Consider the following 57,671-nt stretch of genomic DNA (forward strand, 5'->3'; position numbering starts at 1 on the left):
CACGCGAGCCGGGCCGCAAACGGAACAGGCTCGGTCTCGCTGCGCTCGAAAGACGTTGTTGGGGTGCGCTGAGCGCGTTGGTACGTGAGTCGCGGACCCGGGGTGCGAAGGGGGCGACCGGGGCGACTCTTGTCAGGTTCATCGGCAGGAATGGGGCGCTTCTCTGAATCGGCTTCAGAAGTAGGCTCGCCGCATCGAGACCTGGGCCGCTGTCTTGGACAATCAATGCCTTCATGTGGCCGCTGGGCGGTATGCGCCGGTGCGGAACTATTGCGTTTGGTGTGCGCCCGATGCGTTGGTTACGCCGACGTCATCCCAGCTGGAGTACGTCAGGGGTTCGGGTTGCCGCCGGTTTCGCCGTGAGCGGACACGCCGCCGGGCCGGAATCGACTTGAACTCAACCATTGTTGAGGTCTTAATGTCGGTGGCCAGGTCTTGGATGGGATGGGCAGCGAGAGGGAGAACAACGTGAGCATCGAATCCGTGGCGTGGAGCCAGATGTACCGGCGGGCGAACGCGCCGCAGGAACAGCGGCCGTTCCGCCTCGCCACCGCCGGGCGCATCATCCGGTTCGCCGCGCCGCACCGGCGGCGCATCGGCGCCTTCCTGCTGTTCAGCGTGGTGTCCGCGGTCCTCGCCGTGGCGACTCCGGTGCTGGCGGGCCGGGTGGTCGACCACATCGTCGGCGGTGCGGCGCCACGGGTGGTGGTCGGCCTCGCGGTGGTGATCGGCGTGCTCGCGGTGTTCGACGCCGGACTCGGGGTGGCGATCCGGTGGATGTCGGCGCGGATCGGTGAAGGACTCATCCTCGATCTGCGCACCGCCGTGTTCGACCACGTGCAGAAGATGCCCGTCGCCTTCTTCACCCGGACCAGGACCGGCGCGCTGGTCAGCCGCTTGAACAACGACGTCATCGGCGCCCAGCGCGCGTTCAGCGACACCTTGTCCGGCGTGGTGGCCAATCTGGTGACCCTCGCGCTGACCCTCGGGGTGATGATCAGCATCTCCTGGCAGATCACAGTGCTCGCGCTGGTGTTGCTTCCGGTGTTCGTGATCCCGGCGCGCCGGATGGGCAACCGCTTGGCGGACTTGCAGCGGGAGGCGGCCCAACTGAACGCGGCGATGAGCACCCAGATGACCGAGCGCTTCTCCGCGCCGGGCGCGACGCTGGTGAAGCTCTTCGGCCGTCCGGAACAGGAGTCCGGCGAGTTCGCGCTGCGGGCCCGCCGGGTGCGGAATATCGGCGTGCGCACCGCGATGCTGCAAACTGTCTTCGTCACCTCGCTCACGCTGGTGTCCGCGCTGGCGATCGCCCTGGTGTACGGGCTCGGCGGCTGGTACGCCCTGCGCGGGCAATTGGAGGCGGGCGCGGTCGTGTCGCTGTCGTTGCTGCTGACCAGGCTCTACGCGCCGCTCACCGCGCTGGCCAGCGCCCGGATGGAGATCATGGCCGCGCTGGTGAGCTTCGAGCGGGTCTTCGAAGTGCTCGATCTGAAACCGCTGATCGAGGACGCGCCGGATGCGAAACCGGTACCCGCGGGTCCGGTCGCGGTGGAGTTGGACGCGGTGCGCTTCGGCTACCCGTCGGCCGACAAGGTGTCGCTGGCCTCGCTGGAGGATGTGGCGAATCTGGACACCCGCGGCGGGGTGGAGGTGCTGCACGACGTGTCGTTGCGTGCCGAGCCCGGTCAGCTGATCGCGCTGGTCGGCTCCTCGGGTGCGGGCAAGTCGACCATCGCGCAACTGGTCTCGCGTCTCTACGATGTCGACGCGGGCGCGGTGCGGTTGAACGGCGTGGACGTGCGCGAGCTGACCACCGGATCGCTGCGCGACACGGTTGGGCTGGTCACCCAGGACGGGCACCTGTTCCACGACACCATCCGGGCCAATCTGCTGCTCGCGCGGCCGGAGGCCACCGAGGACGAACTCTGGGACGCGCTGCGACGCGCCCGGCTGCGCGACTTGGTCGCAGCGCTGCCGGACGGGCTGGAGACCGTGGTCGGCGAACGCGGCTACCGGCTCTCCGGCGGTGAGCGCCAGCGCCTGACCATCGCGCGCCTGCTACTCAAGCAACCGCGCGTGGTGATCCTGGACGAGGCGACCGCGTCGCTGGACTCCACCTCGGAAGCCGCCGTGCAAGAGGCGCTGTCCGAAGCACTGGAAGGCAGGACCGCGCTGGTGATCGCACACCGACTCTCCACCATCCGCGCCGCCGACCAGATCCTCGTGCTGGAGGAGGGCCGGATCGTGGAACGCGGCACGCACCCCGAGCTACTGACCGCCGATGGCCGCTACGCGGAGCTGTACCGCACCCAGTTCGCCGAGGAACCCATCACGACCGCCGCTTGATCCGTCCTCCGGGAAAGTGCTCGAATCCGCCTCGCCGAAGCGGGTGCTCGGTGTAACCTTGCCGGTCGCGGCCCGCGAATCCTCCCCCTGATTCGCGGGCCGTCAACGCTTCCAGGAACGGGCCGAGGTCTTCACCAGTGCAGGCCGCCATCTGGGCGAAGGAGAACGAGTGCTTTCCGACCTGCCCGTCCGCGTAGACCGGGGTCCATACGATGAGCGCCATCGTGATCTGCTTCGCTCGCTCCAGCGCCGACAGCGTGCGAATCGGAACCGCGAGGGTGGCTATTGGATTGCGGAGGCAGACCCGAACGCGGCTGCCCAGGCCATCGCGCTACGTATTCCGGTCGATGGCATCGACTTTGTTGTTCTCGTCACTGATGGCGCCACCGAACCTCTTGCGACGCTGGGCATCTCATGGGACGACGTGGCTCGACTGGACAACCTCGAACTCGAAGTACTGCTGGCGCGATGTCACCAGTGGGAGGCGTTTGTCGATCCTGACGGGCGGCATCACCCAAGGTCGAAACGACACGACGACAAGACAATCGCGGTAATTCGACCCTGCGCGAAAGCCCGAATAAGCAGATGAGCCCCCGCTGTGTGTAGGGCGGCACGGCGGACGTAGTAGGCGCGAACTGACGGTGCGTGGGCTCTCCGACTAGCTCGCCCTCGCGTCGGCAGCGCAGGTGGTATCGGCGTCCGGCATGGTTCCCGCGCCGAAGTAGGTGTTGATCGCGTTGTTCACGCAACTGCTCAGCTCGGGCCGGAATGTCATGTGGATACGGACGTCTTGCAAGGTGACCATCCGCGACTGCGACAGGTACTGGTGCAGCCGGACGCCGTGCGCGTAGGGAGTGCGCGGATCGCCCGTCGCCTGCACGATGAGCACGGGCACCGCGTTGCGCACCACGGTCGGCGGTTCGACCGGACGAGGCCAGAAGGCGCACGGCTGGATATTGCCCGCCAGCGCGCCGAACACCGGTTGCGTCGCGCGGTTCTCCTCGATATTGCGCCAGTACCAGAGCGGATCGATGGGCGCGCTGACATCGCCACAGGCGATCTCCGCCAGGACGGAATTCTCGTTGTCCCGCAGCGCCGCGACGATGGCGCGCAGCCGCGGCGTGCGCGAGGTGGTGGGCGGACCGCCCGCGGCGTCGGCGAGCTCGCGCACTGTCGCGGCCAACGGTTCGTTCAGCCGGAAATTCCACAACAAGCTGTGCAGGATGAACGGCAACCAGTGGTCGTCGATCGCGAAGCCATCGATGACGATCGGCTGCCGGTGGGCGATGCGGACCAGTTCCTCGATTTCCGCGCGCACCTGTCGCGGCGTCGCGCCGAGCCGGAACTCGTCGTCCCGCGCGGCAGCCCAGACCGCCCAGTCGTCCAGCGCGATCTCGTCCGCGGGACCCCAATCCTGGACCAATCCCGTCCAGTACCGGTCCGGGTCGATCGCGCTGTCGAGCACGACCCGATCACTGCGCTCGGGGAACATCTGAGTGAACACCGCACCGAGGTACGTGCCGTAGGACAAGCCGTAGAAATTGATCTTCTCCTCGCCCAAGGCCGCCCGGACGACGTCCATGTCCCGCGCCGTGTTGCGAGTGGTGAACTGCCGCACCAACTCCGGATCGCGAACGACGCAGCTCGCGGCCATGCCCGCGGACTGAACGGTGTCGTGCGCGAAACCCAGCGGATCCAGGCCCGCCGAGCGGACCATCTCGCCGACCGGCCACCCGCACCGCGGGCTCGAGGTGGACTCGCCCACTCCGCGCGGGTCCATTCCGATCAGGTCGTAACTCGCCAGCACGTCCGGCGACAACACGTCACCGAGCAGATCCACACTGTCCAGACCGGTCCCGCCGGGACCACCCGGATTCGACAACAGGATGCCGCGCCTGCGTGCCGGATCGCTCGCCTTCACCCGCGATATCGCCAGAGTGATGGTGCGACCGTCGGGCCGCCCGTAGTCGAGCGGCACGAGGACGTTCGCGCACTCGCCACCGGCCTTGTCGAGATTCTCCACGCCGCACGGTTTCCACTCGAGCGTCTGGTGATAGAAGCGATCCGGGCCGCTCGGCTGTGAGTCGGCGGCCGGCGCGGCTCGGCCGTACGCGGGCGAAGCCAGCAGCGCGGACACCGCCACTATCGACATCGAACGCCACAACGTATTCGTGGACAGGGGAATTCGCCTCTCGACCGGAGCAAGCACGTAGGTGGATGCGGAAGAACCGTATCGGATCGATGCGTGCAACGGTGGCAACGACTTCCCCCGCGCGGCGCGGTCGGATCGAGGCCATCCGCGGACGCCGGAGATCAACGCGCATCCCGCATCGCGGTGCACCCGGGCTCATCCGCGGGGGACCTGTATCGCCGGACCTCGGGCAACCGCCACGGTAACGCGACGGCACGCCCGCGTGTGAACGAGCCGATGGTCGGGAACCGACGAAGCCCGGCTCGAACGAATCGAACCGGGCTTCGCTGATCGGTCTTATGGCTGCGGTCTCGGTACGTCCGCAGCACATCCGGCGTGGATATCGTCCGAGCGCTACCGAGGATCGACCGTCAGAATTCGCCCATGACGCCGAGAACGGTCCGCCCCCGGTGGCTGCCGTCGCGGATGGAGTGCAGCACCCGCTCCACGTCGGTGATCGGAGCGAAATTCTCCAGTGCCGAAAGATGCTGCGGGCGAAGCTCTTTGCCGAGCTGGGCCCACAACTCGCGGCGGCGCTCGATCGGAAGGTTGACCGAATCGATGCCCTCCAGGGTGACGCCGCGCAGAATGAACGGCAGTACCGTGGTGGGCAGTTCCGGTCCGCCGGTGAGCCCGCTGGCCGCGACCACCCCGCCGTAACCGATGGCGCTGAGCACGTAGGCCAGCGACGCGCCGCCGACGCTGTCCACGGCCGCCGCCCACCGCGCCTTGGTCAACGGCCGCGGCTCGGCATTCGGGTCCTCCGGCAACCTGCCGATCACCTCGTTCGCGCCGATCTCGCTGAGCAGATCGTTCGCGTCGGTCTTGCCGGTGGACGCGATGACTTCGAAACCGAGGCCGGAGAGGATGTCGATACTCACGCTGCCGACTCCGCCGGTCGCGCCGGTGACCAGCACCGGGCCCGCGTCCGGCAGGACGCCGCGATCGAGCAGGGCCTGCACGCTGAGGGCCGCGGTGAACCCGGCGGTGCCCAGCGCGGCCGCGTCGCGCATGCTCAGGCCCGCCAGCTTGACCACCCATTCAGCGGGCACCCTGGCGTACTCGGCGAAGCCGCCGTTGTGCGCGACGCCGATGTCGTATCCGTGCGCGATCACCTGGTCACCCGGGGCGAAATCGTCGTCGGCGGACTCGACCACCTCGCCGACGACATCGATCCCGGGAACGATCGGGTAGTTGCGCACCACACCGCCGCCCTTGGTGATCGCCAGACCGTCCTTGTAGTTCGCGCTCGAGTAGTGCACTTTGATCGTCACGTCACCCGGCCCGAGGAAATCCTCGCCGGCCTGCTGCCTGGTCAGGACGATCCCGCTATCCGATTCGTGTGCCACCATCGCCCAGAACTCCATGCGGACGAGCATACGAGCGTCCGGTCGGGTCGGGGAGCTACCGCGGCAGGAGTTCCAACCGCACGCCGAGCAGACGAACCGGACGGTCGAGGTCGAATCGTTCGACGATGCGCAGCGCGGTCTCGGCGATGCGCGCGACGTCGATGGTCGGTTCGGGCAGTTTCTCCTGTTTACTGCGGGTGTAGAACGTGTTCGTGCGGACCGTCACCGAAACGCGGGTGCCGATCCGGCCCGCCGCGGCCATCTCCTCGGCGACCTCGGTGGCCAGCCGCGCGACGTGGGCGCGGATCTCGCCGGGATCGGTCAGGTCCTGCGGGAAGGTCTCGGATTTGCTGCGGCCGACCGGTATTCGCGGTTCGGTGGTGACGTCGGTATCGCCTTTGCCGTGGCCGAGCACCCAGAGATACGGACCGGTGTTCGGCCCGAATTCGGCGGCCAGACGCTGCCGGTCCGCCGCCATCAACTCGCCGACGGTTCGAATGCCGAGTTCCGCGAGCCGGGCGGCGATCCGGTTACCGATGCCCCACAGCGCGTCGGTGGGCCGATGCGCCATCACCTCGGTCCAGTTGGCGGCGGTGAGCCGGAAGACGCCGGCGGCGGCGCCCGCATCGGCGGCGGGCGCGGCCGACGACTTGCCCGCCGACTTGGCGAAGCCGGTCGCGAGCTTGGCGGTGAGCTTGTTGTCCCCGATGCCGATCGAGCAGGTCAGCTCGAGTTCGGCGATCGCGTCGCGCACCCGCCGAGCGAGAGCTTCCGGGTCGTCGGTGTCGGTGGCGAGGAACGCCTCGTCCCAGCCCCACACCTCGACCCGTCCCGGAAACGTGCGCAGCAGGGCCATGACCTCGTCGGAGGCGTCCTCGTAGGCGGCCATGTCCAAGGGAAGGAACACGCCGTCGGGGCACTTGCGCTGGGCGCTGCGCAGCGGCATCCCGGCCCGCACGCCGAACGCGCGCGCCGGATACGACGCGCAGGTCACCACTTTGCGGGGTTCGGTGGGATCGCCGTGACCGCCGACGATGACCGGCAGCCCGCGCAGCTCCGGATGACGGCGGAATTCCACCGCCGCCTGGAACTGATCGAGATCGACGTGCAACAGCCATCTGGCCACATGCCGTTCTTACCGCAGGGGTGCGACACCCGGCCGGAATTCCGGCGGATCGCCCGCCGCCCGCCGCCGGGCTCGCGGCACGTGAACCGATCGCATTGCGCACCGACAGCGAAGGGCCGGGCCCGGATATGCTCCGTGCCCGACCCGTTCCGCCCAGATCAGGCGGTCGCCGCGAAGGCGGGCCCCAAGGCCGGTTCGGCGACCGGCTCGATCGCGTAGGCCAGGATGTCGGCCACGTCGGCGACCGGCCGGACGTCCAGCGCGGCCAGCACTTCCGCCGGGACGTCGTCCAGATCCGGCTCGTTGCGCGCCGGGATGAACACCGTCCGCAACCCGGCCCGCTGCGCGGCGAGCAGCTTCTGCTTCACGCCGCCGATCGGCAGCACCCGGCCGTTCAGCGTGACCTCACCGGTCATGCCGACGTCCGATCGCACCTGACGACCCAGCGCCAGCGACACCAGGGCGGTGACCATCGTGACGCCCGCGGACGGCCCGTCCTTCGGTACCGCACCGGCCGGGAAGTGGATGTGGATATTGCGATCCAGCACCGAGGGCTCGATGCCGATCTCCTCCAGGTGCGAGCGCACGTAGGTCAGCGCGATCTGGGCCGACTCCTTCATGACGTCACCGAGCTGGCCGGTGAGGGTCAGCGAGCGCTCGCCCTCGGCGGCGTTCGCCTCGATGTAGAGGACGTCGCCGCCGGCGCCGGTCACGGCGAGGCCGGTGGCCACACCCGGGACGGCCGTGCGTTCCACCGAGTCGGGGGTGAAGCGCGGACGACCCAGGTAGTCGGTCAAGTCGTCCAGATCGATCGTCAGCGCCCCGGTGTCACGTTCGACCGTCGCCTCGTAACCCAGCTCGGGGTCGTAGCCCGATCCGGCTTCGCGCTCCGACAGCCGGGTGGCCGCCTTGCGCAGCGCTTTGGCGATCAGCCGCTCCATCTGCCTGACCCCGGCCTCCCTGGTGTAGTTGGCGGCGATCTCGCGCAGCGCTTCCTCGCTCACCGACACCTCCTCGGCGGTCAGCGCGTTGCGCTCCAGCTGCCGCGGCACCAGGAAGTCGCGCGCGATCGCCACCTTGTCGTCCTCGGTGTAGCCGTCGACGGTGATCAGTTCCATCCGGTCCAGCAGCGGGCCGGGGATGGTCTCCATGACGTTCGCCGTCGCGATGAACAGCACGTCGGACAGGTCCAGGTCCAGATCCAGATAGTGGTCGCGGAACGTGTGGTTCTGCGCCGGGTCCAGCACCTCGAGCAGGGCGGCCGCCGGGTCGCCGCGGAAGTCGGAGCCGACCTTGTCGATCTCGTCCAGCAGGACGACCGGGTTCATCGAACCGGCTTCCTTCATGGCCCGCACGATCCGGCCGGGCAGCGCTCCGACGTAGGTGCGACGGTGCCCGCGGATCTCGGCCTCGTCGCGGACGCCGCCCAGCGCCACCCGGACGAACTTGCGGCCGAGGGCTCGCGCCACGGATTCACCCAGCGAGGTCTTGCCGACGCCGGGCGGGCCGACCAGTACCAGCACCGCGCCGGACCCGCGGCCGCCGACGATCTCCAAGCCGCGGGCGGCCCGGCGAGCGCGGACGGCCAGGTACTCGACCATGCGGTCCTTGACCTCTTCCAAGCCGTGGTGGTCGGCGTCGAGCACCGCGCGGGCGGCCGAGACGTCGGCGCTGTCGGTGGTCTTCACCGTCCACGGCAGCTCGAGCACGGTGTCCAGCCAAGTCCGGATCCAGCCGGATTCCGGGCTCTGATCGCTGGCTCGTTCCAGCCTGCCGACCTCTCGCAGCGCCGCCTCACGCACGGTGTCGGGCAGGTCGGCCCGCTCGACGCGGGTGCGGTAGTCGTCCGCGCCGTCCGGCTCGTCCTCGCCGAGTTCCTTACGGATCGCGTTGAGCTGCTGGCGCAACAGGAATTCCCGCTGGCTCTTCTCCATGCCCGCACGCACGTCTTCGCTGATCTTCTCGCTGATCTCGGCCTCGGCGATGTGCGCTTTGGTCCACTCGATCAGGGTGGTCAGCCGCTCGACCACGTCGGGGGTCTCGAGCAGTTCCCGCTTCTGATCGGAAGTCAGGTACGGGGCGTAGCCCGCGGTGTCGGCGATGGCCGACGGGTCGGTCAGCTGATTGACCGCGTCGATGATCTGCCAGGCCTCGCGGCGTTGCAGTACCGAGACGATCAGTTTCTTGTACTCGCCTGCCAGTTCCTTGGTACGGCCGTCCGCGGCGGGCGTCTCGACCGGCTCGGCCTCGACCCACAGCGCGGCCCCGGGACCGGTGACACCGTGCCCGATCTTGGCGCGCCGTTCGGCCTTGAGGACCGCCGCCGGGGTCCCGCCGCGCATCCGGCCGACCTGTTCGATGGTGGCGACCACACCGTAGGTGGCGTAGCCCTCGTTCAGCCGCGGCGCGAGCAGCACGGCGTCGGTCTTGGCGGCGCGCGCGGCATCGATCGCGGCCTGCGCCGATTCGTCCAGTTCGATGGGCACGACCATGCCCGGCAGCACGATCGGATCGGTCAGGAACAGCACCGGCAGGTTCTGGGGTGTAGTCACGTCTTCGACCCTCCAAAAGTTGAGCGATGCCTACTCAACCCCTGGGGGTATGGGTTTGTTCCGCGTCGACCGGTCCGTTCGCTGACGGCGAATCCCCGCTCCGGTGCGTCCGCGTTTCGCGTCGACATTCCGTCGAGGCAATGAGAACGTCCAAGGCAATCAGAACGTCCGAGGCGATGAGAACGTCCAAGGCAATGAGAACGTCGGTAGCAGGCACGCCGCCGCCGAGACGCAACAGCGTGATTGCCGATTCTCTACCCCGCTGCGATGCTGGACGGCGGTGGCACACGAAGCGGTGGGCCCGGGACCGGCAGGGGAAACAGATGGTTGACCTAGAGGTGCTGCTCGGCGATTTCGCCGACGAATGCGCGGATCTGGAACGACTCGTCGCCCCCCTGGCGCCCGAGGAGTGGTCGCGCGCCACACCCGCGCCCGGCTGGACCATCGCGCATCAGATCGGGCATCTGGCCTGGACCGACGAGATCGCGACGATCGCCACCACGGATACCGAGCGCTTCCAGCGGTTGCTGGCCGCGGCCGGCCCTCGCGTCCCCGCCTTCGTCGACGAGGCCGCCGAGGAGGCCGCCACCGAACCGCCCGCCGAGTTGCTCGATCGCTGGCGGCGTGGGCGCGCGTCGCTCGTGGCCGCGCTGCGCGCCGTGCCCGCGGGCGGCAAACTGCCGTGGTTCGGTCCGCCGATGAGCGCCGCGTCGATGATCACCGCTCGCCTCATGGAAACGTGGGCGCACGGGCAGGACGTGGCCGATGCTCTCGGCGTGCACCGCTCGCCTACCGCGCGGCTGCGCACCGTGGCCCATATCGGCGTGCGCACCAGGAACTTCGCCTACACCGTGCACGGAAAGACCCCGCCCGCAGCGGAATTCCGGGTCGAACTCACCGCACCGGATCGCACCGTCTGGTCGTGGGGCCCCGCGGACGCCGAGCAGCGGGTGACCGGACCGGCACTCGACTTCTGCCTTCTGGTGACCCAGCGCCGCCATCCGGACGATCTGGCGGTCGTGGCACACGGCGAGGACGCCGCGGAATGGCTCACTCTCGCACAGGCTTTCGCGGGTCCGACGGGCGAAGGACGGACTGCGGGCCAGTTCGCCTGACCCGGAGCGGGCGAGCGCCACACTTGGGTGCGCCGTGGTCATGTCGACGGCCGGACGCCGTTGGCCGGTGTCTCGAGCTGGCAGTCGAGAATGGCGCTCGCCCGCTCCTCGATGTTTACCCGCCCGTGTGTGCACGGAAACATCGACGTCATGAACGCGGGGATCCGACTCGCCCTGCGGTGCGCCCACGTCCCACGGAACGCGATTCCGCCCTGGTGTGACCGACCGCTTACCCTGCTCGGCATGAGCGCCTACGATTTCTGCGTCATCGGCGGCGGCATCGTCGGCGTGGCGACCGCGCACCGGATCCTGGCGCGCCATCCCGGTGCGAGCCTGGTGCTGCTGGAGAAGGCCGAGCGTCTGGCCGTCCATCAAACCGGGCACAACAGTGGTGTCATCCACTCCGGCATCTACTATCCGCCGGACAGTCTGAAGGCCACGCTGTGTCGCCAGGGTGCGCGCTGGACCAAGGATTTCGCGGCGGCACACGACATTCCGTACCGGGTTTGCGGCAAACTGTTGGTCGCCACCGACGACGCCGAGCACGGACGCATGCTCGAACTGCACGAACGTTCCGTCGCCAACGGCGTGGCCGTCGAACTGATCGACACCGTGGAACTCACGCGGCGGGAACCGCGCGTCACCGGTGTCGGCGCCCTGTTCGTGCCCGACACCGGCATCATCGACTTCACCCGGGTAACCGAAGCACTGGCCGAGGAAGTCCGCTGCGCCGGTGGTGAATTCGTGCTGGGCGCCGAGATCGCGGCACTCACCGAAACCTCGGACGCGGTGACCGCCGCCGGACCGGCCGGTTCCTGGACCGCTCGCCGCCTGGTGGTCTGCGCGGGGCTGCAAGCCGACCGGATGGCACGAGCCGCCGGACTGCGCACCGACTTTCGCATCGTTCCCTTCCGCGGCGAGTACTACCAACTGCCGCGGGAGCGCAACGGGCTGGTCAGCACGTTGATCTATCCGATCCCCGATCCCGAATTGCCTTTCCTCGGCGTGCATCTGAGCCCGACGATCGACGGAGCGCTCACCGTGGGCCCGAACGCGGTACTCGGTCTCGCCAGGGAGGGCTACCGCAAAGGCAGCGTCGACCTGCGCGACGCGCGAGAAGTGCTGGGTTTTCCCGGTTTCCACCGCGTCGCCAGGGCGAACGTGCGAACCGGACTGCGGGAACTACGCGATTCGCTGTTCAAGCGGGGATACCTGGCACAGTGCCGCCGCTATTGTCCGGAACTGACGCTCGCCGATCTGCTTCCCCGGGAGGCGGGAATTCGCGCGCAGGCGGTGCTGCGCGACGGAACCTTGGTGCACGACTTCATGCTGGAGCGCACCGAGCGCTCGATTCATCTGCTCAACGCCCCCTCACCTGCGGCGACATCGGCCATGCCGATCGCGGAGCACATTGTCGACCAGCTGTGAGCATGCGGCGGAGCGGTCTTTTCCCAAGCAACTACTCGGTCTCGATCGCGCGATTCGGCGCACCGATTCGCGCGGAGTCCTCGAATAAAGAGGAGAGCTGTAGTACTTTTAACGCCAGTCGTGGGACAGGGAGTGCCTATGGGCCACATCAAGTACGCGAGTGACGTCGCAGCACCCGTCGCGGTCGCTTTCGACTACACGGACAATCCGCTATTCGTACCGAATTGGATGTTCGGGATCGCGGACTTCGTACCGACCGGCGACCAGGACCGCGGACTCGGCGCGGTCTTCGCCACCACCACCCGCCTCGCACTCTGGCAGCCGACCGCCACCTGTGCGATCACCGAATACCGCCACAACGCGGTGATCGGGTACACGCTGCGCGGACGCTTCTCCGGCACCCTGCGGCTACGCTTCGACCCGCTCGGTTACGGACGCTCCGTGCTGACCTCCGAGGCGGAGTACAGTCCACCTCGCGGGGTGATCGGGCGCCTGGTGGACGCCGCGGTCAAATCGGCGCTGCGGCGTACCGAGGCCCGGTTACGGAGGGAGATAGAGCAATTCCACGGTACCGATCTTGTCGGTCGGATTGCGTAGGGTGCCGGCCATGATCATCGTGAGCACCGACGGGTCCTGCCTCCGCAATCCCGGTGGCGCCATCGGCTGGGCTTGGGTTAATCATCAGGGCTCCTCGGCGAGCGGGGGAGCCGCGTCCGGGACCAACCAGGTCGCGGAGTTGCGCGCGGTGCTGGAGGCGATCGTCGCCCACCCCGGGTCCGAACCCCTTCTCATCGAGAGCGATTCGCTCTACGCCATCAAATGCGCCTCGGAGTGGGTGTCGGGATGGCGGCTCAACGGCTGGCGCACGTCGACCGGTGGCGCGGTGAAGAACGTCGAACTCGTCCAGCAGATCGATCGGGCGATCGCGACCAGGCCGGGACCGGTCCGGTTCCGCTGGGTCCGTGGGCATGTCGGCAACTACTTCAACGAACAGGCCGACGCACTGGCCGGAGCCGCTGCCCGGCAGGCCGCCGTCACCGCGGCCGTCGCCGAGGCGAACACCGTGGAAATGCTCGCGGTGACTGTGGAGGAAACGCCGACGGCGCCGGAAGCGCCGAAGGACAAGGCCGCGGGGAAGGCGGCCGCGCCGTCGGCGCCACAGACTCTGACGCTGTTCTGATGCGCCCGCCGAAACGGTGCATACGCCGCCCACTACGGGCCACCCGTCTGCGCCGAATCTTCAGCCGAGGTATGGCGCGGACCGCCCTTCCAGGTAGTGAGTCAGCCTGAGTCGCTGTGTGTGGTGCATGTCGAGGCTGTCCAGGTCGGCCGGGGCAACGAACCGTAGTTCGGTGGACTCATCGGATATGGCGAGGTCGCCACCGATGACATGGGCCAGGAAGCACACATTGAACTGGCGTCGGACCTCGCCGTCGCTGTAGGCGATGACGTGGCGCGGATCGGTGTAGATGCCGACGAGTCCGGTGATTTCGACGTCGAGCCCGGTTTCCTCCTTGACCTCTCGCACAGCGCAGCCGGGAAGGCTGTCGGTCATCTCCATGCCCCCACCGGGCAACGCCCATAGGCCGCTGTCGGCGCGCCGCTGTAGCAGGATGCGGCCCTGGTCGTCGCACACCACAGCCGAGGCCGCGACAACTAGACTGTTCGGCTCGGGGGCGGCGGGGTCGTCGTAGAACTCGGTACGCGCCATCGGCTTACCCTTTCACCGGTCGGCCGGTTTGCCAGACCGCCTCGAAACTCTCGGTGTACGTGTCGAACAGGCCACCGTCGAGGGTACGGCGCAAATGCCAGACGGGTGCGGCGTAGGCATTCACTCCCCACAAATGGGCATTGACCATCACTTCGTTGTCAGCGCGGTAGATGCTGTTGTAGAGAGTCGTTTCGTGCGTGCGCAGCTCGATACCGGGCGTTGCTCGCAGTGCGCGGTAGTGCATCAATGCGAGACGGCAGCGGGATTCGATGCCGTGCCCGAATTTCTCTTCCGTGCCTCGTTGTCGGACGTTGGCGCTGTCGGCGTCACCCACGGCAATCCGTATCGAACAGCCCGCCTCGGCCCGTTCGATCAATAGCTCGTTGAGCCGGGGGTACGCCTCGTGGAGGAAGACAGCCGCGTAGACCAGGACGTCGATGTGGTGACGCGCAGCCGCGAACAGGTTGACGAACATCGATGCCGGGACATCGGCCCGCTGGTCGTGGAGCGCGACGAGTTCAGGGCTGACGGCGCGGGCTGTTCGCGCCTGCTGTAGGGCGGGCCACAGGGCATTGACGTCCTCCCCCAAACACTCGGCGGCATGGATTGCGGTGCGCCGCCGGGGGACTCGACCGAGGTTCACCCAGCGTTCAACCGATTTCGGGTCCACGCCTGTTGCCTCAGCCAAGCTCGCGTGAGTCCATCCTCGCGCCGCTATCGCGGCGCGCAACCGCTCATTCGACATAGGGACGTTGTACACCCGTCAGGACGTCCCGAAGTGGGAAACGTAGGGGGTTCCGTCGTCCCAACGATCAACGAGACGCTGACTCCGTGCCCCGGCGTCGGGTCGAGTCTCGAACTCCTCGGCGTCGGGTGCCTACCAACCACAGCGAAACGTGACAGGGGTGCACGATGGGGTTCGATTGGTGGCGGAACGCCGAACCGGATGAGACATCGCCGCAGGCGATCATCGACCGCGTGCAAGCGGAATGGGCGGCCGGTCGTCCGGCCGGGCCGCACGATGCGCCCGCCGGGCCGATGAGCGTGACCGACGCACACCGCGACATGCAACAGCACCGCGGTTGCCGCGCCGACAGCTGTCCGCGGAAAGCGGCAGCGCGGCACACACTCATCGCCGCCGGACGCATGGTGCCCGACACCTCGCGGGAGTATCAGCGGTGACCGAACCCGACTGGATCGACGACTACTGCGACGACGGGAACACGCCCGTCGACGAGCAGCACGCGCGCGGCCTGGTGAAGCTGCACGCCGCCTGCACGCCACCGTGCCCGCGCAAGGTGTCCGCCCAGCGGTACCTCCGCGAGCAGGACGCAGGCAACGGCAGCTCAAGTCCAGCGACCGGGTGGTTCGCCGGCGCGGTGCGCCGCTCGGGGTGCAGAAGGTCACACCTCACGATCTGCGGCACACCTGCGCCGGCTTGGCCGTGTCCTCCGGCGGTGGTGGCTCAGCCCACCGCCGGAGGCGCTCGGCTAGTTACCCTGCTGCGGTGCGGGCTGACCAGGCGGTGCGGGCTGACCAGGCGCGGGAGCGGAGCCCGGTGCGGGAGCGCCCGGCAGGCCGGTGCCCGCGCCCTTCAGCATCGGCGAATCGAGCTTGTCGACCAGCCACTCGTCGCCGGACTTCCGCAACTGGGCGATCACCACGACGAACTGCCGCTCGGGGTTGGCCTGGGTGAAGTTTGTCCGATACTGCGTGAGGGTCACCAGCACCTTCGCCGAGGTCTTGTCACCGGACTGGTAGCCGCACTGCACGTCATCGACCCACGACTTGACCTGCGCCCGCACCATCGCGTCCTTCAGCGCTTTGGTCGCGTCGTCGAACTCCTGGAGGAACTCGCCCGACGAGCCCGCCTTCACCGTGGCGAAGTAGACGTCGAGGTCTCTCGAGTAGTCGTAGACCGAGACGTCCTTGCCGAACTTGCATGCGGCGTTGGTCGAATCGCGGATCGCGTCGAGCTTGTCGCCGCGGTCGTTGCCCTGCAAGAAGAACACGACCACCGCGGTGATCGCCGCCACCGCGAGCACCCCGGCCAGGAACGCCGCCACCAGCGGAAGCGAGGTGGATTTCCCGGACTCCGCGGGTACGTCCGCTTTGCTGGGCTCGGTCTTCGCAGTCTGCTTCTCGCCGGCCTCGGCGTTCTTCTCGCCGGCCTCGGCCTTGTCCGCCTCCTCCGCCTTGGACAGGTCGGTCTTCGCCGCGCCAGCGGCTTCCCGCGACTTCTCGGTCACCGCGGCGGTGTCCTGGTCGGCGGCGGCGGCCGTGGTCTCGGCGTCCTTGCCGGTCTCGGCGTCGTCGGTAGACATCGATAAAACCTGCACTTTCCCGGCGCGCGTCAGTACGCTCCGATTGGCTTCAGGGACCCACGGCAGCGAACCTTACGGGTTCACCGGCGAGTGTGCCCGCCCGACGCCATAAACCGCCGGGCCGGGTGGGACTCACCGCACCGGAGGCAGCGTCCGCTCGTTCGGATCCACACCCGGCGGCATGTGCGCGCCGTTGTTCGGCACATCGGGCCGGGGTGCGTTGGCGGCGCCGCGGATCTGCTGACCCGGCGGCGGGTTCTCACAGTAGTTCCACTTCGGGATCGTGCCGTCCTGCACGACCTCGTTGCGGATCTTCGGAGTGTTGTAGGCGCAGAACGGTCGCGGCCAGATGTCGATCATCGCGTGGAACTCGCCGTCGTGCGCCGGGATGCCGAGCGCTTCGCCACCGAGCGCGAGCGAAGGGAACAGCGCGCGCAGCGCGGGCAGCCGCAGCTGCGCCGCCTTCGTGATCGCCTGGAAGTTGGTCGCCAGACTGGTGATCGGATCGGCCGTCTTGTCCAGCACCGCGCCCAGGCTGGTGAGCTGGCCCGGTGCCTGCTCCAGCACCCGCCGCAGTTCCGCGTTGGCGTTGTCGAACTGCTCGAACAGGACTCCGGAATTGTGCGTCAGCGTGGCCAGATCGGGCTGCGCCATGGACGTGGTGTTGGCGATGGTTCGCAGATTGGTGATCAGATTCGTGGTCTGCGGCAGCAGCGAATCCAGCCCGGCCATCGCCAAACTGATGCCGTTGACCAGGCCGCGCAGCTGATCCGGGCCCGCGCTGAGCGCGATGTCGAGCTCGCTGAGGATGACCTGGAAGTGATCCGGATTGATCTGCGCGATCAGGGCACTGGCGTTGTCCAGCACCGACCACACCGGCGTCGGCGTGTGGACCTTGTCCGGATCGAACTTGATCACCGCGCCGTCGGCCAGGTAAGGCCCCTGCTCGGTGTTCGGCCGGAAGTCGATGTACTGCTCACCGGCGCCGGACAGTGCCTGCACCGCGATCTGGGCGTCCACCGGGATCTTGTACTTCGACTCGATCCGCGCGGTGGCGGCGATGGCCTGGCCGCGATCGATCAGCTCGATCGAGGTCACCTTGCCGATCCGCCAGCCGCGCAACGTCACGTCGTTGCCGGGCTGAAGACCGCCGGAACGGTCCAGATTCACCGTGACCGTGTAGTCGGACCGCAGCGGGTTCACCCGCATGACGTTCACCATCAGGTAGGTGGCGCCGACCAGCAGCACAAGCACCAGACCCAGGTTCGACAGAAAGATCTTGCTCCCGAACACTTTGCGCGCGGAGGTCACCGATGTCCTCCCGCCACTCGGCCTTGGACGAGTTGCAGCACCTGGATCAGGCTGCCCGCGAAGTCCTGCACGTCGTTGAGATCTTGGATCTTGCCGTGCTGCGGATCGGTGAGCGCGCTGATGTCGAGGTTGGTCGCGGTCGCGTACACCGCGAAGCTGCTGCCGCGAAAGGTGGCGTCCACCTTCGGTCGCAGTACACGCAGCCGATCCAGCAGGACGCCGAAGCCGTCACCGGTCTTGGCGATGGCGTCCATCAGCCGGCGAGTGTTCTCCAGCAGCCCGTTCAGGTTCCCGGTCGAGGTGTTCGCGTAGTCGCCCAGCGCGGCGCTGGCGCTGGACAACTTGGTGAGCAGATCGCCCAGTGCCCGGTTGTTCTCGGCGATGGCGCCGATCATCTGCGGCAGCGTGTCGGCCACCTCGCCGAGTTCCGACCGCCTGCCCTCGATGGTGTCGGCGAGGGTGCGGAACTCGCCGAGCACGCTGTCCACCCGCGCGGAGTTGGCGTTCAAACTTCCTACTACGCCGGTCATCTCGGTGATCAGATGGGCGAGCTGCTCGCCACGCCCGCCGACGATGGAGTCCAGCTCGGAGCCGAGCTTGGAGAGGCTGGCTATGCCGCCACCGTTGAACAGCAGGGACACCGAGATGAGCAATTGCTCGACGGTCGCGCCCGCGGAGGTGCTGTCGATGGTGAGCGTGTCGCCGTCGTGCAGCATTGCCGCGCCGGGCTCGGTCCTGGGCTTGGACACCGCGACGAACACGTCACCCAGCGGGGTGGCCTGACGCAGTTCCGCCGTGCTGCCCTTGGGCAACTCGATGTCCTTGCGGATGGTCAGATCCACGATGGCCTGGAAGTTCTTGGTCTTGATGGCGGTGACCACGCCGACGTCCGAACCACCGATCTTCACCTTCGCCTGGTCGGGCAGATTCAGCGCGTTCTCGAAGACCGCGTGGATCGTGTAGGTCTCCCCGCCCTGACCCGGTTTCGGCAGCGGCAGCTTCTCCACGGTGAGCCCGCAGCCTGCGGTGACCGCCATCCCGGCCACCGCGGCGAGGGCGACCAGCGCCCGGCGTGCCTCGATCGTCATTCGGAACGTCATTTCGTCAGTCCGAGCAGTGCGGCGGTGAGCCCGTAGTCGGGCCCGAAATCCTGCATGTTTCCGGTGCGGCAGCCGTCGGCCCTCATCTGGACGCGCTCACAGAACAGGCTGACGACCTCACCCGACAGCGCGGTGCCGATCACCGCGTGCAACCGTACGTACTGGTGTTCGCGGTTGACGATGTTGTCGACGTTCTGCATCACCATCGGCGCCAGGTCGACCACCTCGGTGAGGCCGTAGGCGTTGGCACGCAGCTGCTGGGTCACGTTGGTCAGGCCGGTCATCGTGCCCTGCAACTGGTCCTGGTACTGCGTCAGCGTGGTGCTCGTGTTCCGCAGGAAGGCGAGCAGCTGGTCGAGCGTGGCCTGCAAGCCGGGCGCCTGCTCGGCGAGCAGGCCGGTCATCTGGGTCACCCGGTTGCTGAAATCGCGCACCGACTGGTCGTTCTCGGCCAGCATGGTGGTGAGGTCGTTCAGCTTGATGATGATGCTGGAGATCGCGTCCTTGTTGTCCACGCCGACCTTCAGCGCGCTGGACAGCGCGTTGAGGGTGTCGCGGATCTTCTCGCCGTTACCGTTGAGCATCGGGTAGAGCACCCGGCCCGACAGCGGGCCGATGCCCTCCTGGCCCGGCTCCGGCTTCAGCGCGGCGGCGAACTGGTCGATGGTCTTGATCATCGTGTCCAGCTCGACCGGCGTCTTGGTGCGAGCCTTGGGCAGGTGATCGCCGTCCGACAAGGTCGCGCCGCCGGTGTAGACGGGAGTGAGTTCGATGTGCCGGTCGGTCACGATGGACGGTGAGATGATCGCGGCCATCGCGTCTTTCGGGACCTTCACGCCCTTGTCGACGGACATGTGCACCTCGACCAGCGTGCCCTTGGGCACGATCTTGTCGACCTTGCCCACCTCGAGCCCGAGCACCGTGATCGGATTGCCCTCGTAGATGCCCGCGATGTTGTCGAAGTCGGCGGTGATCCGCAGGGTGTTGCCCAACGCCTCGTTCACCGAACTCGGCAGCAACGAGCAACTGCCGACCGTCAGTGCGGCGGCGCTGATCAGGAACGTCTTCGCGACGGTTCGCAGCGGAAAGACCGATTTCATCCCTGGCACCCCTCGATAGCTTGGGCGAAGCACAACCAGTTGTCCGGGAACAGCCACGGCAGGCCGACATCGCCGTACGGACCGCTGCCACCCCAGGAGTTCGCCAGGTAGCGCACGGTCGGCGGCATGATCGACAGCATCCGATCCAGGTTGTCCTTGTTCTTCTGCAGGCCCTCGGCCATGGTGTTCAGCTGCTGGATGGTCGGGCCGAGCTGATCGTTGTTCTGCGCGCCGATCGTCTCCAGCTGCTTGGTCAGCGTCGCGATGTTGTCCAGCAGCTGGCGCAACAGTGCCTGGCGTTCCATCACCCGATTGGCGATGGCCTCGCCCTGAGTGATCACCAGCAGGATGCTGTTGCGGTTGTCGCCCAAGATCCGGGTGACCCGGTCCAAGTCCTTCAGCAGGGCGTCCACCTCGGTCTTGCGGCTGTCGATCACCTTGGCCAGCGCGCCGACGCTGTCCAGCGCCTGGGCGGTGAGCTGGGGCGAGCCGTTCATCTGCTCGTTGATCAGGTTCAGCGAATCGGCCAGCTTCTTGGCGTCGAGCGCTTCGAACTTCGGCGTGCCAACCTGCACCACGTCGGCCAGGTTGTACGGAACCGAAGTGTTGGACATCGGGATCCGCTTGCTCTTCAACCCGGACCCGTCGCCCGGCTCGAGGTCGACGTACCGCGCGCCGAGCAGCGTGGCCATCTTGATCGATGCGCGCGCGTCCGGGCCCAGTTTCACGTCGTCGCTGACGCTGAGTGTGAGCAGCACGTGACTGCCCTCGAGTTCAGCGCTCGTCACTCGGCCCGAGGACACCCCGGCGATGTTCACCTTGTCGCCGACCCGGATGCCCGCGGCCTGCACGAACTCGGCCTTGATCGACTGCTCGCCGACGCCGATGAGCTTGTAGACGCTGGACACGAACAGCAACACCACGATGAGGGCGCCGCCGGTGATGCCCAACCAGAAGTACCGGTTGCGCTCGAACCTGGACCTGAGCTTCGTCATCATGGGCGGCACACCGCCGAGTGCGAGGTGCCACCGATCTGGGAGAACAGACCCCGGGGGAAGAGGACGCCGTAGAGCGACACGTCCAGGCCGCACAGGTAGGCGTTGGCGTAGCCGCCCTCCGAGGTGTGCCTGCCCGCCGCCGAGAGGACGTTCGGCAGGTCGATCGCGGCTTGATCCAGCTTGGCGCCGTTGTCCAGCAACAGCGTCAGCGCCGCGCTGGTGGAGTTCTGCGCGTTACGCAGGCCCGGCTGGATTCGGTCGAGCATGCCGACCACCGACGTGGTGGCGCTCGCGATCTGCTCGGTCGAGGCGAGCAACGACTGTCCTTGCTCGTACAGCCCGCCGATCAAGGCCCGGGTCTGGGTCACCAGGGTCTCCAATTCATCACCTCGTTTCGCCAACCCCGACATCACGCCCGACAGGTTGGTGATCACATCGGACAGGATGGCGTCCCGGCGCTGGAAGTCGGTGGCCAGCTGGGCGGCCTGGACGATGAACGCGCTCAGCGAGACGCCGTCGCCCTGCAATGCCTGGATGAGGGTCTCCGAGAGCCGGTTGACCTGCTCGGGCTGCAACACCTGGAACAGCGGCTGGAACCCGTTCAGCAGACTCGAGATGTCGAACGACGGCTCGGTGCGATCGATCGGGATGGAACCGTTGTTCTTCAGCGGCGCCGGATTCGACCCCTTGCCGGGGGCCAGCGCCACATACCGCTGACCGATCAGATTCTGGTAGCGGACCAGCGCTTTGGTGTCGGTGTAGATCGTCTGGTCGCGCTGCACCGCGAAGGTGACCTTGGCGACCGACTTCTTCAGATTCGCGTCGCGGCCCAGCTCGATCTTCTCGACCTTGCCCACCCGCACACCCGCCATGCGGACGTCGTCGCCCTCGTGCAGACCGAGCACGTCGGAGAACGTGGCGGAGTAGGTGTAGGTGTCGCCGCTGACGATGCGCGCCAGTGTGTTCCACACCACCACCGTCACCAGGATCGACACGATGGCGAAGATGCCGAATCCGATCAGCGGTTTGCGAATGCTCATCGTCCGGCACCGTCGCGGGACACCTGCATGGTTCCGCCCTTCATGATCGTGCTCAGCAGCAGATATTCGGCGGTGGTCGGCCGGCGGCCGAGCAGCGCGGTGACCGCGGCGTCTCCCCGATAGGAGATCGGCGCCGCCGACGGAATGCCCTGGGGAGCCAGCGCCGGAGCCGGAGCCGTTGGCGCAGGAGCGGCCGGCGGGAGCAGGCCCGGCGGCAGCATCGGGAACAGACCCTCGAGCGGGGTGCCCGCGAACGGAGCGGGGGCGCCGGTCGGGGCGACGGTGGCACGGTTCGGATCCGGGGCGGTGACGCCGGGGATCAGCGGCAGACCCGGCATCGGCGCCACCGGGGGCAGCCCGGCGGCCGAGGCGAGCGCGCGCGGCTTCAACTGCTCCGGCAGCTCGCCGACATCGGCCACGGCGGGAGCGGTGAAGCAGCTCGGTCCGACCAGCTCGCCGTAGCGGGGGCAGTCGGCCACGGTGTAGGGCCGGTACGGGGTGAGCGTGATACCCGCGTTCCAGACCTGCTGCTTCTGCGGGCCCCAGGTGAACGTGGTGTCCATTCGGCGCGTGGTCTCACTGAGGTTCAGCAGGCTTCTGGTGATCGCGTCGGGGTCCGCGGCGAGGGCGCCGAACAGGTCGCTCGTCCCGGCGGTGACCTCGATGCCCACGTTCGGGTTACGGGCGAACAGGTCGTTCACCGTGTCGATGGTTGCGCCGGCGCCGGTGATCAGCGAGACCAGCTCGCTGCGCCGGTCGGCGATGGTGCGCGCGGTCCGCACCGAGCTGCCGAGCACATCGACCAGCTCGGGCGCGGACTGGTTGAGCGCGTTGAACGACGCGGAGAAGTGGTTCAGCAGCACACCCAGATCGGGAATCGACTCGTCGACAGCCAGCAGCCAGCGGTCGAGCCGCTCGACAGTGGAGCCGGGCATCCGGCCGCTGCCGTCCAGCGCTTGGGACAGCGTGCCGAGCACCCGGCCGAACTGCACCGGATCGATCTTGTCGAGGATGTTGCGGACCGTGGTGAGCGTGTCCTGCAGCGCGATGGTGCCCTTGCTGCGGTCTTCCTCGATGACCGAGCCCTCGTGCAGATACTGGTCGGCGGGACCGTTGAAGACGAGTTCGACGGAGGTGACGGCGAACAGGTTGCTCGGCACCACGCGAGCGGTCACGGTGGCCGGGATGTCACCGGCGAACTCCGGCTTCATCTCGATCCGGACCTTCTGCAACTCGCCCTTGGCCGCCACGTCGACGGTCTTCACCGCCCCGACGAGCACGCCGCGGAACTTGACGTCGGCCTGCTCGGGCAGACCGTCGCCGGTGGTGGTCAGGTTCGCGGTGACGTTGACTTTCTCCTGGAAGTACCCCTTGTAGCGCAGCATCAGCAAGCTGAGCACCAACGCGAACACGACCAGACCGCATACGCCTGCGATGAGCAGCTGCCGCATGGTGGGTCCGCGCCCACTGGGATCGATGATCATCTGGTGTCTACCCCGAGATCCGGATGCCGGGGTTGACGCCCCAGATCGCCAATGTCATGAACAGGTTCGCGAAAACGACCGCGATGATGCACATCTTGATCGCGCGGCCCGCGGCCACACCGACGCCTTCGGGGCCGCCGGAGGCGAAGAAGCCGTAGTAGCACTGGATGAACGTGGTGATCGCGACGAACAGGATCGCCTTGACGAGCGAATAGACGACGTCGGTCGGGACCAGGAACTGATAGAAGTAGTGCTGGTAGGTGCCGGTGGCGGTGCCGCCGATCAGCTGCACGGTCAGCGAGCAGGAGACGTAGGCCATCGTGAGGCCGAGGCAGTAGAGCGGGATGATGGCGACCATCGCCGCGAACATCCTGGTGCTGATCAGATACGGCAGCGGCCGGATGGCGATGGATTCCAACGCGTCGATTTCCTCGGAGATGCGCATGGCGCCGAGCTGCGCGGTGAACCGGCAGCCCGCCTGAGCGGCGAAGGCCAGCGTGGCGAGCAGCGGGCCGAGTTCGCGAGTCGTCGCGAACGCCGAGATCGCACCGGTGATCGGACTCAGGCCGAGCAGATTCAGCGAGTTGTAACCCTGGATTCCGACGGTCATTCCGCCGAACGCGCTCAGAATGACGACGACGCCGATGGTGCCGCCGCCGACGACGAGATTGCCGTTGCCCCAGGTGACGTCCGAAAGCAGGCGCCACACTTCCTTGGGGTAGTGCTTGAGCGCCAATGGAATGGAGCCGATCGAGCGCAACAGGAAGAACACCTGGTGGCCGAGCCTGGCGAGCAGATCGACCGGAGCCTGCGCGGATTTCCGGAACGCCCGCAGCGGCCGCAGTAGCGGCGGAATATAGGTCGACGACACCGGCTCAGACCGCCTGCGACGGGAATAGTGCGTTGTAAACCTGGGTGATGATGAGGTTCACCCCGAACAGCATGATGGCGGAGCTCACCACGGCGGAATTCACCGAGTTCGCGACACCGCCGGGACCGCCCCGGGTGTTCAATCCCGTGTCGCAGGCGATGATTGCCGCCAGCAGACCGAAAATCAGCGATTTCACGAGCGCGACAAGAAGATCGGTGGTCACGGCGAACGAGGAGAAGGTGCCGACGTAGGAACCCGGCGTTCCGTTCTGCGCGAAGATATTGAAGACATAGCCGGTCAAGAAGCCGACGAAGACCACGAAGCCACACAGCAGCACGCTCACCAGCATCGCGGCGCCCAGCCGCGGAGCGACGATCCTACGCATGGGATCGACGCCCATCACCTTCATGGCGTCGATCTCCTCGCGGATGGTGCGCGAGCCGAGATCGGCGCAGACCGCGGAGCCGACGGCGCCCGCGATCATCAGCGAGGTGACCAGCGGGGCGCCCTGCTGGATGATGCCGAGACCGTTGGCCGCGCCGATGAACGAGGTGGCGCCGACCTGGCCTGCGACCGAGCCGACCTGGATGGAGACGATGACGCCGATCGGGATGGCGACCAGCAGGGTGGGCGCCGCGGAGACGCCGGCCATGAACGCGCACTGCCGGACGAACTCACCGAAGGGGAAGCGCCCGCGGACTATCGAGACGAACAGTTCGGCGACAGCGGCGAAGCCCATCGTGATCTGCCTGCCGAAGGTCTCCAGCGAACGCCTGGGATGATCTTGCCAGTAGGACCTCGTCCAATCGACCGCACCACTGAACCGTGACCCTGATGGTGGTCTCTCGGTCGACCGCACTGGCTGATCCTCCTCGACGCCGGTTGGTTGCCCCGACGACTCGTTTGCTTGACGCACCTTACTACGGAGTAGTGCAGAGCACACCTTTCAACTTGTGACCGCAGTCATAGATGTTCCGCACCGTCGCCGGAAAGTGATGGTTGACGCGCGGAACATTGGGAACGTCCTCAAAGGTGACGCGCCGAACTCCGACAGAAGCTACTGCCGAACTGCGGGAATACCCAGTCGCACCCGACGATTCGGCGAATTACTTTGGATAATTCTCATCGAAAATCAGAGCTGTTTCCGGAGACCGACGCGACGCCTCCTTACTATCACCGAGGCGCTAAAGTCCACGCGCTTTTCACAATTGCGATAGCTAATCGCTATTTCCCGCTCGAAAGATACATTTGGTCACGGTTGTATGAAATAGGATTGAAGCCCGCAGCAGTGGGGACAACCCGGTAGTGGTGACGCGCCCGAGACCGATTACTGACACGATGGGTGCGACAGATTGATATCGTGCGGGCTTCCGACGTCTGGAGGGACATGTTCAGCAAACTCGCCAAGGTGGCCAACGCCGCCTTCGCCGTCGCCCTGGGCGCGGCGCTGCTCGGCACGGGCGCAGGGGCCGCTAACGCCGACCCGGGCCCGCCGGTGTTGGGCGGTGGATCCGGCATCATCATCGACAACCAGTTCGAGTGCACCGTCACGACTGTCGGCCACGACAACGCGGGACGTCTGGTCGGCCTGACCGCAGGCCACTGCGGCGACCCGGGGGCACAGGTCTACGCCGAAGCCGATCGGGGCTCGGGCGTGATCGGCCGTTTCGCCTACTCCAACCACGATCTCGACTACGCCGTCATCCAGTTCGATCCGGGCAAGATCACCCCGGTGAACCGGGTCGGCAATGTCACGATCACCGGCATCGGCGGACCGGCCAACTTCCCGCAGATCGTCTGCAAGGAAGGGCGCACCACCGGCAACACCTGCGGTATCGCCTGGGGTGACCTCTTCCGGACGAATGTCGAGACCTGGAGCCAGATGTGCGTGGTGGAAGGCGACTCCGGTGCACCGGTCGTCGTCGGTACGACGCTGGTCGGCATGGTGAACGCCTACCTGGCCATCGCGTGCTTCGGTCCTGAGGTCGGGACCAACATGAGCGCGATCATGGCCGACATCAACGCGCGCGGCGCCGTCGGCGCGGGTTACGTCCCGATCTGATCGCGAACGACTCCCGATGAGCGGCCCGGACGGAGCGATCCGTTCGGGCCGCTCACTTTTCGCTCGGCGCCACCGCCGGACCCGCGACCGCGCACTGCGGCATGCAATCGACGCTGTCCAGCGTGGGTGCGTGCCGCACGGGGCGCAGCAAGACGGCGGCGAGCACCGCGCCGGTCACCAGCAGCCCGGCACACAGCCACATCGCGGTGGCGAAGCCACTGTCGAAGGCGGCCGGATCACCCAGCGCGCCCGAGATGCCCGCGAGTCCGGGCAGCGCCGCCACGGCGAGCAGCTGAGCGGTGCGCGCGACGGCATTGTTCACGCCCGAGGCGATGCCCGCCTCGCTCGCGGGCACCGCGCCGAGCACCGCGCCGGTCAGCGGAGCGACCAGCGCGGCGAGCCCCAACCCGAAGACGAGAACGCCGGGCAGCACATCGGTGAGGTAGGTGGTGTCGGGCCCGATGCGCAGCAATAGCACCAGACCCGCTGCCGCGAGCAGCGGTCCGGCGGTCATCGGGATGCGCGGCCCGTGCCGCTGCGCCCAGCGTCCGGCGGGAGCCGACAGTGCCAGCATGATCAGCGTGATCGGCACCGTCGCCACGCCGGACAGCAACGGCGTGTACCCCGCCACCAGTTGCAGTTCCAGTACCAACAGGAAGAACACGCCACCGAGCGCGGCGTAGACCGCCAGCGTCACGAGATTCGCCGCGGTGAACACCCGATGACCGAACAGTGCGGGCGGCACCAACGGGTGCGCACTGCGCAGTTCGATCACGACGAACGCCGACAGCAGCACGACACCGGCGATGACGAGTACGAACGTCTTGTCGATCAGTCCGAGGGTCAGCGCACCGAGTGCCAGCGCGACCACCAATGCGCCGGGCACGTCCAGTTCGGGGCTGGCGTCGGGATCGCGGCTCTCGGGCACATGCCGTAACGCGACCAGCACGACGACGAGGGTCAGCGGAACGTTGAGGAAGAAGATGGATCGCCAGTCCGCGATCTCGATGAGCCAGCCGCCGAGGAACGGCCCGAGCGCGCCCGCCACGCCGCCGAAGCCCGACCACAGACCGATCGCCGCGCCCTGATCGCGGCGATCGATGGACGACGAGATCAGCGCCAGGCTGCCCGGCGTGAGCATCGCGCCCGCGACGCCCTGCAGGATCCGCGCCGCGATCAGCAGTTCGATCGACGTCGCGACACCGCACAGCACCGACGCGAGCGCGAAACCGACAGTGCCCCAGACGAAGACCCGGCGACGGCCGAGCTTGTCGCCGAGCGAGCCGCCGAGCAGGATGAACGAGGCGAGGGTGAGGGTGTAACCGTTCAACGTCCATTGCAGCCCGGCGACGTCCGTGTGCAGTGACTCCCCGATCCGGGGTAGCGCGATGTTCACGACCGTCGCGTCGAGCGACGCGACCGACGAGCCGAGGATGGTGGCCAGCAGAATCCAGCGACCGGTGCGGGACCGCAATCGCGGTAGCTCGGTGGTATCCACCGCCCCAACCTAGTCCGTCCTCTGCCGGCGCATGGCCGGAGCGAAGGCGGAGGTCAGAGTTCCTGGACGCAGATGACGAAACGACGCTTGTCGTAGACGTATCCGGTGCCGCTGCCGCAGACGTTCACGTCATCGGCGCTGTCCACGCGCTTGACCACCTTGACGCCCTTCACCGGCGACGAACCGGTGCAGTCGATGCGCTTGGGATCGTCACCGCCGACGTCCATGCAGCCGCCGACCACCCAGTCGATGTCCAGGCACAGCGCACCCTGTTCGATGCCGTTGACGGTCTCGGCGTAGTAGTTGTCGGCGTCGCTGCTGCACTGCGAGCTCTTCGCCGCCTTGGCGATCACCTTGTAGTTCGACTCGCGGCTGCCGCACGACGCCTTCTCGATGGTGGCGTTGGTGGTGGTGCCGCCGAGTTTCACGCAGTCGCCGATGCTCGCGTCGAAATCGGTGTTCCCGCTCGCCTTGCTCGTCGTCGGCTTGCTGGTGGTCGGTGTGGGCCTGCCCGAGGACGGCTTCGGCGTGTTGGTCACCGATACCGCGTCGATCGTTCCGTCCACGGCCGGCTGGGCGGTGCCGTTGATCGTGGAAGTGCAGCCGACCAGCGACAATCCGGCCGCGATGGCCAGTCCGGCGAAGGCGAGACGCCCCCAGGTCAGTTGACGAGACACGTACAGTCCTCCCGAGCTGTAACGCCGGCGAACTCACGCCCCCGAAGTCCGAAGTTGCCATGGCTGCGCTTGAAATACCACGCCATGAATACACCATCGACCGAGCGCACGTCGAGCCGGAGCCGGAAACGAGCCGCTGCCAACAGCTCTGGGTATGGTGGGATTTCTGGTGCGAGAGGAGTCCCCGGTGAAGCTGATCAGCGCAATCATGTGCTCGACCGCCGCGATGGGAGGCTCCCTCGCCGTTCCGGGGATGGCTGCCGCCACCGATGTGCACTGCCGATCGGAACGCGGGACCGATATCACCATCATCGATGGGAAGACGGCCTGCCGGGCGGCGACCGACAGCTACGGGCTGGCCGGGGCCACCGGGATCGACGGGGTCGGCTACGCCAACGCGACCTCGGGTGCGACGGCCATCGGCATCGGCGCGGCGGGAGGTGTCGGCGCGAGCGAGGGTGCGGGTGGGGTTCCCGTGGCGGTCGGCGTCGGGCCGGATGCCGTCGCCATGACCTCGACCACGGACCCGGCGGTGCGGACGTTCGCGATCTCGGTCGCGCTGGAAGGGTCGCGAGCGGGGGTGGCGTCCGCCGAGCAGACGGTCGTCTGTCTGGGCGCGGCCGCCTTCGCGTGGAATGCCGACAGCGGCGACGCGTGCCTCGCCACGCCTTTTGGACTCTGGCAGACCCGTTGAACGGGTTACCCTGGTTGACCAGCCCGGCTAACGGCGGTCAGGAGGTGACCCCATGGTTTCGGCAATGGCGGCGGACGACTTCGAGCCCGCCGACTCGCCCAGTGGAAAGCTGGCGGCGCCGCACGAGATGCTGGTCGATCCGCATTTCATCCGGCTGGCAGATCAGTTCTTCGGCCTGTTCGCTCAGCCGGCACGCGGTGGTGGGGCGCTCGCGGTCTACCTCGACGGCAAGCCCGTGGTCGATATCTGGGCCGGCTGGGCGGACAAGGAGCGGCGCTGGAACGGCGATACCGTCGCGCTGACCTTCTCCACCGGCAAAGGCGTGGCCTCGACCGTTGTCCACCGCTTGGCCGAACGGGGTCTGATCGACTACGACGTGCCGATGGCCGAGTACTGGCCGGAGTTCGCCGCACATGGCAAGGACGACATCACCGTCCGTGACGTACTCTGCCATCGCGCCGGTTTGCACCGGGTGCGCGGCCTCGTTCCCGGCCGCGAAGGCATCCTGAACTACGACGCCGTGGTCCGTGCGCTGGCCGAGAGCCCGCCGGACCCCCGGCGCATCCGCACCTCCGGCTATCACGCGATCACCTTCGGCTGGCTGGTCGCCGAACTCGTGCAACGAGCGACCGGCACACCGTTCACCGAGGTGCTGCGCACCGAGATCGCCGAGCCGCTCGGCATGGACGAGTACTGGTTTCGTGTCCCGGAATCCGAACGGCACCGGATCGCCAAGATCTACCGCCACCTCGGCCCGCCGGGAATCCGCTGGAACACCGCCTCCTCCGTGCTGTCCTGGGTAGGACCGGTGCGCGGCCTCGCCGAGGCGGGCATGCCGGAGAGTTTCGACGAACTGGTCCGCGACCCCCGGGTGCACGATTCGGTCATGCCGGGCTGGAACGGCGTGTTCTCCGCGCGCGCACTGGCGCGGATGTACGGCGCCCTGGCCAACGGCGGCGTGGTCTACGCGGCTCACTCGGACCGGAAGCTGCACGGTGTCGGCGCCGAGCACATCATTCGGTTCCTGGACCCGCGGACGATCGAGACGATCAGCCAGGTGCAGCCCACCCATAGCCGCGACTACGTGCTCGGTGTGCCGATCCACTTCACGCTCGGTTACCACCGCCCGGTACTGATGTCCAAGCAGCAGCCACGGCACGCGTTCGGCCACTACGGCGTCGGTGGCTCCGGCGCGTACGCCGATCCGGATCTCGGCATGGCGATCGCGTTCGTGACCAATGGGCTCGGCAGCATGGTGACCGCACTCGGTGACGCCCGGCTCGCGCGGCTGGCGGCGACCGCGCAGGCCACGGTGCGCAAGCACAGGCGGGCCGCTGGCTAGCGTCGAACCGCTCCGGCCACGGCCTCGTGTTCCTCGGTATGGATGTGCGCATGCTCCGAACCGAGGCGGGCGCTCGCCGCGCCGGACCGCGTGTGCCGCGCGCGACCGTAGTGCACGCCTTGGCCGCCTGCGGCGATTTCGATCGGTACTTCCGCTGGCGCAGAGCGCGGGAAGGCGACCCGTTCTACGTTCGGTTTCCCGGCTTCGGCGCGGTGCTGTTCACCGGGTCGCCCGTCGGCGCCCGCGAGCTGTTCGGCTCGCCGATGGCGTGCTCCGAGCCGCCGCGTCCGAATCCGATCGAACCGATGGTCGGCGCCGCGTCGCTGATCCTGGCTTCGGGCCGGCGCCATCGCCGCGACCGCGCACTACTCACACCGGCCTTCCACAGTGCCCGGATACGGGAGTACGGCGCGCTGATCCAGGAAGCCACCGTACGCGAGCTGGCCGGGGAGAACGGTCGGAAGTGGGCGGCGGGCGCGCGCATCGATGCGCGGGCGGCGGCGCGGGCCCTCACGCTCCGGGTGATCGCGACGGTGGTGTTCGGTGCACGCGACGCACGGCGGCAAGCGGAGTACACCGCCGCGGTGACGGACTTCATCACGGCGTTCTCCGGGCCGTTGCTCCTGGTGCCCGCGCTGCGCCACGGACTGCACGGACACGGGCCCTGGGACCGGTTCCGCGCCGCGCGGGAGCGACTGGATCGGTTGATCCGAGCCGACATCGCACACCGCCGCAGGCACCCCGCCGCACCGCCTACCGACGTGCTCGACATGTTGCTGTCCGCTTATCCCGACGACGCCGACGACGAACTGTGCGAGCAGATTCGCACCATGCTGGTGGCCGGGCACGAAACCACCGCGACCACGCTGGTGTGGGCACTGTTCCGGCTGCACCGCGCACCGGAGGCGCTGGCCCGCCTGCGACGGGAGCTGTGCGACGCCGGTCCGGAGGCCGGTGCTGCGGAGCTGGCCGCACTGCCCTATCTCGACGCCGTCTGCCAGGAGACACTACGGCTGCACCCGCCGGTACCGATCGTCCTGCGCCGGCTGACCGAGCCGTTCGTGCTGCGCGGCGTCGCGCTCGCCGCGGGTGCGACCATGGGGATAGCGGTGCCGTTGCTGCACTCCGATCCCGCGGTGTGGACCGACCCCGAGCGCTTCGCCCCGGCCCGCTTCACCGAGCGCCGCTACCGGCCCTTCGAGTTCGCCCCGTTCGGTGGCGGCCATCGGCGCTGCGTCGGCGCGGCGCTGGCGGACTACGAGTTGCGGATCGCGCTGGCCACCATCCTGAGCCGGGTACGCCTGCGGCTCGCGCCGCGGTACGCGCGCGGAAGCGTCCCGCTGTCGGTGCCACACAACATCGCGGCCGGTCCGCGTCGTCCGATTTCGTTCGACGTGGTAAGTGAGCTTCGTCACTAATACGTTTGTTCAGAGCCGCCTTTCACCCACTGCTCGACTCCGGCGCGAGATCGCCCGGTCCGTCGTGACCGGCACGTTTGCCCGCTTCGATACCCGATTCGGGTGTTTGTGACGCAATCAACAACCGGCACATCTGATCGATCAATCTGAAACGCAGGTGGCTCAGGACGCGCCGGAACGGTAGGAATGGACGACGGGTCGGGCCGTCGATACCAGTGGGGCGCTCTTCTGGCTCCGCGCTGAAATGAACAATCTCGCTACGCGCGCGTACGTGTGCGCGCGAGCGATGGAATGGACGAGAAACCTATGCATGCCGCTTTGCACACCGGGTCGTTGCCTGCTCCTCGCAAGGGAGCGCGGGCCGCCCGCCGGATGCGCGAGGGCGTCCTGCTGTCCGCCGCGATCGCGGCAGCCGGTGTTCTGCTCGTCGCGCCCGCTCACGCCGAACCGCTCCCGGGAATCGGCACCGGCTCGGCCGCCGCCGCCACCGAACCCGAGCCGCAAGCGAACTTCGCTCCCCCCTCGATCAACATCGCCGACGGCGAGGTCGTGGGTGTCGCACAGCCGATCATCATCACCTTCAAGGAACCGGTGACCGACCACGCCGCCGCCGAGAAGGCCATCAAGATCACCTCCTCGAAGGCCGCGCCCGGACACTTCTACTGGCGCGGCGACAAGCAGGTGCGCTGGCGGCCGGACGAGTTCTGGCCGGACAACACCGACGTGCAGGTGCAGGCGGGCGGCACCACCAGCTCGTTCCGCATCGGCGACGCCTTCGTGACCACCGCCGATGACACCACCCACACCATCACCATCACCCGCAACGGCGAGGTGGTGAAGGAGATGCCCACCTCGATGGGCAAGCCCAAGCACGAGACGCCGAACGGCACCTACATCGTCGGCGAGCAGCTGCGCAAGATGACCATGGATTCGTCGACCTACGGCGTTCCGATCACCGACCCCGAGGGCTACAAGCTCGAGGTCGAGTACGCGACCCGCATCTCCAACAGCGGCATCTTCGTGCACGCCGCGCCGTGGTCGGTCGCCCAGCAGGGCGTCTCCAACGCCAGCCACGGCTGCCTGAACGTCAGCACCGAGAACGCCAAGTGGTTCTTCGAGAACGCGCGCCGCGGTGACCCGGTGATCGTGCAGAACACCCAGGGCGGCACGCTCAGCGCGAGTGACGGCCTGGGGGACTGGAATTAAGCCGCGGTAACCCGCGGCGGCGCGAAGCCGAACATTACGATCAGTTGCTCGAAGTAGCCGTTCGTAGTGTTCGGCTTTTGCTCTACTCGGCCCGTGCGCGAGAAGTTCAGCGCGACGGCGGGCGGTCGTAACCGACTGTTTGGTCCGGCCCGTAGAGTCACCGCCGTGCGTACCAGACCGGAGCGAGTACTGCCGCAGCCAGCGGGGCGCGGTCTACGCCACCGCCCTTGGCCGGACTACGCCCTGTTCCTGGTCTTGGTGCTGCCGAATCTCGCGCTCCTCGCGCTGTTCGTCTACCGACCGCTGATCGACAACATCCGGCTGTCGCTGTTCGACTGGAACATCTCCGATCCGGTCGCCACATTCGTCGGTTTCGACAACTACCGCGAATGGTGGAGCAGACCGGACTCCTGGGACATCGTCACCAACACCGTGGTGTTCACCCTCGCGGCGGTGGCGGGCAGCATGGCGCTCGGACTGGCGCTGGCGCTGCTGCTGGACCGGCAGCTGTTCGGCCGCAACGTGGTTCGCTCGGCGATCTTCGCGCCGTTCGTCATCTCCGGCGCCGCCATCGGCGTGGCCTTCCAGTTCATTTTCGACCCCAGCTTCGGCCTGATCCAGGACGCGCTGCACCGGCTCGGTGTGCACGAGGTGCCGGATTTCTACCAGAATCCGCGGTGGGCGCTGTTCATGGTGACGGTGACCTACATCTGGAAGAACCTCGGCTACACCTTCGTCATCTATCTGGCCGCCCTGCAAGGCATTCGAACCGACCTGATGGAAGCCGCGCAGATCGACGGCGCGAGCCGCTGGACGACCTTCACCAAAGTCTTGCTACCGCAATTGCGGCCGACCACCTTCTTCCTGTCCATCACGGTCCTGCTGAATTCGTTGCAGGTCTTCGACATCATCAACGTGATGACCCGCGGCGGTCCGCTCGGCACCGGCACGACGACCATGGTGTACCAGGTCTACCAGGAGTCCTTCCGCAATTTCCGGGCCGGCTACGGCGCGACCGTGGCCACCGTCATGTTCCTGGTGCTGCTCGTGGTGACGCTCGTACAGGTCCGGGTCATGGATCGGGAGCAGCAGTGAAAAACGCGGGCGTACAGACGCTTTCCTATCGGCGCAGGCAGCGGGCGGTGACTCTGCTCGGCTACGGCGCGATGGTATGCGTGCTGATCATCGTGGGCGTGCCGCTGTTCTGGATCTTCATCACCTCGTTCAAAGCGCGGCCGGACATCTACGTGCAGCCCGCCGTGTACTGGCCGCACAGCTGGCACCCGGAGAACTACCGGGAGGCCACCACGACGCTGCCGTTCTGGACCTTCCTGCGCAATTCGCTGATCGTCACCGGCATCGTCTCGGCGGTGAAGTTCGTGCTCGGCGTGTTCAGCGCGTACGGCCTGGTGTTCTTGCGCTTTCCGGGCAAGACGGTGGTGTTCCTGGTGATCATCGCGGCGCTGATGGTGCCCAACCAGATCACCGTGATCTCCAACTACGCGCTGATCGCTCAGCTCGGTTGGCGAAATACGTTCCAGGGCATCATCGTTCCGCTCTGTGGTGTCGCATTCGGCACGTTCCTCATGCGCAATCACTTCCTGTCGCTGCCCCCGGAAGTGATCGAGGCGGCGCGAATGGACGGTGCGAACTGGTGGCGGTTGCTCACCCGGGTGGTACTGCCGATGTCCGGGCCGACCATGGTCGCCTTCGCGGTGGTGACCTTGGTCAACGAGTGGAACGAGTATCTCTGGCCCTTCCTGATGGCCGACGATACGACGGTCGCGACCCTGCCGGTCGGCCTGACCTTGCTGCAGAACACCGAGAACCCGAGCGTCACCAACTGGGGCCCGGTCATGGCGGGAACCCTGCTGACCATGCTGCCGATCCTCGTGGTCTTCCTGGTGCTGCAACGCCACATGATCAAAGGCCTCACCTCCGGTGCGGTCAAGGGTTAACCGATCAAGGAGAAACCACGTGTCCACTGCACAGTTCCCGGCGCTGACCCGGCGCGGATTCCTCGGGCTGACCGGCGCGCTCACGGCGGGCGCGGCGTTGACCGCGTGCGCGGGCACCGGAGGCGGCGGCAAGCAGTCCGGCGACGCCAAGACCCTGACCTTCTGGTCCAACCACCCGGGCACCTCGAAGGAGCTCGAGACCGAGCTCATCCGTCGCTTCCAGGACAAGCACCCCGACCTGACGGTGAACCTGGTCGACGCGGGCAAGAACTACGAGGAGGTGTCGCAGAAGTTCAACGCGGCGCTGTCGGGCGGGGATCTGCCGGACATCGTGGTGCTCTCCGATGTCTGGTGGTTCAACTACGCGCTGAACGGCACCATCGAACCGCTCGACGGCCACTTCGCCGACGCGGGCGTGCGCCTGGACGACTACGTCGACTCGCTGGTCGCCGACTACCAGTTCAACGGCAAGCACTATGCGCTGCCCTACGCCCGCTCGACCCCGCTGTTCTACTACAACAAGGACGTGTGGAACCGGGCCGGCCTGCCCGACCGCGGCCCGCAGAGCTGGCCGGAGTTCGACGAGTGGGGACCGAAGCTGCAGGAAGTCGTCGGCGAGGGCAAGCTCGCGCACGGCTGGGGTGACGCCAAGAACTATCTCGCCTGGACCTTCCAGGGCCCGAACTGGACCTTCGGCGGCGCGTACTCGGACAAGTGGACGCTGAAGTTCAACGACCCGGGCACCATCGCGGCGGGCACGTTCCTGCGCAACATGATCAATACCAAGAAATACGCGGGCATCAAGCCGCAGATCGCGGTGGACTTCGGCTCCGGCGTGATCGCCTCCACCATCGCCTCGACCGGCGACCTGCGGGGCATCCAGAAGAACGCCGAGGGCAAACTGACCTTCGGCACCGCCTTCCTCCCGCATCCGAACGGACCCGGCGTCACCACCGGCGGCGCGGGCCTGGCGATTCCGGCGCGCATCTCCGACGAGCGAAAGGTGAACGCGCTGAAGTTCATCGAGTTCGTCACCAACGCGCAGAACACCGCGTATTTCTCGCAGGGCACGGGCTACATGCCGGTGCGCAAGTCGGCCGTCAACGACCCGAGCGAGCAGGACTTCCTCGCGAAGAACCCGAACTCGAAGGTCGCGATCGATCAGCTGCCGTTGACCAAGTCGCAGGACTACGCCCGGGTGTTCGTGCCCGGCGGCGACCAGATCATCGGCACCGGCTTGGAGCAGATCGGTCTGCAGAACGCCGACGTGGCCGCCACGTTCGCGAACGTGACCACCCAGCTGCAAGCGATCATCGATCGCCAGATCACGCCGAAGCTGCCGAAATAGCGCTCGTCCCGAGGAGACCGACAAGCATGGCCACCGTGCAGTTCGAAGGCGTCACGCACCGGTATCCCGGCGCGCAGGCGCCGGCCGTCGACCAGCTCGAACTAGACATCGCCGATGGTGAATTCGTCGTGCTCGTCGGTCCGTCGGGGTGCGGCAAATCCACCAGCCTGCGCATGCTCGCGGGTCTGGAATCCGTTGCGCAGGGGCGCATCCTGATCGGCGGCAAGGATGTCACCGGATTACCGCCGCGGGCACGGGACGTGGCCATGGTGTTCCAGAGCTACGCGCTGTATCCCAACATGACCGTCGCGCAGAACATGGGCTTCGCCCTGCGCAACGCGGGCATGAACAAGACCGACACGCTGGCGCGCGTCCACGAAGCGGCGACGATGCTCGAGCTCGAGCCCTTGCTCGACCGCAAGCCCGCCCGGTTGTCCGGCGGGCAGCGGCAGCGAGTCGCCATGGGGCGGGCCATCGTTCGGCGCCCACAGGTGTTCTGCATGGACGAGCCGCTGTCCAACCTGGACGCGAAACTGCGGGTGAGCACGCGCTCGCAGATCGCGGCCTTGCAGAAACGGCTCGGCACCACCACGGTGTACGTCACCCACGACCAGGTCGAGGCGATGACCATGGGCGATCGGGTAGCGGTGCTGCGCGAAGGCAAGCTGCAACAGATCGCCGCGCCGCGCGTGCTCTACGACGATCCGGTGAACACCTTCGTCGCCGGATTCATCGGCTCGCCGGGCATGAACCTGCTGGAAGCGCCGGTGCGCGACGGTGCGGCGGTACTCGGCGACCTACTCATTCCGCTGCCGCCCGGCGCGAAATCCCGCGATCGGGTGGTGGTCGGGATCCGGCCCGAGTCCTGGGAGGTCACCGCCGAACCCGCCGACGGCCTGGCGGTCGACGCCGAGTTGCTGGAAGAACTCGGCGCGGAGTCGTTCGTCTACAGCCACGGCATCGCCGAGGATTGGAGCAGCCGCTCCGGGAAGGTGGTCGCGCGCGTCGACCGCCGCTTCCACGTGCGGATCGGTGACCGGTTGTATCTGCGGCCCAGAGCGGAGGACGTCTTCTTCTTCGACGCAGGCACGGAGGAACGCCTGCGCTGACCGCCGCGCGGCCGAGACGGTCCCACCGGACCGCCTCGGCTCGAGGACCTACCAGATCTTCACGCGCTCAGCGGGTTCCAGGTACAGCGCGTCGCCCGGTTCGACGCCGAACGCCTCGTGGAAGCTGTCGATATTGCGCACGACCGCATTGCAGCGGAACTCCGGAGGCGAGTGCGGATCGGTGGCGAGGCGGCGGATCGCCTCCTCCGCACGGGCTTTCGTGCGCCACACCTGCGCCCACCCGTAGAACACCCGTTGCAGGCCGGTGAGCCCGTCGATCTCCGGCGCGGCGGCACCGCCCAGCGAGATCTTGTAGGCCTCCAGCGCGATGGACAGGCCGCCGAGATCGCCGATGTTCTCGCCGATGGTGAACTGGCCGTTCACCGTGTGCTCGTCCGGCAGGTCCTTGGGCGAGAGCACGTCGTATTGCTCGATCAGAGCCGTGGTGCGCTTGGCGAATTCGGCGCGGTCCTCGTCGGTCCACCAGTCCACCATGTTGCCGTCGCCGTCGAACTTCGCGCCCTGGTCGTCGAAGCCGTGCCCGATCTCGTGGCCGATCACCGCGCCGATGCCGCCGTAGTTGGCCGCGTCGTCGGCGTTCATGTCGAAGAACGGCGGTTGCAGGATGGCGGCCGGGAAGACGATCTCGTTCATGCCCGGGTTGTAGTAGGCGTTAACCGTCTGCGGGGTCATGAACCACTCGGCCCGGTCGACCGGGCCGCCGAGCTTGTTCAGATCCCGATCGTGCTCCGCGGCGTAGCCCCTGCGGTAGTTGCCGACCAGATCGGCCGGGTCGATCACCACGCCCGAGTAGTCCCGCCACTTGTCCGGGTAGCCGATCTTCGGGGTGAACTTCTCCAGCTTCGCCAGCGCGGCGGCCCGGGTGCCCTGGCCCATCCACTCCAACTCGGCGATATTGCGACGGTAGGCCTCCTGCAGGTTCGCCACCAGCTCGACCATGCGCGCCTTGGCCTCCGGCGGGAAATGTTCGGCCACATAGAGTTTGCCGACGGCCTCGCCGAGCAGGTCCTGCACCAGCGTGACGCCGCGCTTCCAGCGCTCGCGGTTCTCCTCCGCGCCGGTGAGCGTACGGCCGTAGAAGTCGAAGTTCTCCTCGACCACCGCGTCGGTCAGATACGGCGCACGCGCGCGGAGCACCCGCCAAGCCGCCCATGCCTGCCAGTCCGCGAGCGCCTCGTCGGCCCACAGCCGCGCGAACGTGCGCAGGTAGTCCGGCTGGCGAACCACCACCTCGGCGAACAACTCGGGCCCCGCCGCGTCGACGCCTTCGGCCAGCGCGGCCGTCCACGCGACCCAGTCGAACTCGGGGTTGTCCGCGGTCAGCGCGTCGAAGGTGGTCAGGTTGTAGCGGAGTTCGGCGTCCCGGCGGCGCACCACGTCCCAGTGGCCTGCGGCCAGTTTCCGCTCCAACTCGAAGACGCGTGCGCCGATGGTGTCGAGTCGGTCCGGCAGCAGTCCGGCGACCTGCGGGTCGGCGGCGGCCAAGGCGAACATGCGGTCGATGTGCGCGATGTACTTCGCGCGGATCTCGGCGAACTCGTCCTGCCGGTAGTACGACTCGTCGGGCAGGCCGATGCCGGACTGGGTGGCGTGCGCCAGATAGCGGTTGGAGTCCTTGTCGTCGGTGTCGACGAAGACGGCGACGGCGCCCCCGACACCGGTGCGCTGCAACCGGCCGAGCAGGGCCGCGAAAGCGCCCTTGTCGCCGACCTCGGCGATCGCCGCGAGTTCGGCGGCGATCGGCGCGAGCCCGGCGGCGGCCACCGCGTCGGTGTCCATGAAGCTGGAGTACAGGTCACCGATCTTGCGGGCCTCGCTACCCGGTTCGGCGTCGGCGGCCGCGGCATTCTGGATGATTGCCTGAACGTCCAGCTCCGCCTGGTCGTACAGCGCGCGGAAGGCGCCGTCCACGGCCCGGTCGGCGGGGATCTGGTGGTCTGCCAGCCATTTGCCGTTGACGTGCGCGAACAAGTCGTCCTGCACCCGCACGGCCTCGTCGCGGTGGGACAGATCGATACCGGAGGGACGGGTCAGTTCGGAAGTCACGATGTCCAGTATGCCGACAAGCGCGTGCGCCGGCCGTGGGCGACGACCCCGAACGCCTTTCCCGGCAGGTCGATCACTCGCCTGCGGCCGAGAGACGATGGCGGAGGGTGGCCCGCCCGGAGGGTGAGGTGGTTGCGCTCGGCGAGGTTGTGCGCCTCTGCTGCGGGGCCACGGAGAGCCGCGCCGCCGTGGTGGGAGATCAGGCGGGCACGACGATCCGATCGAATTCGCCTGCGTGCGCGCCGAGCAGGAAGGCGTTCCACTCCTCCGGTGTGTAGACGAGGGTTACCGCGCCGTGCCGCAGTGCGGTGTGACCATCGGCGACGGGATGCGCGCGCAGTTCGCCATTCGATCGCCCGCGGGTGCGTACCGCGTCGAGGAACGCGGTCCATTCGGCTGCTGTGACGGTGATGACGGGCTCGTCGGCAGGGCGGTTTGCCGGGTCGCGGCGGTATTTGCTGTCACGGATGAGCACCGCATCACCATCGAACCGAACCTCGACGCATTGGTTGCCATTGTTCGATCTGGTCGATGTGAACCAGCCGGTGCGTACCGGCCGTGCGGTGGTGGCCATGGGCAGGATTTTACACGCGGGAATAGCGTCTGATCAGGGCTAATGACTCCATTCGCGAAAGGGATTGATCCACCGCGCGCAGGTAGGCGAAGCGCAGATCCCGGACCAGATCCGGGTCCTCGACCGCCCCGCCGAACACCGCGCTCTCCACCCAGCCGAAGGTCGGCAGCTGCTCGCCCGCGAAGTCGATGAGGTGGAAACTGGATCCGCCGAGCACCGCGCCCGCGGTGGCCGCGAACGGGATCACGCGCACCTCGACGGTGTCGAGTTCCTCGATCAGCTCGGCCAGATAGTTCAACTGCCCACGCAGTACGTCCGGACCTCCGGTCTGCTGCAGCAGCGTGCCCTCCCCGAACACCGCGGTGAGCTCCACCGGGTCCGCACCGCGCAACCGCTCCTGGCGGCGCATCCGGATCGCTACCAGTTGCTCGACCTGGACCGGCCGGATCATCACATCGGCGCTGATCAGCGCGCGAGCGTAGTCCTCGGTCTGCAGTAGGCCCGGCACGACCAGGCTGTCGTAGCTGCGGATGCTCTGCGCGCCGTATTCCATGCCGTACAGCCGTTGCAGCTCCGGTCCGATCAGTGCCGAGGACTTCGCCCACCAGCCACGCTGCTTGCTGGCCTCCAGCAAGGCCAGCAATTCCACGCGCTCCTCGGCTTCCACGTCGAGCAGTTCGAGTACCGGCCCGATGGTCTTGGTGGTGAGCACCCGCCTGCCCTTCTCCACGTGCGACCAGTTGGCCGGTGTGAAGCCCACCCGCCGCGCGAAGCCCGCGGAGTCGAAACCACGCTGCTCCCGCAGTTCACGCAGCCGCAGCACCAGCTCCCAGCGGGCAACGGTGGGCGAGACGGGTGCCATGGGTGGGGATGCTACGCCCACTCCGACGCGCGGCACGGTGACTATTGTCAAGCGACTTGACCGGGACTAGGGTCGAGACAGCGATCGATTCTTCCGAGCACGCGTCCCACCACTGCGAGGCGAGGTTGTTCGTCATGGGTATATCGCGCATCGAATCGGGCAGGCATCTCGCGTCCACGGGTTTCCCGTCGATCCAGGACGCGTTCGCTCGCTGCCGTCGCTATCGTGACGACCACGGGCTGTACGGGCTCGTGGACCCGATCCTGGGTCGCATCATGCTCGAAGTCGGCTCGGTCGGAGCGGTCGTGATGCCCGCGGAGTTCGGCCGTCGAGTACTCGAGCGGCTCGCCGCCGGGCCCGAGCTTCGGCCCGGTCCGGTCATCGCGCATCCGCGCGCGGACCGCTGGACCTTCCTGACCGGCCCCACCGACAACTCCTACCTGGACACCGGGCTGTTCGCCGACCTCTTCCGGATCTGCGCGTCGATCGCATTGCCGGGCAGCCACATCGTGCTGCCGTCACCAGCCGACGAACACGGTGGTTACCGAACCTGGGTCGTGGCGCCCGACCGCGACTTTCGCCGGGATTTCGCCGAGGTGATCGCCACGACCCGGGCGTGCGCCTCGGCTACCGGGGCGTCGGCGCGGGCGGCGGAGTGAGCGTGACGCTGTACTTGTCCTGCAGCTTCTGATTCCACTCGCGCTCGCACTGCTCGATCTTGGACTGATCGTTGTTCGCTTTGTTCACGCAGTCCACGAAGTCCTTGCCGCCCGAGTTGACGAAAAAGTTGTAACCCACGACGGTGAGCAGCACGGCGCCGACGATGCCGAGCGCGCCGAGGACGATACCGGTGATCGCCATGCCCATACCCCCCGCGGTGCCCGCGCGGGCCTTGAACACCGCGACGATGCCCAGGATCACCGCGAAGATGCCGCAGACGTACCCGCCGATGATCGTCCAGAAGAACAGCAACGCGAGGATGCCGAGCACCAGTGCGGTGATCGCCAGGCCGCGGCCCTTCGGCGATTCCTGCCAGTAGGCGGGCTGACCGGGGTACTGGCCGCCCGGTGGCTGGGGATACTGTCCCGGCGGCGGGTACTGGCCGGGCGGCGGGGGCGGATATTGCGACATGGACTTCCTCTCCGTCGGTGCCTCGCGATGCTCAGTCCGGACGAGGTGTTCCGGGGTGCGCGGCGGTCGCCTAGTGATCGCGTATCCCGCCGACGGATGTTAATGCGAACCGGCTACTGGGCGCCGAGCCTCGCGTGCATCTCCCAAACCAGAACTTCCGAGGGCTGCCGCGCCACCACGCGTTGGCCGCCCGACCTCGTCAAACGCACCGCGTCCCCCTCATACAGCGGGCCGACGTTCTCCATGTCCACCTCCCCGCGCGCTACGAACAGGTGCAGGTACGGCGCATCGGGTAGCTCGATCACCTGCTCGGCGCCCGGCTCCGCGCGCGCCATGCGCGCCACATGCAGCGCCGAATGGCTGCTGTTGATGGCGATCGCGGTGCGATCGCGGTAGCGGGGCAGCCCCGAGGCAACCGTGACCAGACCGCCTCCCGCGAGCTCGTCGTCGATTTCGAGCTGCTGGTAGCCCGGAGTCAGCCCCGGTTCGTCGGGCACGACCCACATCTGCACGAAATGCACCGGCTGCTCGTGTTCGGGAATGCGACCGTCCAGACGCCACGAGTCGTTCTTCTCCGAGTGCAGGATGCCGGTGCCCGCGCTCATGCGCTGGGCCAGCCCGGGATAGATGACCCCGCTGTGGCCCAAGGAATCCTGATGCACCAGGCTGCCGCCGAGCACCCAGGTGACGATCTCCATGTCCCGATGCGGATGGGTGTCGAATCCCTGCCCCGGGGAAACGATGTCCTCGTTGTTGACCAGCAGCAAGCCGTGGTGGGTGTTGTCGGGATCGTAATGTTCCCCGAAGGAGAACGAATGCTTCGAATCCAGCCAGGAGACCCGCGTCTTCATGCGGTCGCCGCCACGGTGGACGTCGATGTGTGGTGTCGTGAGTGTGGACATCATGGTCCTCCTCTCGGGACCGTGCACCGATCGCCATTCAGGGTAGGAGCACTTCCGTCGCGGTACTCCGCATTCCTAGTAGATTGTGCCGCACTCGGCATTTTACGCGAGCGACCGGAAGGTGAACGGGAGGCGAGCAGAACCATCCGTGCGTCGGAAACGTCGGGTCACCTCGTCGGATACCGCGGCCCGGCCCCGATTGCCAAGCGCCCCAACGACAACCGGAGGTAGCGGCGTGCTGGAGCTCGATGACCTCGCACGCGCGGGCAGGCTTCTGGTGGTGCGCCGCGTCGCCGACGACTATCCCGGCAGTAGGTACGAACTGCCCGGTGGTGGCGTCGAATCAGGGGAGACATTCGCCGAGTGCGTCGACCGGGTCTGACCCGCTGTCGGCGCCGACGCGCCGGCGTGCGGCCCGATCGGCGGACACAGTACGCTCCGAAGGTGTCGACTGGTCACGCCGAAGGCCGCACTCCCGCACAGCAGCGGCCGGGTGGACTGCTCGCAACACTTCGGCAGAGCCCGGGCGTGTCGCGGCTGGCAGTAGTGCGTTTCGCCGGGCAATTCGGCGACGGGATGTTCCAGGCGGCGTTGTCGGGCGCGATCCTGTTCAACCCCGAGCGGCAGACCGATCCGCTGGCCGTCGCGGCGGGCTTCGCCGTGCTGCTGCTGCCGTATTCGCTGATCGGACCGTACGCGGGCGCGCTGCTGGATCGCTGGGACCGGCGCACCGTGCTGCTGGTGGCCAACGTGCTGCGCGCGGTGCTGATCGCGCTGGTCAGCGGAGGGCTGCTGACGGGGGTCGGCGAGACACCGCTGCTGTTGCTGGCCTTGGCGGTGGTGGGCGTCAGCAGATTCGTCATGGCCGGCGTCTCGGCCGCGCTGCCGCGGGTGCTGACGCAGGCGTGGCTGGTGCCGATGAACTCGGTGCTGGCCACGGTCGCCTCCGGGTGCGCGGGTGCGGGTGCGGCCGTCGCGGTGGGTGTGATCGGGCTGATCGGGGCGGGGGACTTCGCCTCGGCGGTCGCGGTGGCGATCAGCGGTATCGGGTCGCTACTGGGCGCGGCCCTGGCGGCGGGATTCCGGCCGCGCGTGCTCGGCCCGGCGCCCGGCGCGGCGACGGGCGAGAACACCGTGCACGCGATCGCCACCGGTCTGCGCACCGGCGCCACGGCGGTGTGGGAATCGAAAGCGGTCACGACGGCGATGCTGGGCATCGGCACCCACCGGATCGTCTTCGGCATGAATACGCTGATCATGGTGCTGGTGCTGCGCCAGACCCCGGTGGACGGCTCCGGACTCAGCGGTGGCCTGGTCGGTTTCGGCGTCACAATCGTCGCCACCGCCGCGGGCATGCTGGTAGCGGCCGTCGTCGCGCCGCTGCTCATTCCCCGGCTGGGGCTGGCGCGCACTGTGGTCGCCGGTCTGATCACCGCCATGCTGGTGCAACTGACGCTGGTCACGCCGATCGGGTTCGCCGACTCCGGAGCCGCGGTGGAGCGTGCGCACGAACTCCTCTTGATCGGTGCGTTCCTGCTGGGACTCGCCGGGCAGACGATCAAGTTGACCGGTGACGCGACCATGCAGATCGACATCGATGACGGCCGTCGCGGCCAGGTGTTCGCGTTGCAGGACACGGTGTTCAATGTCGCGTTCGTGCTGGCGATCGTGATCGCGGCCCTGATCGTTCCGGCTGACGGCAGATCGGCGATCGTGGTGCTGGCCGGGACCGCCATCTACGCTGCGGGAATCGTGGCCATCGCGTTCAACACCCGCCGCCGCGCGGTCAGCTGAGCAACGGATCGCGCCGGTCGCGGTTCAGCCGGTGTGCGAGTTGCTCGGGCAACTCGCCGGTCTCGGTATTCTCGGGGTCCCGCTGCGCATCCGATACTCGTGCTTCGCCGAGCAGACGAGCCGGCGCATCGGATTCCGTGCGCACGGTCCAATCCAGCGGCTCGCTCGCCGTATCGACGGGCAGCCCGGTGATCTGATGGTTCCACGTGCCGAGACCGGTGGGATCGGTGAAGAAGTGGTCGAGCACGCCGTCGTCGTCCAGATCCAGCGCCGCGATGTCGGCGCGGCCCGAACCGGCCGGATCCCACAGCGCGTCGTCCGCGATGCCGTCGCCGTCGAAGTCCAGCCGCACCGCGTCGGCCGTGCCCGTCGCGCCGAGTTCCAGGTCGGCCTCGCTGGTCCAGACGTGCACGAGTCCGTCACCGGTACCGAACACGTACTCGATCTCGTTCATATGTCCTTGGACGCACGCGGCCCCGCGCCGGTTCCATTGCGCGGGGCTTTCTCGATTCGCCGTCCCCGTTTCCCGCGGTTGTTCCGGTAAGTTGGCTCGTCAGCAACCGACCGACAGGAGTCGACACGACATGGGTTCTCCGGTGCACAACCTCGATGCGGTACGAGAACTGCTGAGCGCGTGGAAGAGTCGGTCCGCCACCGGACATCCGATCGCCTGACGAGGCGACCTGATGCGCGCACCCGGAAGCAAATCGTCTTGTGCACCCGCGTTGTTCGGCGCGCTGCTCGTCGGCGCCCTCGCCATACCGACGCCCACCGCGCAGGCCGCACCGTTTCCGTGGGCGCCGCCGCCGGTCAACAGCTGCGGTGAGGTCGGTTTCGACCCGCTCAACCGTGAGCCCGATCCCGCGCAGCCACCGCCGCCACCGCTGCCGCCGCGGATCGACATTCCCGTCCCGATTCCCGAACTCACTCCGGTCCCGGTGCCCGACCCACCGCACGACAACACGCGGATCGTCCCGGACCCGCTGCCGGAGAATCCATGTGACAACCCGTGCCCGGATATCAGGGACTACCCCGCACATCCCGAGACCGATCCCAGCCCGACGCCCGAGACCGGCACCGACGAGGAAGCCGGTTCCTCCGGCTCGGCATCGGGGCCCGGTTCGGGCAGCGGTTCGGGTTCCGGTTCCAGCGATGGCTCCGGCTCTGCCTCCGGTTCTGGCTCGCCGGTCAAACTGCCGCGCATCGAGTTCACACCGGAGACCGAGCCGATTCCGGTCCCGGTGCCCGGTGGCCCCGGCGAAGAGCCGCAGCCCGCTCCGCCACAGGTGGTGCATCCGGCCGAACCCGGCCCGCTCGCCGCCGCGGTGGCCGCGCCGACCGTCGAGTCGGTACGGCTGGTCGGGCAGGTGACCGGGCACGGTTCGCAGAACCGCACCGATATGCGCTGGCAGGTCGACGGAACCGATCTCGGCCTGATGTGGGAGACCCGACCCGGTGAGATCGCGGTGGTCTTCGGTGACACCTTCGGCAAAGGCTGGGGTGCCGGTGGCGCGGGCAACGACGACCAGGACTGGCGCAGCAACGTCATCGGTTTCAGCACCGACCGCGATCTGTCCGACGGCCTGACGCTGGACACCTTCGCGCAGGACCGCCGCTGCCACGCCGCGGAGATCCTGGGCAGCCGCAAGATCAAGAACTGGGAGACCACCACCATCCCGACCTCCGGGTTCGCCATCGGGCACCGGCAGTACCTCAGCTACATGTCGGTGAACAGATGGAGCCGCATACCGGGTCTGTGGTGGACCAACTACGGCGGCCTCGCCTATTCCGACGACCGCGGGCGCACCTGGAAGAAAGACCAGCACGCCAAGTGGGAGAACCTGTTCGGCCTGGGCAAGTTCCAGGTCGCGGCCATGGTGCCGCAGGGCGACTACGTCTACATGTTCGGCACACCCAACGGACGCATCGGCACGATCGCTCTGGCGCGCGTGCCGCGGCACCAGGTTCTGAACAAGTCCGCCTATCAGTATTGGGTCGGCGGCACCTGGGCGCCCGCCGCCGAGAACGAGGCCACCCCGCTGGTGCTCGGCATCGCCAGTGAGCTGTCGGTGCGCTACGACCGGGAGACCGAGCAGTGGCAGATGGTCTATCTCGATTCCGCGCGGGGCGCGATCGTGCTGCGTACCGCCGCAGCCCCGCAGGGTGCGTGGACGGATGCGATCCCGCTGGTGTCCACCGCCGACTACCCGAAGTCCTACGGCGGGTTCATCCATCCGTGGTCGACCGGCGAGGACCTGTACTTCATGCTGTCCGCGTGGGACAGCTACAACGTGTATCTCATGCATGCCCGGCTGGAGCCCAACCGCGGTCAGCCCGCCCGCACGAATCGCACGGGCTGACCGGGCCGCGTCTGCGCGATGGCGTCGACGTCGGCATCGATGACCACCGCGATCACCGGATACCCGCCCGTCACCGGGTGATCGGCCAGGAAGACGACCGGCTGTCCGCTCGGCGGCACCTGGATCGAGCCGAGCGCCATGCCCTCGGTCGGCAGTTCCCGAGTGACCTTCCTGGTCAGCCGGGGACCGGTGCGGCGTTCCAATCGGGCGCCGATCCGGTCGGTGTCGGTGGAGATCGCCCACTCGCCGGCGAACAAGGCCGTGGCGTCGGAGAACCAATCGTCGCGCGGACCGAGCACGGCGCGCACGGTGACGACGTCCGCGGGCAACTCGGCGACCGGGGCGAAGTCCACGACCGGGAACGTGCGCGGCGAAGAACCGACCGGGAGCCGATCACCCTTCTTCAGAGGCTCCGGCCCCAGGCCCGACATGGTGTCGCGGCTTCGGGAACCGAGCGTCTCCGGCACGTCGATGCCGCCGCGCACCGCCACATAGCTGCGCAGCCCGACGGACGCGTAGCCCAGCCGCAGCGCCTGTCCCGGTTCCAGCTCCAGCACACTCGCGTGACCCACGGGTCTGCCGTCGACGGTGGCGGGGGCCGGTGCGCCCGTCACCACCAGCATGACGTGCTCTTCCGCGTGCAGCGCGAGGCCTCCGAGCAGCACTTCGACGGCCGCATGCCCCTCCGGGTTGCCGACCAATCGATTGGCCAGCCGCAGCGACCCGCGGTCGGCGGCCCCCGCGGGACCGACACCGGAATCGAACCAGCCCGGCCGCCCGAGATCCTGGATGGTCGCCAGTGGACCGACCGCGTCGACGACGATCATCGGCCGTCGCTCACGTCGAAAAATCGAACGGTGACGCCCGGGCGGATCAGCGCTGGTGGGTCACGCTCGACATCCCACATCCTCAGGTCGGTCGTGCCGATCAGCTGCCACCCGCCCGGTGTGCTCCGCGGATACACCGCACTGTAGCCACCGGCGAGGGCGACGGCGCCCGCCGGAATCGTTGTGCGCGCCTGCGCCCTGCGCGGAACGGACAACCTCTCGTCGGGCGACTCCAGGTAGCCGAAGCCCGGTGCGAATCCGACGAAAGCACATCGCCACAGCGTTCCGGTGTGCGCGGCGATCACTTCCGCGGTCGTGACCTCGAGCATCCTGGCCACCTCGTCGAGGTCGGTGCCGTCGTAGCGCACCGGGATCGACACCGGTTCGGCGCGGAAAGCGTCGTCGGTCGATGTTCCACGGGAAACAGCGACTGATCGCTCTGCGTCCAGGGTGACCAAAAGCGTGGTCATCGACCGGTGGACCGCTTCCGCGGCGCGCGGTGAATCGAGGGTCAGCAATACGGTCTCCGCAGCCGGAAGCAGATCCTGTACGCCGGGTATCGGGCGATCCCGCAGTGCGGCGACGATCTCCGCCACCATGTCTCGCCGATGGGGGGTGATCAACAGCGCCCGATCGCCCGCCGGCCGGATCGATTCCTCGGCCGCCTGCCGCTGCGCGTGCGACACCGCGCCCGTCGTCTTCATCTCGCGGCCTCAGCCGAACGGCTCCACCGGCACGCCGACTTCGTCCAGCGCGGTGCGGATGCGCCGGGCCATCTCCACCGCCGCGGGCGAATCGCCGTGCACGCAGATACTGGCGGCGCGCACCGCGACCTCGCCGAAGCCATCGGCCGTGCGCGTGGTTGCGGACTTGGCGATCGAGATCGCCTGCGCTACCGCGTCCTGCGGCCCCAACACCGCCCCCGGCGTACCGCGCGGGGCGAGCGAGCCGTCCGGTGTGTAGGCGCGATCGGCGAACCCTTCTCCGACAAAACGCACCCCGGCGGCCTCCGCGGCCGTCTCCAACTCGGTGCCCGCCGGGCCGAGCAGGGCCAGTCGGGGGTCGTACTCCGTCATCGCGGCCAGCACCGCGTCGGCCAGCTTCCGGTCGCGCGCGGCCGAGTGATAGAGCGCTCCATGCGGTTTCACGTAGCGGACCCGGTCCCCGGCGGCCTTCGCGAAAGCGTCGAGGCCGCCGATCTGATACAGCACCTCGTCGCGCAGCTCACCGGGCGCGACGGCGATCGCACGCCGACCGAAACCGGCCAGATCGCGATAACCGACATGGGCGCCGATCCGCACTCCCTTCCGCACCGCGAGCGCGCAGGTCGCGCGCATGATCGCGGGGTCGCCCGCGTGGAATCCGCAGGCGATGTTCGCGCTGGTGACGATATCGAGCATGGCGGCGTCGTCGCCCATCGTCCACGGACCGAAGCCCTCGCCGAGATCACTGTTCAGATCCAGCGCCATATGCGTCCTCCCAGCGGTGTGTGACCGGTGGCTTTTCGATTCTCGTGCTCGAGCGTTCCCGCAGGCAAGGCCGGCCGGTCCGCGCGACCTGGGGCATAACGCACGGGTGTGGGGCCCCGCGCCAAGTACCCTCGATCCAATCATGGCCACGTATTTCGATCCGAAGTCCTGGTCGCCGCTGTGGGCCGTCGATCTCGGAAAGCGCCTGTTCGATCCGTCTTGGCTGGAGCAATGGATCACGCTCAGCACAGCCTGGATGGATCCGGTCGCCGACCTCGGCGCAGGCACCGTCACGGCGCTGCTGCCGGACGTGCTGATGACCATGCTCAGCGAGGGCATCCTGAGCCGATTCGGCGGACAGGAGGTCAGCGCGACCCTGCTGGGCCATGACCTGCACGCCACCTTGCAGGTGCTGAAGGTGCGCCGCCGCGGCGCACACTTCCAGACCAAGACCGTGCTGTCGCGGCTGCGCTGGGACGATCACCCGATCGAGTCCGTGACGATGATCGCGCACGGCGTCCGCCTGATTCCGGGCGTGCCGACCAAGGTGCGCACCGCCCAGCTCGACCTCATCGGTACCGTCACCACGGCGGCGCTGGTCGGATGGCTCAACACCCAGCCGCTGGACTGGGACCTGGACGTGCAGGCGAGCGGGCTGATCCGGGCAAGGCACCGCAGGCGACTGGTCACCGCCCTGGTGGACGCGTCGGTGACGAACAACCGGCTGGACCTCGGGGTACGCCGAGTCACCTGGCTCGGTGTCCGCGTTCCGCGACGCATGATCGCGGCGCCCGTCCTGCGGCTCGAGCACCTGCCCAAGAACGCGCGGATCGTGCGCGCCGAACGGGAGGGCGACCTGATCCGCTTCCGCGTCGAACTGCCGGAAATCTCCGGGTCCTTCGATCTCGCCCAGATGCGCTCCGCGATCCTGGCCGGCACCACACTGATCGTCTTCTGACCTGATCAGCCCTGCGTCTTCCACCACTCCAGCAACGCGGCCTCGGCTTCGTCCCGGCTGAGCGGGCCGTGGTCCAGGCGTAGTTCTTTCAGATGGCGCCAGGCCCGCCCGACCTCGGGGCCCGGGGGCAGGCCGAGTAGCTCCATGATCGCGTTGCCGTCCAGGTCCGGGCGGACCTTGGCCAGATCCTCCTGCGCCCGCAGATGCTCGATCCGCGCCTCGAGCTCGTCGTAGGTGGCGCGTAGCGCGGCGGCCCTGCGCTTGTTGCGGGTGGTGCAGTCGGCGCGGACCAGTTTGTGCAGGCGGGGGAGCAGCTCGGCGGCGTCGGTGACGTAGCGACGGACCGCGGAATCGGTCCACTGGCCTTTGCCGTAACCGTGGAAACGCAGGTGCAGGAACACCAGCCGGGCGACGTCCTCGGTGAACTGCTTCGGGTACTTCAGCGCGCGCATTCGTTTGCGAACCATCTTCGCGCCGACCACCTCATGGTGATGGAAGCTGACGCCGCCGCCCGGCTCGTTGCGCTTGGTGTCGGGCTTGCCGATGTCGTGCAGCAGCGCGGCCCAGCGCAGCACCAGGTCGGGGTCGCCCTCCTCCTGGTCGATGGCCTGCTCCAGCACGGTGAGCGAATGCCAGTACACGTCCTTGTGCTGGTGGTGTTCGTCGATCTCCAGCTTCATCGCGGGCACCTCGGGAAGCACTCGCTGCGCCAGCCCGGTCTCACACATGACGTTGATGCCGTCGATCGGGTGCGCCCCGGCGATCAGTTTGTCCAGCTCGACTCGCACCCGCTCGGCGGTGATGCGGTCGATCTGATCGGCCATCGCGGTGATCGCGGCCCGCACCCGAGGATGCGGCTCGAACCCCAGCTGGGAGACGAACCGCGCGGCGCGCAGCATCCGCAACGGATCGTCGTTGAACGAGTCCTCCGGCGCGGCGGGCGTGTCCAGCACGCCGTCGAGCAGCGCGGTCATGCCGTCGAGCGGGTCGACGAACTCCAGCGCACCGTCCGGGCCGATCTTCACCGCCATCGCGTTCACCGTGAAGTCGCGGCGGACCAGGTCTTCGGCGAGCGAGTCGCCGAAGGTCACCTGCGGGTTGCGAGACACCCGGTCGTAGCTGTCGGCGCGGAACGTGGTGATCTCCAGTTGCTGCCGGTCCTTGGCCGCGCTGACCGTGCCGAACGCCAGACCGCCGGTGTCCCACAGATGGTCCGCCCACCCGCGCAGGATGTCCTGCACCGCGTCCGGCCGCGCGTCAGTGGTGAAATCCAGGTCGGTCCCAAGGCGCCCGAGCACCGCGTCCCGCACGCTTCCCCCCACCAGGTACAGCTCGTGCCCCCGCGCCGCGAACATCTCACCCAGCGGGGTCAGCACATCCGACAGCCCCCCGAGCGTCACCGCCGCCGCGGCCAGCAATCGGGTCCGTCTATCCAGCACAGCGTCCTGGGACTTCGGCGCAACCACGAATGAGCAGCTTACCGAGCCACGCCACCGGTTATCGCCGGCCCGGGCACCGCAGCAGCCCAGATATATAAGGACACCGACATGAGCCCAGCCAGCGGCATCCGCGCGAAATCACCCCCCGCTCACAAGCCACCCGCCCGGCGTGTCGTAGTGCAACCACTCACCGCCACCGAGCCGTAGCGCATGCGCCGCACAGGAGACCACGAGCACCGACGGGGTCAGGGCCGAAGAAAGCCCCGCCATTCGCCGCCGCCGAACTATTCGGACGCGACGAACCCGCACATCGAAGCAGCTGCCACGCCACGAGGCATCGATACCGCCGACTCCACCCCCGAACAGGAGCACCACGCAGGCGAAACCAGCGCGACCCGGCACATCTCCACGCAGACATCCCAGCACTCAGCGACGTGCAGCGGGCCTTATGTGCCCAGCTCGAATACCACCGTGCCCGGCGCACCCCGACCACGTCTTCCGAGCGCAGCGAGACCGAGCCTGTTTCCGTTCGCGGCGCGACGCAGTCGCGGCAAATTCAACACAGTAGGATTGCCAGGTGTCTCCGGCCGATCGTGCGAACAGTCGACGCCGCCAGCCTCGGCGCCGCGGTTCGGCCGCCAATGCCGCGAAGCCGCGGATGCGCACGGTCCGAGAGACTTCGGCGGGTGGGCTGGTCGTCGACGGCTTGGACGGTCCTCGGGAAGCGCGAAGCGCGGCCCTCATCGGACGCACCGATCGCCGCGGGCGGTTACTGTGGTCGCTGCCCAAAGGACATATCGAAGAAGGTGAGACCGCCGAGCAAACCGCGATCCGCGAGGTCGCCGAGGAGACCGGCATCAACGGTGTCGTGGTCGCCGAACTCGGCAGCATCGATTACTGGTTCGTGACCGACGGTCGGCGGGTACACAAAACGGTGCATCATTATCTGCTGCGGTCGGTTGGTGGCGAACTGTCCGACGCCGACGTGGAAGTGACCCAGGTCGCCTGGGTTCCGTTGAGTGAACTGGATTCTCGGTTGGCCTACGCCGATGAGCGGCGGCTGGCGGAGATGGCGAACAAGCTGATCGACCGGATGGAGACCGGCAAGCGATGACGCGTGGACTGTTCCGGATCTTCGTGGCGGTCCTGACCATCCTCGGCTCGGTGGCGACGCTGCCGCTGCTCGATTCCGCGGCGGCCGGAGCGCAACCGGCCGGGTCCGGCACCCCGACCAACCCTAAATTCCTGAAGCTGTCCCTGGATTCGGTGACGCCTACCACAGTGACGGTCGGCAGCGATTCGGTGCTCACGGTCGCGGGCACCGTCACCAATATCGGCGACCGTGTGGTGGACGACGTCAGCATCCGGCTCCAGCGCGCGGCGGCGATCACCGCGCCGGCCGGGTTGCGCGCCACTTTGCGCCTCGACGAGGTCAACTACGACGTGAACGGTGACTTCGAGGACATCGCGCAGCGGCTGAACCCGGGGCAGCGCAAACAGTTCACGCTGAGCATCCCGTTGCGTTCGGTGACCGGCGGCACGTCGCTGCGGATCACGGAGCCGGGCGTCTACCCGCTGCTGCTGAACGTCAACGGTGAACCGGCTTACGGCACGCAGGCCAGGCTCGACGACGCGAGATTCCTGCTCCCGGTGCTCGGCGTGCCGCCCGCTGCGAGCGAAGGAGCCCCATCGGTGTCGGCGCCCACCGACGCCCCGGTGGCGACCACGCTGCTGTGGCCGCTGGCCGACCGGCCGCGGCAGGTGGGCGGCAGGCCGGGCAGCGTGGACGGCAAGGTGGAGCTCACCGACGACGAACTGGCCGCCTCGCTCGGCAAGGGAGGGCGGCTGGATCAATTGCTGGCCGCGCTGGAGGGGACGTCGAACCCGAGCGCGGGCCGTAACGCCGATCTGGCCTCGGCCGTGTGCCTCGCCATCGACCCCGACCTGCTGCTCACGGTGCGTGCGATGACCAAGGGTTACCGCGTGCTGGCCAGCCCGTCGGATCCCGACGGCGCCACCAGGGCGGGTGCGGGTGCCGAACAGGCCCAGACCTGGCTTGATCGGTTGCGAGCGCTGGCGGGGTCGATGTGCACCGTGGCGCTGCCGTTCGCGCAGGTCGATCTCACCGCGCTGGCCGCGGTCAACGATCCGGCGCTGTCCGCGCGCGCGATCAACGAACCGGCCGAGATCATCGATTCGATCCTGTCCACCCGGTCGGTGCGCGGGGTGAGCCTGCCGGATTCGGGCAGCATCGACGAAGGCGCGGGGACCCTGTTACGCAGTCACGGTTTCGGCACCGCAGTGCTCGCCGCGACGGCGGCCGTTCCGCAGGGCGGCGTCGACTGGGCACAGTCGAGCAGTGAGATCGGTCAGTCCACTATCGGTGCCAACGAGGCGGTCTCCACCGCGGGCCCGGTGCATCCGCAAGTGCTCAGGCTGCCCGATATCACCGCGGCGCAACCGGCCGCGCCCGCCATACCCGCACCGCAGGTCGCGGGCAGCCCGGCGCCCGCGGCGAGTGCACCCGCGCTCGCCGCCGACCCCGCGCTGCACGCGGTGACCTTCGATATCTGGTCCGCGACCGCGCTCGCCGCGGTGGGCTCGAATCCGCCGACCCCGCCGTTCACCCCGGCCCGGGTCCGTTATGACGTGACCAACGACTCGCGGGCGGCGCGCTTGCAGGACGCCCTCGGCGCGATTTCGTGGAACGCGCTGCATCCGGAGGCGAATCCGTCGCGCTCGCTGTTGCTCGTCCCACCGCAGCAATGGGGTGCGAATCGGGACGAGGCGACCGCGTTGCTGCGCCAAGTCGACCAACTGCTGCGCGGCAACCTCGCCACCGCGCGCCCGTTCCACGATCTGGTCGCGCTGCCGCCGGACCCGCAGCCCTACAAGCTGGACTATCTGCCGCAGGCGGCGCAGGACGCGGTGCCGGACCGGTTCCTGCCGCCGGTACGCGAGCAGAGTCGCCGGATCACCGAGATGATGCGCGCGCTGGTGGACGTGCCGGAGGCCGAACCGACGCCGCACGACTTCTTGACGCCGCTACGCGACGATCTGTTGCGCGTGCTCAGTCTCTCCGATCGGCGCGCGGGCGATGCCGCGCCGCCGGATACGTTCGCCCAGCGGCGGCTGGACCAGAACACCCGGACGATGGACAAGCTCTATCGCTCGGTGACCGTGTTGCCGCCGGGCGGGGTGTACACGCTCGCGTCCGAGCAGAGCCCCCTGCTGCTGGTCGCGCGCAACGAGCTGCCGGTGGCCATCCGGGTCAGGTTCCGGATCGAGGCGCCGGCCGAGACGAAGATCACCGATCCCGGCGAGCAGCAGCTGCCGGCCAACGGATCGCGGTCCTTCCAGATACCGACGGAGGTCATCGACAGCCGGAACCTGGTCATTCCGATCTCGCTCACCACGCCGGAGGGCGTCGCGCTCGGCAATCCCACCCAGGTCTCGGTGCGTTCGAATGCCTACGGCAAGGCGTTGGCGATAATTACGGGATGCGCCGCACTCCTGCTGCTCCTGCTGGCCGGTCGCCGTTTGTGGCGCCGGTTCCGCGGGCAGCCCGATCCGGCCGACGAGGGTTTCGATCCGAGCACCAGGCGCCGGGTCAACCGGTACCGGCGCGCGCGCCTGCGCGTGCTTCGGGCGCAGGAGAAAGAGCAGGAGCAGCTCCAGGAGACGCGGTGACGGATCCCGCTCCGGCGGCGCGACGTAAACCGCTGCTACGTGCACCGATGTTGGGTACTGCGGTGTCATGTGGCACGGTGGAGGACAATCGCAGTGTTGCCGAGCCGATCGGATCCGGCCGGGGACCAGTGACAGAATGTTCGCCGATCACAGCGAACCATTGCGGCGGGCCGCGGCTCTCCGCACCGATGGGGGTGCGGAATCCCGGCTGGTACAGGAGGCATGATGAGCGACGATGACATATCGGCTCATCGCCCTCGACCAAGCGACCGGCTCGACGGGCCACCGGTGCGCCGGGCGCCGGTCGCGCCGTGGGAACGCAGCCCCGCTCCGGCCGATGCCGAGCACCAGGGGGTGAACGGCGGTCCGTACGACGGCCAGGCGCCGAGGGTGCCGCCGATCGGTCGACCTCCGGCCGCACCGCAGCCGCGGCCCGGTCAGCACATGGCCCCGCCGCCACCGCCCGCCGCCCAGCCGAGGCCTCCTATGCCGCCACCGCCGCGCCCCGGCTCCGTACCGAATCCACGGCAGTATCCCGCTCCGCCGCCGGCGGGTGGTCCCGGCCGGCCCCGGCCGGTTCCGCCTGGCCCCGCTCGCCCGGGGCCCACGCCTTCTGGTCCGCCCGCCGGCGCCCGGCAGGCGCCCCCGGCCGCGCCACGCGGACCGCAGTCCGGCGCTATACCGGCGGTGCCACGGCCGCCGCAGTCCGGCCCCATCCCGGCCGCGCCGCACCCACCCCGGTCCGGCGCCATACCGGCGGTGCCACGGCCGCCGCAGTCCGGCCCCATCCCGGCCGCGCCGCGCCCACCTCGGTCCGGACCGATGCCGGCAGTCCCGCCGGAATCCGATCGGGTGCCGCCGCCGCGCTACGCCCCGCCGCAGCAGTTTCCGCCACCGGGGCAACGGCCGGCGACCCCGGTCCGGCACGAACCCCCGGAACCGGATCGCCCACGAACCGGGGAGTGGCCTGCCGCTACCGGCACCGCGGAGCCGCCGGCGGCCGACCAGCCGAAGCAGAACGCGAGTTCCCGGCTGCTCAGCGATTCGGGATCGATCGCTTTCGCGACACTGATCAGCAGGATCACCGGGTTCGGTAAGCAACTGCTGCTGCTCACCGTGCTCGGTCCGGCCATCGCCAGCGCCTTCACCGTCGCCAGCCAAATCCCGAACATGATCGCGGAATTGGTGCTGGGCGCGGTGCTCACCGCGATCGTGGTGCCGACGCTGGTGCGCGCGGAACAGGAGGACCCCGATCGGGGAGCGGCGTTCGTCCGGCGCCTGGTAACCGCGGCGTTCGTGGTCCTGGCCATCGCCGCGCTGCTGGCCACGGCCGCCGCGCCGGTGTTGACCACCCACGTCTTCCTGTCCGACGACGGGCAGGTCAACACCGCGCTGACCACGGCGCTGTCTTTCCTCTTGCTGCCCGCGATCCTGTTCTACGGCATGTCGGCGCTGCTCACGGCGATTTTGAACACCCGGCAGAGGTTCAAACCCGGCGCCTGGGCACCAGTGCTGAACAACCTGGTCGTACTCACCGTGCTCGGGCTGTATGTGCTGATGCCCGGGGAGATCACGCTGGACCCGGTGCGCATGAGCGACCCGAAGCTGTTGGTGCTCGGCGTCGGTGTCACGGTCGGCGTGGTGGTGCAGGCGGTGAGCCTCATCCCGGCGATCCGAAGGGCGGGCATCGACCTGCGCCCGCTGTGGGGCATCGACGATCGCCTGAAGCAGTTCGGCGGCATGGCCGCGGCGATCATCCTGTATGTGCTGATCAGCCAGGCCGGCTTCGTCTTCGCCACCCGGATCTCCTCGCACGCCGACGCGGCGGGCCCGGCGATCTACAACAACGCGTGGCTGCTGCTGCAACTGCCGTACGGCGTGCTGGGTGTCACGGTGCTCACCGCGATCATGCCCCGGCTGAGCCGCAACGCCGCCGCCGACGACACGCCCGCGGTGGTCGACGATCTGTCCGCCGCCACCCGGTTGACCATGATCGCGCTGGTCCCCGTGGTCACCTTCCTCACGCTGGCCGGTCCCCAGGTCGGACAAGCGCTCTACGGCTACGGCAATTTCGGATCGGACGCCGAACGTCTCGGACTCGCGGTCAGCTGGTCGGCGTTCGCGCTGATCCCGTACTCGCTGGTGCTGATCCACTTGCGGGTGTTCTACGCCAGGGAGCAGGCGTGGATCCCCACCTGGATCATCCTGGGCATCACCACCGCCAAGATCATCTTCTC

General features: G+C 68.0%; 51 protein-coding genes (1 of these 51 running past the window's edge). 23 read left to right on the plus strand and 28 right to left on the minus strand.

The genetic code is table 11. From position 1 onward, the window contains the following. The first annotated feature begins 468 nt into the window (after positions 1 to 468). Positions 469 to 2,349 (plus strand): ABC transporter ATP-binding protein, encoded by a 1,881-nt coding sequence (locus ACT89H_RS19595; protein WP_445110073.1) that lies wholly within the window; start codon positions 469 to 471, stop codon positions 2,347 to 2,349. Here ACT89H_RS19595 and ACT89H_RS19600 read toward each other — a convergent pair. The 5 genes from ACT89H_RS19600 to lon form a co-directional block, all read right to left on the minus strand. Beyond that, a complete protein-coding gene (locus ACT89H_RS19600) occupies positions 2,333 to 2,572 on the minus strand; it encodes a hypothetical protein (protein WP_445110074.1) in 240 nt (79 codons plus the stop codon). The two genes, ACT89H_RS19595 and ACT89H_RS19600, sit on opposite strands and share 17 nt — an antisense overlap. A gap of 435 nt (positions 2,573 to 3,007) precedes the next feature. Then, positions 3,008 to 4,501: an alpha/beta hydrolase gene (locus tag ACT89H_RS19605; RefSeq protein ID WP_445110075.1), complete on the minus strand. Its 1,494-nt coding sequence runs from the start codon at positions 4,499 to 4,501 to the stop codon at positions 3,008 to 3,010. A 410-nt stretch (positions 4,502 to 4,911) separates the two neighbouring features. After that, positions 4,912 to 5,907, minus strand: coding sequence for an oxidoreductase (locus ACT89H_RS19610; protein ID WP_445110076.1), 996 nt, complete (start codon positions 5,905 to 5,907; stop codon positions 4,912 to 4,914). A gap of 37 nt (positions 5,908 to 5,944) precedes the next feature. Continuing rightward, on the minus strand, positions 5,945 to 7,015 hold the full coding sequence (locus tag ACT89H_RS19615) for a DNA polymerase IV (RefSeq protein ID WP_445110077.1): 1,071 nt from the start codon (positions 7,013 to 7,015) through the stop codon (positions 5,945 to 5,947). A 158-nt stretch (positions 7,016 to 7,173) separates the two neighbouring features. Then, positions 7,174 to 9,507 (minus strand): endopeptidase La, encoded by a 2,334-nt coding sequence (gene lon, locus ACT89H_RS19620; RefSeq protein WP_445110366.1) that lies wholly within the window; start codon positions 9,505 to 9,507, stop codon positions 7,174 to 7,176. A gap of 383 nt (positions 9,508 to 9,890) precedes the next feature. Here lon and ACT89H_RS19625 point away from each other — a divergent pair, with 383 nt between their 5' ends. The 4 genes from ACT89H_RS19625 (at position 9,891) to ACT89H_RS19640 (ending at position 13,290) form a co-directional block, all read left to right on the plus strand. Beyond that, positions 9,891 to 10,682, plus strand: coding sequence for a TIGR03084 family metal-binding protein (locus tag ACT89H_RS19625; protein ID WP_445110078.1), 792 nt, complete (start codon positions 9,891 to 9,893; stop codon positions 10,680 to 10,682). Between the two features lie 243 nt (positions 10,683 to 10,925). Next, entirely contained in the window at positions 10,926 to 12,110 is a 1,185-nt protein-coding gene (gene lhgD, locus ACT89H_RS19630; RefSeq protein ID WP_445110079.1) for an L-2-hydroxyglutarate dehydrogenase, read from the plus strand. 138 nt (positions 12,111 to 12,248) lie between these two features. Beyond that, positions 12,249 to 12,707: an SRPBCC family protein gene (locus ACT89H_RS19635; RefSeq protein ID WP_445110080.1), complete on the plus strand. Its 459-nt coding sequence runs from the start codon at positions 12,249 to 12,251 to the stop codon at positions 12,705 to 12,707. Positions 12,708 to 12,717: 10 nt separating this feature from the next. Beyond that, a complete protein-coding gene (locus tag ACT89H_RS19640; RefSeq protein ID WP_445110081.1) occupies positions 12,718 to 13,290 on the plus strand; it encodes a ribonuclease H family protein in 573 nt (190 codons plus the stop codon). A gap of 60 nt (positions 13,291 to 13,350) precedes the next feature. On the opposite strand, the gene ACT89H_RS19645 is transcribed toward ACT89H_RS19640, so the two are convergent. Together ACT89H_RS19645 and ACT89H_RS19650 are read right to left on the minus strand one after the other, a co-directional pair. Continuing rightward, positions 13,351 to 13,821 (minus strand): NUDIX hydrolase, encoded by a 471-nt coding sequence (locus ACT89H_RS19645; protein ID WP_445110082.1) that lies wholly within the window; start codon positions 13,819 to 13,821, stop codon positions 13,351 to 13,353. A gap of 4 nt (positions 13,822 to 13,825) precedes the next feature. Then, positions 13,826 to 14,566, minus strand: a complete 741-nt coding sequence (locus ACT89H_RS19650; protein WP_445110083.1) for a DUF5919 domain-containing protein — start codon at positions 14,564 to 14,566, stop codon at positions 13,826 to 13,828. 167 nt (positions 14,567 to 14,733) lie between these two features. Here ACT89H_RS19650 and ACT89H_RS19655 point away from each other — a divergent pair, with 167 nt between their 5' ends. Next, on the plus strand, positions 14,734 to 15,003 hold the full coding sequence (locus ACT89H_RS19655) for a hypothetical protein (protein ID WP_445110084.1): 270 nt from the start codon (positions 14,734 to 14,736) through the stop codon (positions 15,001 to 15,003). A 308-nt stretch (positions 15,004 to 15,311) separates the two neighbouring features. Here the strand turns inward: ACT89H_RS19655 and ACT89H_RS19660 are convergent, their stop codons facing one another. From ACT89H_RS19660 to ACT89H_RS19700, 9 genes are all read right to left on the minus strand, one after another. Continuing rightward, positions 15,312 to 16,145, minus strand: a complete 834-nt coding sequence (locus ACT89H_RS19660) for a hypothetical protein (protein WP_445110085.1) — start codon at positions 16,143 to 16,145, stop codon at positions 15,312 to 15,314. Positions 16,146 to 16,277: 132 nt separating this feature from the next. Continuing rightward, positions 16,278 to 17,456, minus strand: a complete 1,179-nt coding sequence (locus ACT89H_RS19665; RefSeq protein WP_445110086.1) for an MlaD family protein — start codon at positions 17,454 to 17,456, stop codon at positions 16,278 to 16,280. After that, complete coding sequence (locus ACT89H_RS19670) at positions 17,453 to 18,544, minus strand: MCE family protein (protein ID WP_445110087.1); 1,092 nt, start codon at positions 18,542 to 18,544, stop codon at positions 17,453 to 17,455. The genes ACT89H_RS19665 and ACT89H_RS19670 overlap by 4 nt, the downstream gene beginning before the upstream one ends. 8 nt (positions 18,545 to 18,552) lie before the next feature. Beyond that, positions 18,553 to 19,656, minus strand: a complete 1,104-nt coding sequence (locus tag ACT89H_RS19675) for an MCE family protein (RefSeq protein ID WP_445110088.1) — start codon at positions 19,654 to 19,656, stop codon at positions 18,553 to 18,555. After that, positions 19,653 to 20,651 (minus strand): MCE family protein, encoded by a 999-nt coding sequence (locus tag ACT89H_RS19680; RefSeq protein WP_445110089.1) that lies wholly within the window; start codon positions 20,649 to 20,651, stop codon positions 19,653 to 19,655. Before ACT89H_RS19680 ends, ACT89H_RS19675 begins: the two co-directional genes overlap by 4 nt. Beyond that, positions 20,651 to 21,694: an MCE family protein gene (locus tag ACT89H_RS19685; protein WP_445110090.1), complete on the minus strand. Its 1,044-nt coding sequence runs from the start codon at positions 21,692 to 21,694 to the stop codon at positions 20,651 to 20,653. The genes ACT89H_RS19680 and ACT89H_RS19685 overlap by 1 nt, the downstream gene beginning before the upstream one ends. Next, positions 21,691 to 23,178, minus strand: a complete 1,488-nt coding sequence (locus ACT89H_RS19690; RefSeq protein WP_445110091.1) for an MlaD family protein — start codon at positions 23,176 to 23,178, stop codon at positions 21,691 to 21,693. Before ACT89H_RS19690 ends, ACT89H_RS19685 begins: the two co-directional genes overlap by 4 nt. A 7-nt stretch (positions 23,179 to 23,185) precedes the next feature. After that, on the minus strand, positions 23,186 to 24,049 hold the full coding sequence (locus tag ACT89H_RS19695) for an ABC transporter permease (protein WP_445110092.1): 864 nt from the start codon (positions 24,047 to 24,049) through the stop codon (positions 23,186 to 23,188). Between the two features lie 4 nt (positions 24,050 to 24,053). Continuing rightward, positions 24,054 to 24,908 (minus strand): MlaE family ABC transporter permease, encoded by an 855-nt coding sequence (locus tag ACT89H_RS19700; RefSeq protein ID WP_445110093.1) that lies wholly within the window; start codon positions 24,906 to 24,908, stop codon positions 24,054 to 24,056. A 528-nt stretch (positions 24,909 to 25,436) separates the two neighbouring features. On the opposite strand from ACT89H_RS19700, the gene ACT89H_RS19705 reads away from it, so the two are divergent. After that, a complete protein-coding gene (locus ACT89H_RS19705; RefSeq protein ID WP_445110094.1) occupies positions 25,437 to 26,111 on the plus strand; it encodes a S1 family peptidase in 675 nt (224 codons plus the stop codon). 52 nt (positions 26,112 to 26,163) lie between these two features. Here ACT89H_RS19705 and ACT89H_RS19710 read toward each other — a convergent pair whose 3' ends face one another. Next, positions 26,164 to 27,609: an MFS transporter gene (locus ACT89H_RS19710; RefSeq protein ID WP_445110095.1), complete on the minus strand. Its 1,446-nt coding sequence runs from the start codon at positions 27,607 to 27,609 to the stop codon at positions 26,164 to 26,166. Between the two features lie 53 nt (positions 27,610 to 27,662). Beyond that, on the minus strand, positions 27,663 to 28,286 hold the full coding sequence (gene lppU / locus ACT89H_RS19715) for an LppU family putative lipoprotein (protein WP_445110096.1): 624 nt from the start codon (positions 28,284 to 28,286) through the stop codon (positions 27,663 to 27,665). A 187-nt stretch (positions 28,287 to 28,473) separates the two neighbouring features. On the opposite strand from lppU, the gene ACT89H_RS19720 reads away from it, so the two are divergent. The 8 genes from ACT89H_RS19720 to ACT89H_RS19755 all read left to right on the plus strand — a co-directional run bounded on the left by ACT89H_RS19720 (position 28,474) and on the right by ACT89H_RS19755 (position 37,361). Next, positions 28,474 to 28,980 carry a DUF6764 family protein gene (locus ACT89H_RS19720; protein WP_445110097.1) on the plus strand — a complete coding sequence of 169 codons (507 nt, stop codon included), beginning with the start codon at positions 28,474 to 28,476 and terminating at the stop codon, positions 28,978 to 28,980. A gap of 64 nt (positions 28,981 to 29,044) precedes the next feature. Continuing rightward, positions 29,045 to 30,322, plus strand: a complete 1,278-nt coding sequence (locus tag ACT89H_RS19725; RefSeq protein ID WP_445110367.1) for a serine hydrolase domain-containing protein — start codon at positions 29,045 to 29,047, stop codon at positions 30,320 to 30,322. A gap of 50 nt (positions 30,323 to 30,372) precedes the next feature. Continuing rightward, a complete protein-coding gene (locus tag ACT89H_RS19730; RefSeq protein ID WP_445110098.1) occupies positions 30,373 to 31,740 on the plus strand; it encodes a cytochrome P450 in 1,368 nt (455 codons plus the stop codon). Between the two features lie 306 nt (positions 31,741 to 32,046). Continuing rightward, positions 32,047 to 32,946 (plus strand): L,D-transpeptidase, encoded by a 900-nt coding sequence (locus ACT89H_RS19735; RefSeq protein ID WP_445110099.1) that lies wholly within the window; start codon positions 32,047 to 32,049, stop codon positions 32,944 to 32,946. Between the two features lie 165 nt (positions 32,947 to 33,111). Then, the gene (locus ACT89H_RS19740; RefSeq protein ID WP_445110100.1) at positions 33,112 to 34,041 is read left to right on the plus strand and encodes a carbohydrate ABC transporter permease; all 930 of its coding nucleotides are present in this window, start codon (positions 33,112 to 33,114) and stop codon (positions 34,039 to 34,041) included. Positions 34,042 to 34,112: 71 nt separating this feature from the next. Then, positions 34,113 to 34,904 carry a carbohydrate ABC transporter permease gene (locus ACT89H_RS19745; RefSeq protein ID WP_445110368.1) on the plus strand — a complete coding sequence of 264 codons (792 nt, stop codon included), beginning with the start codon at positions 34,113 to 34,115 and terminating at the stop codon, positions 34,902 to 34,904. 19 nt (positions 34,905 to 34,923) lie between these two features. After that, on the plus strand, positions 34,924 to 36,252 hold the full coding sequence (locus tag ACT89H_RS19750; RefSeq protein ID WP_445110101.1) for an ABC transporter substrate-binding protein: 1,329 nt from the start codon (positions 34,924 to 34,926) through the stop codon (positions 36,250 to 36,252). 26 nt (positions 36,253 to 36,278) lie between these two features. Further along, positions 36,279 to 37,361, plus strand: a complete 1,083-nt coding sequence (locus ACT89H_RS19755; RefSeq protein ID WP_445110102.1) for an ABC transporter ATP-binding protein — start codon at positions 36,279 to 36,281, stop codon at positions 37,359 to 37,361. Between the two features lie 48 nt (positions 37,362 to 37,409). On the opposite strand, the gene ACT89H_RS19760 is transcribed toward ACT89H_RS19755, so the two are convergent. The 3 genes from ACT89H_RS19760 to ACT89H_RS19770 all read right to left on the minus strand — a co-directional run bounded on the left by ACT89H_RS19760 (position 37,410) and on the right by ACT89H_RS19770 (position 40,864). Continuing rightward, positions 37,410 to 39,428: a M13 family metallopeptidase gene (locus ACT89H_RS19760; protein ID WP_445110103.1), complete on the minus strand. Its 2,019-nt coding sequence runs from the start codon at positions 39,426 to 39,428 to the stop codon at positions 37,410 to 37,412. Between the two features lie 199 nt (positions 39,429 to 39,627). Further along, entirely contained in the window at positions 39,628 to 40,002 is a 375-nt protein-coding gene (locus ACT89H_RS19765; protein ID WP_445110104.1) for a DUF397 domain-containing protein, read from the minus strand. A 10-nt stretch (positions 40,003 to 40,012) separates the two neighbouring features. Then, the gene (locus ACT89H_RS19770; RefSeq protein ID WP_445110105.1) at positions 40,013 to 40,864 is read right to left on the minus strand and encodes a Scr1 family TA system antitoxin-like transcriptional regulator; all 852 of its coding nucleotides are present in this window, start codon (positions 40,862 to 40,864) and stop codon (positions 40,013 to 40,015) included. A 134-nt stretch (positions 40,865 to 40,998) separates the two neighbouring features. On the opposite strand from ACT89H_RS19770, the gene ACT89H_RS19775 reads away from it, so the two are divergent. Next, on the plus strand, positions 40,999 to 41,523 hold the full coding sequence (locus ACT89H_RS19775; RefSeq protein ID WP_445110106.1) for a hypothetical protein: 525 nt from the start codon (positions 40,999 to 41,001) through the stop codon (positions 41,521 to 41,523). Here ACT89H_RS19775 and ACT89H_RS19780 read toward each other — a convergent pair. Both ACT89H_RS19780 and ACT89H_RS19785 read right to left on the minus strand, forming a co-directional pair. Then, on the minus strand, positions 41,492 to 41,995 hold the full coding sequence (locus ACT89H_RS19780) for a DUF4190 domain-containing protein (protein WP_445110107.1): 504 nt from the start codon (positions 41,993 to 41,995) through the stop codon (positions 41,492 to 41,494). The genes ACT89H_RS19775 and ACT89H_RS19780 overlap by 32 nt on opposite strands. 113 nt (positions 41,996 to 42,108) lie before the next feature. Then, positions 42,109 to 42,897 (minus strand): pirin family protein, encoded by a 789-nt coding sequence (locus ACT89H_RS19785; RefSeq protein ID WP_445110108.1) that lies wholly within the window; start codon positions 42,895 to 42,897, stop codon positions 42,109 to 42,111. A gap of 235 nt (positions 42,898 to 43,132) precedes the next feature. Between ACT89H_RS19785 and ACT89H_RS19790 the strand changes: the two genes are divergently transcribed. Together ACT89H_RS19790 and ACT89H_RS19795 are read left to right on the plus strand one after the other, a co-directional pair. Next, complete coding sequence (locus ACT89H_RS19790) at positions 43,133 to 43,279, plus strand: NUDIX hydrolase (protein ID WP_445110109.1); 147 nt, start codon at positions 43,133 to 43,135, stop codon at positions 43,277 to 43,279. 116 nt (positions 43,280 to 43,395) lie between these two features. Further along, positions 43,396 to 44,691, plus strand: coding sequence for an MFS transporter (locus ACT89H_RS19795; protein ID WP_445110369.1), 1,296 nt, complete (start codon positions 43,396 to 43,398; stop codon positions 44,689 to 44,691). Here the strand turns inward: ACT89H_RS19795 and ACT89H_RS19800 are convergent. Further along, complete coding sequence (locus ACT89H_RS19800) at positions 44,684 to 45,145, minus strand: hypothetical protein (protein ID WP_445110110.1); 462 nt, start codon at positions 45,143 to 45,145, stop codon at positions 44,684 to 44,686. The two genes, ACT89H_RS19795 and ACT89H_RS19800, sit on opposite strands and share 8 nt — an antisense overlap. 232 nt (positions 45,146 to 45,377) lie before the next feature. Here ACT89H_RS19800 and ACT89H_RS19805 point away from each other — a divergent pair, with 232 nt between their 5' ends. Next, on the plus strand, positions 45,378 to 47,051 hold the full coding sequence (locus ACT89H_RS19805; protein WP_445110111.1) for a glycoside hydrolase family 183 protein: 1,674 nt from the start codon (positions 45,378 to 45,380) through the stop codon (positions 47,049 to 47,051). On the opposite strand, the gene ACT89H_RS19810 is transcribed toward ACT89H_RS19805, so the two are convergent. From ACT89H_RS19810 to ACT89H_RS19820, 3 genes are read right to left on the minus strand one after another with little or no spacing between them, the layout of a single operon-like run. Further along, the gene (locus tag ACT89H_RS19810; protein WP_445110112.1) at positions 47,021 to 47,878 is read right to left on the minus strand and encodes a 5-oxoprolinase subunit C family protein; all 858 of its coding nucleotides are present in this window, start codon (positions 47,876 to 47,878) and stop codon (positions 47,021 to 47,023) included. The genes ACT89H_RS19805 and ACT89H_RS19810 overlap by 31 nt on opposite strands. Further along, complete coding sequence (locus ACT89H_RS19815; protein WP_445110113.1) at positions 47,875 to 48,582, minus strand: 5-oxoprolinase subunit B family protein; 708 nt, start codon at positions 48,580 to 48,582, stop codon at positions 47,875 to 47,877. Before ACT89H_RS19815 ends, ACT89H_RS19810 begins: the two co-directional genes overlap by 4 nt. 9 nt (positions 48,583 to 48,591) lie before the next feature. Next, positions 48,592 to 49,347 (minus strand): LamB/YcsF family protein, encoded by a 756-nt coding sequence (locus ACT89H_RS19820; protein ID WP_445110114.1) that lies wholly within the window; start codon positions 49,345 to 49,347, stop codon positions 48,592 to 48,594. 142 nt (positions 49,348 to 49,489) lie between these two features. Between ACT89H_RS19820 and ACT89H_RS19825 the strand changes: the two genes are divergently transcribed. Beyond that, positions 49,490 to 50,305 (plus strand): hypothetical protein, encoded by an 816-nt coding sequence (locus ACT89H_RS19825; RefSeq protein WP_445110115.1) that lies wholly within the window; start codon positions 49,490 to 49,492, stop codon positions 50,303 to 50,305. A 5-nt stretch (positions 50,306 to 50,310) separates the two neighbouring features. On the opposite strand, the gene ACT89H_RS19830 is transcribed toward ACT89H_RS19825, so the two are convergent. Further along, a complete protein-coding gene (locus tag ACT89H_RS19830) occupies positions 50,311 to 51,771 on the minus strand; it encodes a CCA tRNA nucleotidyltransferase (protein WP_445110116.1) in 1,461 nt (486 codons plus the stop codon). A gap of 550 nt (positions 51,772 to 52,321) precedes the next feature. Between ACT89H_RS19830 and ACT89H_RS19835 the strand changes: the two genes are divergently transcribed. The 3 genes from ACT89H_RS19835 to ACT89H_RS19845 all read left to right on the plus strand — a co-directional run. Then, positions 52,322 to 52,858, plus strand: a complete 537-nt coding sequence (locus ACT89H_RS19835; protein WP_039803412.1) for an NUDIX hydrolase — start codon at positions 52,322 to 52,324, stop codon at positions 52,856 to 52,858. After that, positions 52,855 to 55,434: a DUF6049 family protein gene (locus tag ACT89H_RS19840; protein ID WP_445110117.1), complete on the plus strand. Its 2,580-nt coding sequence runs from the start codon at positions 52,855 to 52,857 to the stop codon at positions 55,432 to 55,434. Before ACT89H_RS19835 ends, ACT89H_RS19840 begins: the two co-directional genes overlap by 4 nt. Before the next feature lie 822 nt (positions 55,435 to 56,256). Then, positions 56,257 to 57,671, plus strand: partial view of a murein biosynthesis integral membrane protein MurJ gene (locus tag ACT89H_RS19845; protein WP_445110118.1) — the 5' end (the start) only. Its footprint extends 2,446 nt past the window's final position; 1,415 of the gene's 3,861 nt are visible here — the first part of the coding sequence; its start codon is at positions 56,257 to 56,259; its stop codon lies off the right edge, out of view.

Source organism: Nocardia aegles (assembly GCF_052545135.1).

Coding starts and splice junctions, on each gene's coding strand:
- ACT89H_RS19840 (WP_445110117.1), top strand. CDS start 52,855: ATGACGCGTGGACTGTTCCGGATCTTCGTGGCGGTCCTGACCATCCTC.
- ACT89H_RS19735 (WP_445110099.1), top strand. CDS start 32,047: ATGCATGCCGCTTTGCACACCGGGTCGTTGCCTGCTCCTCGCAAGGGA.
- ACT89H_RS19730 (WP_445110098.1), top strand. CDS start 30,373: ATGCTCCGAACCGAGGCGGGCGCTCGCCGCGCCGGACCGCGTGTGCCG.
- ACT89H_RS19625 (WP_445110078.1), top strand. CDS start 9,891: ATGGTTGACCTAGAGGTGCTGCTCGGCGATTTCGCCGACGAATGCGCG.
- ACT89H_RS19650 (WP_445110083.1), bottom strand. CDS start 14,566: ATGTCGAATGAGCGGTTGCGCGCCGCGATAGCGGCGCGAGGATGGACT.
- ACT89H_RS19690 (WP_445110091.1), bottom strand. CDS start 23,178: ATGATCATCGATCCCAGTGGGCGCGGACCCACCATGCGGCAGCTGCTC.
- ACT89H_RS19705 (WP_445110094.1), top strand. CDS start 25,437: ATGTTCAGCAAACTCGCCAAGGTGGCCAACGCCGCCTTCGCCGTCGCC.
- lhgD (WP_445110079.1), top strand. CDS start 10,926: ATGAGCGCCTACGATTTCTGCGTCATCGGCGGCGGCATCGTCGGCGTG.
- ACT89H_RS19765 (WP_445110104.1), bottom strand. CDS start 40,002: ATGGCCACCACCGCACGGCCGGTACGCACCGGCTGGTTCACATCGACC.
- ACT89H_RS19820 (WP_445110114.1), bottom strand. CDS start 49,347: ATGGCGCTGGATCTGAACAGTGATCTCGGCGAGGGCTTCGGTCCGTGG.
- ACT89H_RS19800 (WP_445110110.1), bottom strand. CDS start 45,145: ATGAACGAGATCGAGTACGTGTTCGGTACCGGTGACGGACTCGTGCAC.
- ACT89H_RS19810 (WP_445110112.1), bottom strand. CDS start 47,878: ATGATCGTCGTCGACGCGGTCGGTCCACTGGCGACCATCCAGGATCTC.
- ACT89H_RS19610 (WP_445110076.1), bottom strand. CDS start 5,907: ATGGAGTTCTGGGCGATGGTGGCACACGAATCGGATAGCGGGATCGTC.
- ACT89H_RS19655 (WP_445110084.1), top strand. CDS start 14,734: ATGGGGTTCGATTGGTGGCGGAACGCCGAACCGGATGAGACATCGCCG.
- ACT89H_RS19770 (WP_445110105.1), bottom strand. CDS start 40,864: ATGGCACCCGTCTCGCCCACCGTTGCCCGCTGGGAGCTGGTGCTGCGG.
- ACT89H_RS19825 (WP_445110115.1), top strand. CDS start 49,490: ATGGCCACGTATTTCGATCCGAAGTCCTGGTCGCCGCTGTGGGCCGTC.
- ACT89H_RS19745 (WP_445110368.1), top strand. CDS start 34,113: ATGGTATGCGTGCTGATCATCGTGGGCGTGCCGCTGTTCTGGATCTTC.
- ACT89H_RS19805 (WP_445110111.1), top strand. CDS start 45,378: ATGCGCGCACCCGGAAGCAAATCGTCTTGTGCACCCGCGTTGTTCGGC.
- ACT89H_RS19775 (WP_445110106.1), top strand. CDS start 40,999: ATGGGTATATCGCGCATCGAATCGGGCAGGCATCTCGCGTCCACGGGT.
- ACT89H_RS19815 (WP_445110113.1), bottom strand. CDS start 48,582: ATGAAGACGACGGGCGCGGTGTCGCACGCGCAGCGGCAGGCGGCCGAG.
- ACT89H_RS19640 (WP_445110081.1), top strand. CDS start 12,718: ATGATCATCGTGAGCACCGACGGGTCCTGCCTCCGCAATCCCGGTGGC.
- ACT89H_RS19605 (WP_445110075.1), bottom strand. CDS start 4,501: ATGTCGATAGTGGCGGTGTCCGCGCTGCTGGCTTCGCCCGCGTACGGC.
- ACT89H_RS19675 (WP_445110088.1), bottom strand. CDS start 19,656: ATGAAATCGGTCTTTCCGCTGCGAACCGTCGCGAAGACGTTCCTGATC.
- ACT89H_RS19685 (WP_445110090.1), bottom strand. CDS start 21,694: ATGAGCATTCGCAAACCGCTGATCGGATTCGGCATCTTCGCCATCGTG.
- ACT89H_RS19755 (WP_445110102.1), top strand. CDS start 36,279: ATGGCCACCGTGCAGTTCGAAGGCGTCACGCACCGGTATCCCGGCGCG.
- ACT89H_RS19725 (WP_445110367.1), top strand. CDS start 29,045: ATGGCGGCGGACGACTTCGAGCCCGCCGACTCGCCCAGTGGAAAGCTG.
- lon (WP_445110366.1), bottom strand. CDS start 9,507: ATGGTCGTGCCCATCGAACTGGACGAATCGGCGCAGGCCGCGATCGAT.
- ACT89H_RS19645 (WP_445110082.1), bottom strand. CDS start 13,821: ATGGCGCGTACCGAGTTCTACGACGACCCCGCCGCCCCCGAGCCGAAC.
- ACT89H_RS19680 (WP_445110089.1), bottom strand. CDS start 20,651: ATGACGAAGCTCAGGTCCAGGTTCGAGCGCAACCGGTACTTCTGGTTG.
- ACT89H_RS19670 (WP_445110087.1), bottom strand. CDS start 18,544: ATGACGATCGAGGCACGCCGGGCGCTGGTCGCCCTCGCCGCGGTGGCC.
- ACT89H_RS19635 (WP_445110080.1), top strand. CDS start 12,249: ATGGGCCACATCAAGTACGCGAGTGACGTCGCAGCACCCGTCGCGGTC.
- ACT89H_RS19785 (WP_445110108.1), bottom strand. CDS start 42,897: ATGTCCACACTCACGACACCACACATCGACGTCCACCGTGGCGGCGAC.
- ACT89H_RS19780 (WP_445110107.1), bottom strand. CDS start 41,995: ATGTCGCAATATCCGCCCCCGCCGCCCGGCCAGTACCCGCCGCCGGGA.
- ACT89H_RS19660 (WP_445110085.1), bottom strand. CDS start 16,145: ATGTCTACCGACGACGCCGAGACCGGCAAGGACGCCGAGACCACGGCC.
- ACT89H_RS19600 (WP_445110074.1), bottom strand. CDS start 2,572: ATGGCGCTCATCGTATGGACCCCGGTCTACGCGGACGGGCAGGTCGGA.